53 protein-coding genes and 1 pseudogene (2 of these 54 only partly in view) are annotated in these 56,757 nt (G+C 63.6%); 20 read left to right on the top strand and 34 right to left on the bottom strand.

Features of this window, described 5'->3' with window-relative positions; all coding sequences use genetic code 11:
• From ftsR to LWF01_RS05765, 9 genes are all read right to left on the bottom strand, one after another.
• Positions 1-468: the 5' portion of a transcriptional regulator FtsR gene (gene ftsR, locus LWF01_RS05805; protein WP_349640097.1), read on the bottom strand. It extends 240 nt beyond the left edge of the window; the window shows 468 of its 708 coding nt (coding positions 1-468); it begins with the start codon at positions 466-468; the stop codon falls past the left edge of the window.
• Positions 469-488: 20 nt separating this feature from the next.
• Positions 489-1,016 (bottom strand): FHA domain-containing protein, encoded by a 528-nt coding sequence (locus LWF01_RS05800; RefSeq protein ID WP_349640096.1) that lies wholly within the window; start codon positions 1,014-1,016, stop codon positions 489-491.
• 16 nt (positions 1,017-1,032) lie between these two features.
• Positions 1,033-1,422 (bottom strand): glycine cleavage system protein GcvH, encoded by a 390-nt coding sequence (gcvH, locus tag LWF01_RS05795; protein WP_349640095.1) that lies wholly within the window; start codon positions 1,420-1,422, stop codon positions 1,033-1,035.
• Between the two features lie 113 nt (positions 1,423-1,535).
• Positions 1,536-2,450: a DUF881 domain-containing protein gene (locus LWF01_RS05790; RefSeq protein WP_349640094.1), complete on the bottom strand. Its 915-nt coding sequence runs from the start codon at positions 2,448-2,450 to the stop codon at positions 1,536-1,538.
• Positions 2,447-2,779 carry a small basic family protein gene (locus LWF01_RS05785; RefSeq protein ID WP_349640093.1) on the bottom strand — a complete coding sequence of 111 codons (333 nt, stop codon included), beginning with the start codon at positions 2,777-2,779 and terminating at the stop codon, positions 2,447-2,449. The genes LWF01_RS05790 and LWF01_RS05785 overlap by 4 nt, the downstream gene beginning before the upstream one ends.
• Complete coding sequence (locus LWF01_RS05780) at positions 2,776-3,765, bottom strand: DUF881 domain-containing protein (protein ID WP_349640092.1); 990 nt, start codon at positions 3,763-3,765, stop codon at positions 2,776-2,778. Before LWF01_RS05780 ends, LWF01_RS05785 begins: the two co-directional genes overlap by 4 nt.
• Before the next feature lie 124 nt (positions 3,766-3,889).
• On the bottom strand, positions 3,890-4,096 hold the full coding sequence (locus tag LWF01_RS05775; protein WP_349640091.1) for a helix-turn-helix domain-containing protein: 207 nt from the start codon (positions 4,094-4,096) through the stop codon (positions 3,890-3,892).
• 81 nt (positions 4,097-4,177) lie between these two features.
• The gene (locus LWF01_RS05770) at positions 4,178-5,146 is read right to left on the bottom strand and encodes an SRPBCC family protein (protein WP_349640090.1); all 969 of its coding nucleotides are present in this window, start codon (positions 5,144-5,146) and stop codon (positions 4,178-4,180) included.
• Positions 5,143-5,391: a hypothetical protein gene (locus LWF01_RS05765; RefSeq protein WP_349640089.1), complete on the bottom strand. Its 249-nt coding sequence runs from the start codon at positions 5,389-5,391 to the stop codon at positions 5,143-5,145. Before LWF01_RS05765 ends, LWF01_RS05770 begins: the two co-directional genes overlap by 4 nt.
• Before the next feature lie 148 nt (positions 5,392-5,539).
• Between LWF01_RS05765 and LWF01_RS05760 the strand changes: the two genes are divergently transcribed.
• The 6 genes and pseudogenes from LWF01_RS05760 to LWF01_RS05735 all read left to right on the top strand — a co-directional run bounded on the left by LWF01_RS05760 (position 5,540) and on the right by LWF01_RS05735 (position 10,359).
• Positions 5,540-6,418, top strand: coding sequence for an AraC family transcriptional regulator (locus LWF01_RS05760; RefSeq protein ID WP_349640088.1), 879 nt, complete (start codon positions 5,540-5,542; stop codon positions 6,416-6,418).
• A gap of 63 nt (positions 6,419-6,481) precedes the next feature.
• Entirely contained in the window at positions 6,482-7,063 is a 582-nt protein-coding gene (locus tag LWF01_RS05755; protein ID WP_349640087.1) for a dihydrofolate reductase family protein, read from the top strand.
• Between the two features lie 123 nt (positions 7,064-7,186).
• Positions 7,187-7,444: pseudogene (locus LWF01_RS05750) on the top strand (ISL3 family transposase); the annotation flags it as partial.
• A 242-nt stretch (positions 7,445-7,686) separates the two neighbouring features.
• A complete protein-coding gene (locus LWF01_RS05745; protein ID WP_349640086.1) occupies positions 7,687-8,205 on the top strand; it encodes an ArsR/SmtB family transcription factor in 519 nt (172 codons plus the stop codon).
• On the top strand, positions 8,202-8,855 hold the full coding sequence (locus LWF01_RS05740; protein WP_349640085.1) for an ABC transporter ATP-binding protein: 654 nt from the start codon (positions 8,202-8,204) through the stop codon (positions 8,853-8,855). Before LWF01_RS05745 ends, LWF01_RS05740 begins: the two co-directional genes overlap by 4 nt.
• Positions 8,839-10,359, top strand: coding sequence for a hypothetical protein (locus LWF01_RS05735; RefSeq protein WP_349640084.1), 1,521 nt, complete (start codon positions 8,839-8,841; stop codon positions 10,357-10,359). Before LWF01_RS05740 ends, LWF01_RS05735 begins: the two co-directional genes overlap by 17 nt.
• Before the next feature lie 238 nt (positions 10,360-10,597).
• Here the strand turns inward: LWF01_RS05735 and lysA are convergent, their stop codons facing one another.
• The 4 genes from lysA to LWF01_RS05715 form a co-directional block, all read right to left on the bottom strand.
• Positions 10,598-11,926 carry a diaminopimelate decarboxylase gene (gene lysA, locus LWF01_RS05730; protein WP_349640083.1) on the bottom strand — a complete coding sequence of 443 codons (1,329 nt, stop codon included), beginning with the start codon at positions 11,924-11,926 and terminating at the stop codon, positions 10,598-10,600.
• 109 nt (positions 11,927-12,035) lie between these two features.
• On the bottom strand, positions 12,036-12,971 hold the full coding sequence (locus LWF01_RS05725; RefSeq protein ID WP_349640082.1) for a universal stress protein: 936 nt from the start codon (positions 12,969-12,971) through the stop codon (positions 12,036-12,038).
• On the bottom strand, positions 12,968-14,389 hold the full coding sequence (locus LWF01_RS05720; RefSeq protein WP_349640081.1) for an amino acid permease: 1,422 nt from the start codon (positions 14,387-14,389) through the stop codon (positions 12,968-12,970). The genes LWF01_RS05725 and LWF01_RS05720 overlap by 4 nt, the downstream gene beginning before the upstream one ends.
• A 154-nt stretch (positions 14,390-14,543) precedes the next feature.
• Positions 14,544-16,211, bottom strand: coding sequence for an aminotransferase class I/II-fold pyridoxal phosphate-dependent enzyme (locus LWF01_RS05715; protein ID WP_349640080.1), 1,668 nt, complete (start codon positions 16,209-16,211; stop codon positions 14,544-14,546).
• 123 nt (positions 16,212-16,334) lie between these two features.
• On the opposite strand from LWF01_RS05715, the gene LWF01_RS05710 reads away from it, so the two are divergent.
• Entirely contained in the window at positions 16,335-17,255 is a 921-nt protein-coding gene (locus LWF01_RS05710; protein ID WP_349640079.1) for a LysR family transcriptional regulator, read from the top strand.
• 156 nt (positions 17,256-17,411) lie between these two features.
• On the opposite strand, the gene LWF01_RS05705 is transcribed toward LWF01_RS05710, so the two are convergent.
• The 4 genes from LWF01_RS05705 to LWF01_RS05690 all read right to left on the bottom strand — a co-directional run bounded on the left by LWF01_RS05705 (position 17,412) and on the right by LWF01_RS05690 (position 20,816).
• Complete coding sequence (locus tag LWF01_RS05705) at positions 17,412-17,936, bottom strand: small multidrug efflux protein (RefSeq protein WP_349640078.1); 525 nt, start codon at positions 17,934-17,936, stop codon at positions 17,412-17,414.
• A gap of 130 nt (positions 17,937-18,066) precedes the next feature.
• Positions 18,067-18,684, bottom strand: coding sequence for a GOLPH3/VPS74 family protein (locus tag LWF01_RS05700; RefSeq protein WP_349640077.1), 618 nt, complete (start codon positions 18,682-18,684; stop codon positions 18,067-18,069).
• On the bottom strand, positions 18,681-19,418 hold the full coding sequence (locus LWF01_RS05695; RefSeq protein WP_349640076.1) for a helix-turn-helix domain-containing protein: 738 nt from the start codon (positions 19,416-19,418) through the stop codon (positions 18,681-18,683). The genes LWF01_RS05700 and LWF01_RS05695 overlap by 4 nt, the downstream gene beginning before the upstream one ends.
• Before the next feature lie 573 nt (positions 19,419-19,991).
• A complete protein-coding gene (locus LWF01_RS05690; RefSeq protein ID WP_349640075.1) occupies positions 19,992-20,816 on the bottom strand; it encodes a helix-turn-helix transcriptional regulator in 825 nt (274 codons plus the stop codon).
• 121 nt (positions 20,817-20,937) lie between these two features.
• Here LWF01_RS05690 and ilvD point away from each other — a divergent pair, with 121 nt between their 5' ends.
• A complete protein-coding gene (gene ilvD / locus LWF01_RS05685) occupies positions 20,938-22,767 on the top strand; it encodes a dihydroxy-acid dehydratase (RefSeq protein ID WP_432761992.1) in 1,830 nt (609 codons plus the stop codon).
• A 61-nt stretch (positions 22,768-22,828) separates the two neighbouring features.
• On the opposite strand, the gene LWF01_RS05680 is transcribed toward ilvD, so the two are convergent.
• Together LWF01_RS05680 and LWF01_RS05675 are read right to left on the bottom strand one after the other, a co-directional pair.
• Positions 22,829-23,227 carry a riboflavin kinase gene (locus LWF01_RS05680; RefSeq protein ID WP_349640073.1) on the bottom strand — a complete coding sequence of 133 codons (399 nt, stop codon included), beginning with the start codon at positions 23,225-23,227 and terminating at the stop codon, positions 22,829-22,831.
• Between the two features lie 15 nt (positions 23,228-23,242).
• Positions 23,243-23,746 carry a flavin reductase family protein gene (locus LWF01_RS05675; RefSeq protein WP_349640072.1) on the bottom strand — a complete coding sequence of 168 codons (504 nt, stop codon included), beginning with the start codon at positions 23,744-23,746 and terminating at the stop codon, positions 23,243-23,245.
• 118 nt (positions 23,747-23,864) lie between these two features.
• On the opposite strand from LWF01_RS05675, the gene LWF01_RS05670 reads away from it, so the two are divergent.
• The gene (locus tag LWF01_RS05670; RefSeq protein ID WP_349640071.1) at positions 23,865-24,440 is read left to right on the top strand and encodes a PadR family transcriptional regulator; all 576 of its coding nucleotides are present in this window, start codon (positions 23,865-23,867) and stop codon (positions 24,438-24,440) included.
• Between the two features lie 41 nt (positions 24,441-24,481).
• On the opposite strand, the gene LWF01_RS05665 is transcribed toward LWF01_RS05670, so the two are convergent.
• Genes LWF01_RS05665 through LWF01_RS05650 form a run of 4 tightly spaced genes read right to left on the bottom strand, consistent with a single transcriptional unit; the run spans position 24,482 to position 28,709 of the window.
• Complete coding sequence (locus LWF01_RS05665) at positions 24,482-25,843, bottom strand: NtaA/DmoA family FMN-dependent monooxygenase (RefSeq protein WP_349640070.1); 1,362 nt, start codon at positions 25,841-25,843, stop codon at positions 24,482-24,484.
• A 46-nt stretch (positions 25,844-25,889) separates the two neighbouring features.
• Entirely contained in the window at positions 25,890-26,756 is an 867-nt protein-coding gene (locus LWF01_RS05660) for an ABC transporter permease (RefSeq protein WP_349640069.1), read from the bottom strand.
• Positions 26,749-27,615: an ABC transporter ATP-binding protein gene (locus tag LWF01_RS05655; RefSeq protein WP_349640068.1), complete on the bottom strand. Its 867-nt coding sequence runs from the start codon at positions 27,613-27,615 to the stop codon at positions 26,749-26,751. The genes LWF01_RS05660 and LWF01_RS05655 overlap by 8 nt, the downstream gene beginning before the upstream one ends.
• The gene (locus tag LWF01_RS05650; RefSeq protein WP_349640067.1) at positions 27,600-28,709 is read right to left on the bottom strand and encodes an ABC transporter substrate-binding protein; all 1,110 of its coding nucleotides are present in this window, start codon (positions 28,707-28,709) and stop codon (positions 27,600-27,602) included. Before LWF01_RS05650 ends, LWF01_RS05655 begins: the two co-directional genes overlap by 16 nt.
• Positions 28,710-29,030: 321 nt before the next feature.
• Between LWF01_RS05650 and LWF01_RS05645 the strand changes: the two genes are divergently transcribed.
• On the top strand, positions 29,031-29,855 hold the full coding sequence (locus LWF01_RS05645) for a CPBP family intramembrane glutamic endopeptidase (RefSeq protein WP_349640066.1): 825 nt from the start codon (positions 29,031-29,033) through the stop codon (positions 29,853-29,855).
• A 251-nt stretch (positions 29,856-30,106) separates the two neighbouring features.
• Here the strand turns inward: LWF01_RS05645 and LWF01_RS05640 are convergent, their stop codons facing one another.
• Positions 30,107-31,093, bottom strand: coding sequence for a GlxA family transcriptional regulator (locus LWF01_RS05640; RefSeq protein WP_349640065.1), 987 nt, complete (start codon positions 31,091-31,093; stop codon positions 30,107-30,109).
• A gap of 157 nt (positions 31,094-31,250) precedes the next feature.
• Between LWF01_RS05640 and LWF01_RS05635 the strand changes: the two genes are divergently transcribed.
• The 6 genes from LWF01_RS05635 (at position 31,251) to LWF01_RS05610 (ending at position 36,296) form a co-directional block, all read left to right on the top strand.
• Complete coding sequence (locus tag LWF01_RS05635; protein ID WP_349640064.1) at positions 31,251-31,841, top strand: isochorismatase family protein; 591 nt, start codon at positions 31,251-31,253, stop codon at positions 31,839-31,841.
• Positions 31,842-32,117: 276 nt separating this feature from the next.
• Positions 32,118-33,227 (top strand): sensor histidine kinase, encoded by a 1,110-nt coding sequence (locus tag LWF01_RS05630; RefSeq protein ID WP_349640063.1) that lies wholly within the window; start codon positions 32,118-32,120, stop codon positions 33,225-33,227.
• Complete coding sequence (locus tag LWF01_RS05625) at positions 33,224-33,901, top strand: response regulator transcription factor (protein WP_349640062.1); 678 nt, start codon at positions 33,224-33,226, stop codon at positions 33,899-33,901. The genes LWF01_RS05630 and LWF01_RS05625 overlap by 4 nt, the downstream gene beginning before the upstream one ends.
• 146 nt (positions 33,902-34,047) lie before the next feature.
• Positions 34,048-34,788 (top strand): ABC transporter ATP-binding protein, encoded by a 741-nt coding sequence (locus LWF01_RS05620; protein WP_349640061.1) that lies wholly within the window; start codon positions 34,048-34,050, stop codon positions 34,786-34,788.
• Positions 34,785-35,543 (top strand): hypothetical protein, encoded by a 759-nt coding sequence (locus tag LWF01_RS05615; RefSeq protein ID WP_349640060.1) that lies wholly within the window; start codon positions 34,785-34,787, stop codon positions 35,541-35,543. Before LWF01_RS05620 ends, LWF01_RS05615 begins: the two co-directional genes overlap by 4 nt.
• A 6-nt stretch (positions 35,544-35,549) precedes the next feature.
• Positions 35,550-36,296 carry an ABC transporter permease gene (locus tag LWF01_RS05610; RefSeq protein ID WP_349640059.1) on the top strand — a complete coding sequence of 249 codons (747 nt, stop codon included), beginning with the start codon at positions 35,550-35,552 and terminating at the stop codon, positions 36,294-36,296.
• A gap of 53 nt (positions 36,297-36,349) precedes the next feature.
• Here LWF01_RS05610 and LWF01_RS05605 read toward each other — a convergent pair whose 3' ends face one another.
• A complete protein-coding gene (locus LWF01_RS05605) occupies positions 36,350-38,101 on the bottom strand; it encodes a glycoside hydrolase family 3 protein (protein ID WP_349640058.1) in 1,752 nt (583 codons plus the stop codon).
• Between the two features lie 10 nt (positions 38,102-38,111).
• A complete protein-coding gene (locus LWF01_RS05600) occupies positions 38,112-39,392 on the bottom strand; it encodes an MFS transporter (protein WP_349640057.1) in 1,281 nt (426 codons plus the stop codon).
• 140 nt (positions 39,393-39,532) lie between these two features.
• Here LWF01_RS05600 and LWF01_RS05595 point away from each other — a divergent pair, with 140 nt between their 5' ends.
• Positions 39,533-40,582, top strand: coding sequence for a LacI family DNA-binding transcriptional regulator (locus LWF01_RS05595; protein ID WP_349640056.1), 1,050 nt, complete (start codon positions 39,533-39,535; stop codon positions 40,580-40,582).
• A 17-nt stretch (positions 40,583-40,599) separates the two neighbouring features.
• Here LWF01_RS05595 and LWF01_RS05590 read toward each other — a convergent pair whose 3' ends face one another.
• From LWF01_RS05590 to LWF01_RS05560, 7 genes are all read right to left on the bottom strand, one after another.
• Positions 40,600-41,301 (bottom strand): IclR family transcriptional regulator, encoded by a 702-nt coding sequence (locus tag LWF01_RS05590; protein WP_349640055.1) that lies wholly within the window; start codon positions 41,299-41,301, stop codon positions 40,600-40,602.
• Between the two features lie 76 nt (positions 41,302-41,377).
• On the bottom strand, positions 41,378-42,235 hold the full coding sequence (locus LWF01_RS05585) for a substrate-binding periplasmic protein (protein ID WP_349640054.1): 858 nt from the start codon (positions 42,233-42,235) through the stop codon (positions 41,378-41,380).
• Positions 42,236-42,265: 30 nt separating this feature from the next.
• The gene (locus LWF01_RS05580; protein ID WP_349640053.1) at positions 42,266-42,997 is read right to left on the bottom strand and encodes an amino acid ABC transporter permease; all 732 of its coding nucleotides are present in this window, start codon (positions 42,995-42,997) and stop codon (positions 42,266-42,268) included.
• Positions 42,994-43,638 carry an amino acid ABC transporter permease gene (locus LWF01_RS05575; protein ID WP_349640052.1) on the bottom strand — a complete coding sequence of 215 codons (645 nt, stop codon included), beginning with the start codon at positions 43,636-43,638 and terminating at the stop codon, positions 42,994-42,996. Before LWF01_RS05575 ends, LWF01_RS05580 begins: the two co-directional genes overlap by 4 nt.
• A 1-nt stretch (position 43,639) precedes the next feature.
• The gene (locus LWF01_RS05570) at positions 43,640-44,395 is read right to left on the bottom strand and encodes an amino acid ABC transporter ATP-binding protein (protein WP_349640051.1); all 756 of its coding nucleotides are present in this window, start codon (positions 44,393-44,395) and stop codon (positions 43,640-43,642) included.
• A gap of 64 nt (positions 44,396-44,459) precedes the next feature.
• Positions 44,460-45,446 carry a dipeptidase gene (locus tag LWF01_RS05565; RefSeq protein ID WP_349640050.1) on the bottom strand — a complete coding sequence of 329 codons (987 nt, stop codon included), beginning with the start codon at positions 45,444-45,446 and terminating at the stop codon, positions 44,460-44,462.
• Between the two features lie 25 nt (positions 45,447-45,471).
• Positions 45,472-48,102 carry a hypothetical protein gene (locus LWF01_RS05560; RefSeq protein WP_349640049.1) on the bottom strand — a complete coding sequence of 877 codons (2,631 nt, stop codon included), beginning with the start codon at positions 48,100-48,102 and terminating at the stop codon, positions 45,472-45,474.
• Positions 48,103-48,865: 763 nt separating this feature from the next.
• On the opposite strand from LWF01_RS05560, the gene LWF01_RS05555 reads away from it, so the two are divergent.
• From LWF01_RS05555 to LWF01_RS05545, 3 genes are all read left to right on the top strand, one after another.
• Positions 48,866-49,237 (top strand): hypothetical protein, encoded by a 372-nt coding sequence (locus LWF01_RS05555; RefSeq protein ID WP_349640048.1) that lies wholly within the window; start codon positions 48,866-48,868, stop codon positions 49,235-49,237.
• Positions 49,238-49,334: 97 nt separating this feature from the next.
• Positions 49,335-50,786, top strand: coding sequence for an ATP-binding protein (locus LWF01_RS05550; protein ID WP_349640047.1), 1,452 nt, complete (start codon positions 49,335-49,337; stop codon positions 50,784-50,786).
• On the top strand, positions 50,783-52,753 hold the full coding sequence (locus LWF01_RS05545; RefSeq protein WP_349640046.1) for a Druantia anti-phage system protein DruA: 1,971 nt from the start codon (positions 50,783-50,785) through the stop codon (positions 52,751-52,753). Before LWF01_RS05550 ends, LWF01_RS05545 begins: the two co-directional genes overlap by 4 nt.
• 357 nt (positions 52,754-53,110) lie before the next feature.
• On the opposite strand, the gene LWF01_RS05540 is transcribed toward LWF01_RS05545, so the two are convergent.
• A protein-coding gene (locus LWF01_RS05540) for a DEAD/DEAH box helicase (RefSeq protein WP_349640045.1) crosses the window boundary here: on the bottom strand, positions 53,111-56,757 show its 3' portion. 1,942 nt of this gene lie beyond the right edge of the window; 3,647 of the gene's 5,589 nt are visible here — the last part of the coding sequence; its start codon lies beyond the right edge, outside the window; it ends in the stop codon at positions 53,111-53,113.

Below are 56,757 nucleotides of genomic sequence, written 5' to 3'. Positions count from 1 at the left end.
GATGACGACGTCGTCCTCGTCGTACTGTTCCTTGGAGCTGTCGACGAGCGAGAACTCGCCGAGCTCGGTGAGGAATCGTGCGCTGATCTGCGCCGCCTGACATAGCTCATTGCGGCTGAGTCGAAGCCGCTTGGCGGCAAGCATCGCCCGGCCCGCAGGATGTTCCGTCTCAAGCGAAAACTGCGGGACCCGCGGTGGCTGGTTGCTGGGCAGCTCCACCTCCAGGCCACGGTCGAGGTCATCGAGGTAGGACCGGATCGCGTCAAGCGGAAGATGCCGGGTCTGCTGCAACCTGCAGATCAGCCGGATCCGCTCGACATCGGCGGCGAAGTACTGCCGGTAGCCGGACGCCGTCCTCCTCGGTTGGATCAGGCCCTGACTTTCCCAGAAACGGACCTTCGAACTGGTGATGCCGTCGAACTCGTCCGCCAGGGCAGCCAGGACGCCGCCGATGGTTAATGCCGGCACAGCTACCCTGCCAGGCCGGGCTAGGAACGCGGGCTGGTGTGGTAGATCATCCGGAACTTGCCGATCTGCACTTCGTCGCCGGCCTTCAGCTGATGCACGTCGACCCGCTCCTTGCCGACGTAGGTGCCGTTCAGCGAGCCGGTGTCGCGTAGCTGGTAGCCATCGGCGGTGCGGATGAACTGGGCGTGCTTGCGGGAGACGGTGACGTCATCCAGAAATATGTCGGCTCCGGTGCTGCGACCGACGCTGACGGTGTCCTGGTCGAGCAGGATACGCGATCCCTGGTCGGGACCGCTGACCACGAACAGCAGGGCAGAGCCAGCCGGCAGCGACTCGAAGGTTGCGGCATCTTCGGGTGTCAGGATCTCGCCGGTGCGCGGATCGGTGATGTCCGCTGGCGACGTCGGGGCTCCCAGAGTGGACGAAACGCCGTTCCGGTCGTCAGCAGGGCGCTCGTCCGTGTGCTCTTCCTGGCCCTGCCCGGCATCCACTCTCGGCTGCGACGTCGTGTAGTCGGAGGATTCGTCGGAATGATTCTCGTGACTCATGATGTGTTCCTTCGCCTCAGACGAGCTGCCGGTAGTCGGCTGCCGACAGCAGTGATGCAGACGTCGATATGTCGTCGACATCGATTTCGAAAAGCCAGCCCTGTCCGTATGGATCACTGTTAATCAGTTCGGGGGTCGCTTCCAGCGTTTCATTGATCGCCGAAACAGTGCCCGAGAGCGGCGCGAAGATATCGCTCACGCTCTTGGTCGATTCCACTTCGCCGCAGGTGGACCCGCCGGCGATCTGGTCCCCAACGGCCGGAAGGTCGACAAAAACCACGTCGCCAAGGGCGTCCTGGGCAAATGCGGTGATCCCGACCCGCACTACCGATTCGGAGTCGGTTCCTGCCACCCATTCGTGTTCGGCCGTGTACTGAAGACCTTCCGGGTACTGCAATTCGGCCATTGGGCTTCTCCTTTTCGAACAAGTGGTTTACCTACGGTAACGGTCCCCGCCGTTATTGGGGTAATTATTCGTCGAAAAGTTAACAATCCCATTACGGCGTTGCGGTGTCCAGATCATCCTGAAGCAATCACGGCGGATACGTCAACAGATTCCTGGGCTTTAATCGCGAGGCTGCCGCCACGCTGATTCACGGCATCCTCGACGCCTCCCGGAATCCGTAGTGCGGTCGAAATCGTGTCAGGATCACCGATCACCGCGATCGTGTACGGCCGGGTCAGGTTGGCATTTCCGATCGCGACGCCGCCGTCCTCAGCGGGCAGAAACGCGGTGTTGGCAACCACGCGGGAGCCGTTGACCTGAATCGCCTCGGCACCGGCGTCGCGCAGCTCCTGGATCAGGTTGACGAAGTCGCCGGCCGTGACAGCGGCATCCGGGTCGGTGATGGTCAGGATTACTCCAGGCCCGGTGGCTGGCGCCGTTCCGGCCAGGATGGCGAGAGTGTCGGCCCGTTCTTTGGCTTGTTCCTCCGCCAGAGCCTGCTGGTTCGAGCCGGATTCCAGTTCACGCCGGGTTTGTTCGAGCTCTTCCATTTCGGCCTGCAGCCGGTCATTTCGTTCCGTCACATCGTCGAGGACCCGGACCAGATCGGATTCCGACAGCGAACTCAAACCGCTTTCATCGGTCTGTTTAACCTGGGCAACTACCCCGAATCCCAAAATCGCAAGCAGAATCGCGGCCAGAATTTGGGAGCGTACGGTCTTCATCGAGGCGGCATAGCGCAGTCGCTGCCAGGGTGACCTGCCGTCGCGGGTCCTCGGCGGCCCGTCATTGCCGGCTCCCCTGCTCGGCAGCGTCTCCGACCCGGCGGCCTCGGTTTCTGGCCGCTCCCGCTCGACTGCGGCATCCTGCGCGCTGGCGAAATCGCGTTCCGGCTGGGCCGGATCGTCGTCACGCTGGGCCGGATTGTCGGCGTGCTGGGCCGGATCGTCGTCACGCTGGGCCGGATTGTCGGCGTGCTTCGCACTCATGCCTTGAACAGCTGTCTGCGGATGGCCGCGGCGTTAGTGAAGATTCGAATGCCGAGGACGACGACAACGCCGGTGGACAGCTGGGAACCGACCCCGAGCTGATCGCCAAGGAAGACAATCAGGGCGGCGACGACAACATTCGAAAGGAATGAGACTGTGAAGACCCGGTCATTGAAAGTGCCGGCCAGAACAGCGCGCAATGCGCCGGCGAGCGCATCGAGTGCGGCGACGACGGCGATCGGCAGGTACGGCTGAATAATCGCCGGCACGGCCGGATCGAGCCAGAGTCCGAGCACAACTCCGACGACGAGCCCAAGAATGGCTATCACAAACTCCCCTTAAGATTTTTGGGCCTTGCGGAATCCAAACGGAGCGTGCCGGAGGCCGGCAGGGTGAGATCGTCCTGAGGCGCGATCTCGACCCGGATTCCATAATTAGATTTGAGACTCTGCAGGTAACTCGCCGCCGGTAACCGGGCGAATGACGATTGAAGTTTTACCGGGTCGCCGATAGCTGAAATGACATAGGGCGGTCTCAGCGGCGTGTAGTCGACCAGAATCGCCTCACCGGCATTGCGGATCGAGGTCAGGCCGGTCAATCGCTGGCCGTTGATCGAAATACCTTGGGCGCCGGCTGCCCAGAGTCCATTCACGGCGGTTTGCAGGTCGCTGTCCCGGACGGTGTTCACGGCACTGGAGCCTTCGCGAGGTCCACTGCCATCGAATGACGATCCACGTGCGTCGTCAATAGTGATGGTGACGCCGGCGCCCTTGACTTCGGTAGCGCCAGACAGCTCCTCGAGCCTGCGGGTTCGCTCCAGGAGCTCATCGTCACCGGCGGCGAGTGCCTTGTCCTGAATGCCCTGTATCTCGCTGGAAAGCTGTGCGTTGGACCTGCCGAGTTCGGCGGCGGACTCCGTGCGGTTGTCGATCTCGGTCAGCAGGTAGTCGCGGGCACGGTCACCCTCGGGGGTCGGCGTGCGCAGCTGGATGGTGGCGATGGAGATCGCGAAGCCGAGAACGAGCGCGATCACCACGGTGAACAGCGCCCGGGACGGCGACAGCTTGCGACGCGGCTCTCCGGCAACTCGGTCGTAATCCGGCTCAGGGGTGTCCTCCCACAGCGACTGGAGCAGGCTCATCGTGTAACTGTTCCGGGTCGGCGCCCGGCCACCGGAGTCATCGGAACGATGGGAGGCGGACGCGGCGGGAGAAGGCTTCTCGGCGGGAGCGCCGCTCGCGACCGCCTCGGAGGCGCCGCTCACGACCGCTTCGGGAGCACCGGCGTGCCGGCCATGCCTGGGACTCGAACTCACGTCATTCCTCCCTTCCCTGCAGCTCTCTCTGTGGTTGTCACTGCTACCGATCGCGACGTTTGCCGGTACAAGCCTATTGCTTCCCATGGTGACGCACCGTCGGACGCCTGACCTTCTCTGCAGACTATTCCCGCACGACCTCAAAGCCGGCGCCCAGCACGGCGAAACAATCCATCACCATGGACATATCCACTGAGGGTTTGCCGTTCTCAAAGTTGACCAGCCATCGTTTAGACACCCCTGCGCGCTCGGCCAGCACGGCTTGCGACCAACCAGCATCTTCACGCAGCCGCCGCAAGAGCATCCCTGCATCACGAGGTGTCCTGAACATACTTTCTCCGCCCGGCCGTGAGAGTGCACGTACATGCACTATATCCAAAGTGCACGAACGTGCACCGCCCGGAGACAAATATCAGCGGAAGGTGCGTGAAATCCCTCCGACCGTAGCGAACAGCCGCTGGCGCATGACAAACCGGTACAGCGGAGCCAACGGACGCTGGGCGATACCGCGCCACCCACCGGTCCGGCGCCACTGAAAGCTGGAGTCGATCGAGGTCCCACCTGTTGTTTCGGCCAGCGTCACCGCGAAGCGCTGTGTGATGGTCCGGCGCCCGCGGTCAGGTTGGGTGATCTCCCAGACCACTCTGTGCTGCGGTTCGATAGCGATCTGGCGAATCCGGGAGCGCCGAAAGTCCCGCCGAATCCTGACCGGCTTGCCGTCAGACCGCCGGGTGGCAACCCATAGGTCCCAGCTCTCCGCGTCCACGCGCTCGACCCGGCCGACGCAACTGTCCCACTCTGGTCGTCGCGATACGTCAGCCAGCAGCGCCCAGACTTGGGCCAACGACGCGGGGATAAACCCGGTATTGCTGACCGAACACCACCCCGAGTTGCCTGGGTCAGCCACGCGGTCGGTGTCCGGCGTCGCCCGAGCCTCGCCTACCGCGCGGCGGACCTCGTTGGGATCGAGCCGGAGGCGCTTGAGCACCGCCGAGATAAACCCTGACGGCTCATCGATCAATGCGACAAGCAGGTCCAGGTCGTCGCTGTAGTCCGAGGAATCGCGCATCACCGCAAGTCCGCGCGGCGACCAGTCGATGTTCCCGATCGACGGGTCGGCAATTGGGACTGGTTCCATTTCGGGGACCGAGATACCCAAACTGGCCACCTGTTCGGCATGCAGGGCCTGTACTGCCGTCCGCGCCTCGTCAAGACTCACGTCTTGTCCGCGCAGGATATGCCCCGCTCGTCCGCCAGTGACTAACAGGGCGAGGAATACGTGGTCGATATCGATCTGCGGCTGTCCCCAGCGCGACGCTTCCTCGTTCGCGGCGATCGACACCTGCTGGCTCAGTTCGAATGCCCTGGATAGCTTACTCATGACCGGTTCCTCCTCGGCACAACGATGGATGGGTCGATCCGCTTGGCGTACTTCTTGTGGACCGCCTGACGAGACACCCCAAGCGCTTCGGCGACCTCGAGCCAGCTCATACCCGCTCGCAGCGCGGCCTCGACCTGCCGGAACTCCAAAGACTCGGCCAGCATCCGCAATGATGACACCGCCCTCAGACCCGCCCGGGGGTCGGACGTGTCGGATGCTGCGACAGCGACCTCCTGCGACTCCATGCTTAGCAACCTACATTGCCAATGATCAAATAGCAACCTGGGTTGCTTATTTGCGCAGATTGCGGGCTCTTCACAAAGTGGGGTGTAGTTCGGGCCCGAAATGCCGGGGCGCCCGTCCGGGATCGGCGCCTGCTCGATGCTTGCGGCGGTGCGTGATGCCAGATGGGACGTCGGCGATGATGTAAGCATGGAGTATGTGTCCAGGGTGCCCGGTCCGCCGCTCGACGGGCTGATCGACGACCTCTACTACCTGGAGGGCGCCCCGCCGTACTCCCGGTTGATACTGCCGGCAGCCCCCGCGCCTTTGCTCATCGTCAACCTCGGGGCGCCGTTTCTCATCCGCGCAGGCACCGACGTAGAACCCGTGGAATACACCGACGGCTGCGCGGTCACCACGCCCACCCGTGCGTGGGAGTTCGGCTACCCAACCCCGACCCGGTCCGTTGGCGTCCACTTCAAGCCGTGGGGGCTGGCACCGTTCCTTCCGCTGTCTGCTGCCGAGTTGTGCGATCGACCGGCGACTGTGGAGCAGATCTGGGGCCGGCCCGCTATCGCTGAGTTGCGCCGTCGACTGACCTTGGCGGACGCACCGCACGAAATGCTGATGGTGCTCGAGGAGGAACTGGTGCGACGGCTGCGCGCGATCGACGGCCTGGACATCGTCCGCCACATGAGCAGCGCCATCGCGGCAACCGGCGGAGCGGTGCCGATCAGCGAACTCGGCATGGCAGCCCGCGTCAGCAGCACCTACTTGGCGAAGCGGTTCAAGGAGGTCATCGGCGTCACGCCAAAGCGGCTGGCACGCAGCTACCGTTTCACCTCCACCGTGTTAGCGATCGACGTCGCTGCACTGATCGACTGGGGCGACGTTGCCGCCCGCGCGGGCTACTTCGACCAGGCCCACTTCGTCCACGAGTTCCGGGAGTACACCGGGCTCACTCCGACCCGATATGTCGAAGTCCGGCAACGCTTCCTACGCGAGCATCCAGACCACGCACTGGAGGGCTGGCCGCTGCCGGCCGATTGATTTCTTACAAGAGCGACCTCTCACGGCACACGAGACTTGGGACTCTACACAGAGGAGGAACCAATGGGGAAAGTAGTCATGAATGCGTCGGTCTCGGTGGATGGCTTCATCGCGGCTGAGAACGACGATCCCGGTCCGCTGTTCGAATGGCTGGTCAGCGGTGACGTGCCGCTGGACGACAGCGGCGTACTGAACGTGTCGCAAGCGTCCTACGACCACATCCGGCCCTACTGGGACCAGATCGGGGTGACGATCGCCGGACGCCACGTCTTCGACATGACGGACGGTTGGGACGGCACGCCGCCGAGCGGTGTCGACCACGTGGTCGTCGTGACGCACCGGCCGCCGCCCGAGGGCTGGGACCCCAACGCGCCGTTTCACTTCGTCCACGACATCGAGGCGGCCGTGACCAAGGCGAAGGAGCTCGCGGGTGACCGCGCTGTGGAGGTCGCTGCTGGCGACGTCGGCGGCCAGGTGCTCGCCGCAGGTTTGGTCGACGAGGTACGCATGGACGTCGCACCCGTCGTGCTCGGGTGCGGCAAGCGCTACTTCGGCTCCGTCGACTCGCAGCACCTGCTGGAAGACCCAGACGTAGTTGTTCAGGGCAACCGGGTGCTTCACCTGCGCTATCGGGTGCGCCGTTGACCGATCTGAGTGGGTACGCGAAGAAGTCGACTGCGACGGTGACACGAGATGGGGCCTCCGGCTGCGTTTGTGCATCGCTATCCCGGGATGGAAGTCGAGGTCTCCAGATCGGCGGACCTCGACTTGTCTGACGCTACGTTCGCCAGCCCTGACCTGACCAGGTTCTGCCGGCTCGATGGGCTCGGCCTGGCCGTCACCGGCCAACGACTCAGGCCCGACCGTGCGGTGCTGGCATGCCGGGTCGTCGAGCCGGACCAGTGGTGCCGCCGCTGTGGTCGCGAAGGCGTACCGCGCGACACCGTGACCCGGGAGCGTCGCGGGCTGCGGTGGGCACTCGAGGCGATCGTGTGCCAGCACCTGACCGTGGCCCGGGTCGCCGAGGAGGCTTCAGGCCGCAACTACACCCCACTTTGTGAAGAGCTAGATTGCGTCGCACTCGCGTCACGGGCGCCATTGCGGGCTTCTCAGTCGGCGGCTCACCCACACTCTCAGCGACTCCACTTCTGAAAAGCATCAGGCCAGCGAGCAGCGTTCGGTGCGAACCGAAGGCGTCCGGTACAAACCCGTGGCGGCCGTGTCGACATCCTCTTCATAAAAGAACGGAATAGCGTAGATTTGCTTCCATGTCTGATACTGATCTGGAGGCCCGACTCTCGGCGCTTGAGGAAGCAGTAGCCCGTTTGAGCGCTCAGGAGGCCGTCGGTCAGGCGACGCTCCCCCAGCCGACGCAAGGCGAACTGTTCTGGGCTTTGGACGGACTGGAGGCCCGAGCGCCTAAGGGAGCCGTGTTGTACACGGGTAGCGTGACGACGCCGGCCGGAAGTGTCGTGCGCTGGCAGTACGCACAGACCGCACCGGACTTGCTCGCCGACGATTGGTCCGAGCAGGCCGGTCGGCTGGCAGCTTTGGGTAACCCGGTTCGATTACGGATTCTGCACGCCGTCATGCACGGCGCCAACAGCGCCGCCCGGATCGCCGAAGAAGTCGAAGTGGGAACGAGCGGACAGGTTTATCACCATCTCAAAGAGCTGACAGCAGCTGGATGGCTATCCTCTCCGAAACGGGGGCATTTCGAGGTCCCTGCCTCTCGTGTGGTGCCGTTGCTGGCGGTTCTGCTTGCCGCCGGAACCCCGTCGGCATGACCGCGTTGATCTCAGCGAGCGGCCTGGGTGTCTCCATCGACGGACATGTGCTTCTTGCGCCGGTGAGCTTCGATATCGATGCCGGACAGGTGCTCGCGGTGACTGGTTCGAATGGCGCAGGGAAGACCACGCTGTTACGGGTGCTGACCGGGCTCAGCCGGCCGTCTGAGGGCACGGTTACCGTGGCCGGCAACGCACCGAACGAGCGGATCCCCGAGTTTCGTGGCCGCCTGGCCGCACTCCTTGGCCTGCCTGCTTTCGCGCGAAACCTGACATTGCGCGAACACATGCTACTTGTGGCAGCGTCCTGGGGACAGAATTTCGATGTCGCTGACGAGCGCGTAGACGGCCTCCTACACGATTTCGGAATCGCCCGGCTCGGCGCCCGGTTCCCGCACGAGCTCTCGTCGGGTCAAACTCAGTTGTTTGCCTTGGCCCTGACACTCTCGCGGTCATTCGAGGTACTCCTGCTCGATGAGCCGGAACAGCGTCTGGACAGCGAGAGACTGAACATGGTCAGTGATCTGTTGCGCGGCCTGGCCGACAATGGCACCACCATTGTGATGGCAAGTCATAACCAGCAGCTGGTGGACGCGGTCAGTGACCAGGTGCTGTCCATCACAGAAGGCGTATATGGCAACCGCGGCTGACCGTCTTGCCGCCGTCCGTCACGGTTACCGCCACCGGAAGGACGCAAGGAGGATCGCAGACCTCGGCTTTGCGTCATACGCGGTAGGGATAATTGTGCTGGTCGTCGGGATTCCCCTGATCCGCGCGATCATCATCCTCCTGACCGAACCGCCGGTCCTGTCCCTTCTGCAGTCACCTGCTTCGAGTTCCGCGGTCAGTGTCGTGGTCGGCCTGATCCTTGCCGGCTTCGCCAGCCTCGGGCAGCTACGCGGACCGGTATCGCTGTCGCCATTCTTCGTCACCCTGTTGGCGAGCACCGACCTCGCAAGAAGCCGAACACTTCTGCGACCGTTCACGATCTCGACCTCCATTGTCGTGACTGTATTTATGGCTTTTGGCGTACTGGTGAGCTGCGTCCTGGTTTCTGCCGGAGCGGCGTCACCGCTGGATGCAGTGGGGTTCGTGATTGGGTGCGCGAGCGTTGCCTTCATTGCTTGCGCGGTTTGGCTCGCTGGACAACGCACATCCCGGCGTCCCTGGATTCTGCCGTCAAGCATTATTGGCGCAACCCTGCTGACGGTGGTTATTGAACCGCTTCGAGTCATCCTGCCCTGGGGATGGGATGGCATACTCTGGCCGGGGACTTCTGCTTCTGGAACGTGGGCGGCGCTACTTCTCGTGCTCGCCGCAGCCGCTTCGCTGTTCTGGGTGCCGCGCCTACTGAACCTCCTTGACAGCTCGGCGCTGCTCGAGCAGGCAACGAGATGGCGATCGGCAGGAATCTCGGCCATGAGCGGCGATTTCGCCGCCGCCCTCGGCGGTTTCCGGGCGAGACCAGCGCTCGGACGTAGCTGGACCGCCGTGACGGGCAGCAACGTGTTGACCAGGTTTCTGCTCCGAGACCTTATCGGCACGCTACGCACACCCGGCAGATTCGTCATCGGAACATTGGTCCTGATCGTCGCCTGCTCGGTCTGCCACCTTGGCTCGGCTGTGGCCGGCATCCCCTCGTGGTTGCTGGCCGGGATCGGTTCCGCAGCTGGCTATCTCGCTCTTGGTGTCTTCAGCGACGGGTTCCGACATGCAGCCGAAGCAACCGGAAAACCGGCTCTCTACGGGTACGGCACTTCGCTGCTGTATTCACTGCATGCAGTTCTTCCCGCAACTTTCGCGCTGGTCGCGGTGATCGCCGGCGCCGCTGCCCTGTTCCTGTTGAACGTGCCGCCCGGCCACCCTAGTGCTGTGTTGGCGGTAGCGGTTGTGCTGGTGATACTTCGCGCTTATGACAGCGCCAAAGGCCCGCTTCCACCAATCCTGATGACTCCCATTCCCAGCTCCGCAGGAGACCTCTCCGGGTTGGTAATTCTCGCTTGGCAAACTGATGCGCTGCTTAGCGCGACGATCGCGGGAGCGGCAATCGTGTCGCTGACAACATCAGGAAATCTGTTCAGCGCCTTCGCAACAGCGATGGGAGTTGTGGCCGGACTCCTGTTCCTGCTGAGGCGCCGACTACGCAGATTGTAGGGTCCGCTCCCCCGCTCGTCATCCAGCGCGCCGGCCGTACCGTGGCCAACCTTGTCGATCCGCCGCAGGCGCGACGCGACCGACGGGTCATGGCGAGCCCATTCGCGGACCGCGAGTTCAAGCCGGTGCACATCCTCCGAGGCAAAAAGATCGCCTGCGCGGCGAACTCTTTCAACAGGATCGTCGTACGCCTCGACCTTCGCGAGACGATCCGTGCCGACGGCCGTTGGCCGCGGGCCTACCCCTCGATCGCCGGGGCGTGCGTCGAAAGCAGGTCGTCGTAGGTTTCCCGCCGGACGACCAGTCGCGCCTCGCCATTGCGGACGAAGACGATTGCCGGCTTCAACGCGCCGTTGTAGTTGTTCGCGAGCGTGTACCCGTATGCTCCCGTGGTCGCCAGCACCGCTAGATCGCCCACCCGGGCGGCGGGAAGCGGCGCCTGATCCACGAGCAGGTCGCCGGACTCGCACTGCCGCCCCACCAGCTGGGCGGTCTCCGTCCACGGATCGAGCACGCGATTGCCGAGCACGGCTTCGAAGCGCTGACCGGTCAGAGCCGCGTCCAGCTGGTCGGCCAGCCCGCCGTTGACGGCCACGAATACCCGCCCGGTCCGCTTCACCGTCGTCACCTCGTAGAGAGTCACGCCCGCTCGGGCCACGATCGACCGACCCGGTTCGATCAGCAGCCGCGCACCCTCGGGCAGGTGTGCCTTGGCGGCGGTGACGATTGCGTCCAGGTACTCATCCACGCCCGGCGCCACCTCGTCGTAGGTGTACTTCACGCCGAGGCCGCCGCCCACGTCATAGCTGGAGAAGCTGCCGGCCGATGAGATCTTTGCAACCGCCTCGGCGAACTGCGCCGTGTCCAGAATCTGCGAGCCGATGTGCAGGTGGACGCCCTCGAACTCCATCAGCGGGTGCGCTCGCATTCGCTCGATCGCCCGCCGGGCCTGGTCCATCGGCAGGCCGAACTTGGAGTCGAGGCCGCCGGTTGCCTGCGAGGCATGAGTCTTCGCCTCGACGCCCGGGATTACCCGCAGCAGGAGCTTCTGCGGACGCTCAAGCAAGCGCTCGAGCCGATCCAGCTCGTCCTCGTTGTCGACGATGATCGTGTCGACTCCGGCCGCAAGCGCCATCGACAGCTCCGCGTCCGACTTGGCATTTCCGTGGAAGTGCAGCCTGGCCGGATCCACGCCGGCGGCAAGCGCCAGCCGCAGCTCACCGCCACCGGCGATGTCGACGGACAGCCCTTCCTCCTGAGCCAGGCGGTACATGCCGACCGCGGGGAACGACTTCGATGCGAACAGCACCTCGGAGTTCGGCCAGCGTTCACGCAGGCCGTCTACGAAGCGACGGATCTGGCGGCGCAGCCCCGTCTCGTCATAGACGTAGAGCGGGGTGCCGAAGCGTTGCGCCAGCTCGGTCACCGGAGCCCCGCCGATCTGGAGCACACCGTCCGGGCCGACGCTTGATTCCTCCGGCAGGATCGACCACAGCTCGCCGAGACGGGTGCCCTCCGGATTGGGCCGCGCGTCATCGACCGTTGTGCCGGCGTGTTCGTCACTCATCGTGCTCAATATTTCTCTCCATATTCTCGGGCGAAATCACCTTCTCGGACGAAATCACCAACACCCCGCTCGAGCGCACTCGCCCTAATCCCGGTCCAGCCGAGACAGCCTACAGCCGGGGCCCCGTCAAGGGTTCGACTTGTGCCGCGTAGGCCTCGCTGGCCCGTCGCGGCACGAGCACCACCGGTACCGGCGAGTTGCGGACAATCTTCGCCGCGTGCGAGCCGAGCGACACCCGTGCGAGCGGACCGAGGCTGCTCGACCCGACGAGCAACACCTCGGCAGGCTTCCAGTCGACGCTGCGCATTGCGGCACCCCAATCCTTCCCTGCCCCGACCGCCACCTCGACCGAGGTTGGCTGTACCGTGAACTGCGCGATGTCGCCGAGAAGTTCATCGGTGTGCATGCGGATCACGGCGCCCCACTCTGCGATCACGTCGGACTCGGCGTTCAACCCAACTCGGGCGGTCGCGTCGGAGCGCGGCCGGGGTGCGAACGAGGCGATCCGGATGCCGGCACGCGCATGTGCGGCGATCGCGGCCGCTCCGAGCATCAGCTCGGCCGAGGTCTCGGACCCGTTGTACGCGGCGGTCACCCTTTCCAGCCGCGCCCCATCGGGAACATCGAAGCCGTGCGGCGCGAGCGCGACCGGGAGGCCGGCACTCTGCAGCAGCCCGGTGGACACCGATCCGAGAGTGATCCGCCCATCGCCACCCCCGGGGGCGGATCCCACCACCAGGCGCATCGCATCTAGCTCGCGGCACACCTCGAGCAGCCCGCGGCGGGCGGAGGAGGCGCCACGCACCAGGTAGCTCGAGTTCAGATCGTCCGGAACCAGCGCCTTGGCTTCGTCAAGTGCGGCCTGCGCTTTCCCGACGAGGAATGCCTGGTACTCGGCATCCACCTTGCTGTCGACCGGCGGCCACGCGGCGGAGTTGACGGAGACGAGCACCAGATCCTGCTCGTACGACCGGGCCAGCAGCACGCCGAGCCGCACCGCCGAGCGGGAGCAGTGCCCGGGTGCGACGCCGACGACGATGCTCATCGCGACACCTCGAGGGCCGCCTGCTGCTGCCCGAGCACCGAATTCTTGCGTCCGGTGAAGAAGTACCAGACCAGCACGAGCGCAGTCCAGATCACGAAGACGATGATCGTGATCGGACGCAGGTCCTTGATGATCCAGAGGCAGCCGATGATGGACAGGATCGGGACCACCGGATAGCCGGGAACCTTGAACTTGCGTTCCAGGTCCGGTTCGCGGCGGCGGAGCACGATCACCGCGATCGAGACCACGAGGAATGCGGCGAGGGTGCCGATGCTCGTCATCTCGGCAAGGAAGTTGATCGGGATCAGGCCAGCGAGAATCGCGACAACGATCGACACGATCACGGTGTTCGCGACCGGGGTCATGGTGCGCGGATTAACCTTCTGAAAGACCTTCGGCGCCATCCCATCGCGGGACATCGCGAACAGGATGCGGGTCTGTCCGTACAACGTGACGAGGGTGACGCTGAAGATCGAGATCACAGCACCGGCAGCGACCACGGTGCCCGGCCAGGACGCGCCGACAATGTTCTCGAGGATCGCGGACAGGCCGGCCGACTGCCCCTCGAACTCGCCGGAGGCCTGCGCACCAAGGGCGGCGATGGCGACGAGCACGTACACGCCGGTCACCGTGATGAGCGCGGCGATCAGGGCGATCGGAAGGTTGCGACGCGGGTCCTTCGCCTCGTCGCCGGCGGTCGCGACTGCGTCGAGTCCGACGAACGAGAAGAAGATGACACCGGCGCCGGTCATCACTCCGGCGAGGCCGAATGGCGCGAAGTTGGCAAAGTGATCCGCGTTCCAGCCGGTGAACCCTACCGCAGCGAAGAAGATCAGCACGACTACCTTGATGATGACCATCACAGTGTTCGTGACCGCAGAGTGGGCCGTGCCGCGAATCAGCAACAGTGCGCAGAGCGCAATCAGGATGATGGCCGGAAGGTTGATGATTCCGCCCTCTTCCGGAGCGAAGGAAAACGCATCGGGCAGCCGGAAGCCGAAAACGTTGTTGAACAGCTGATTCACGTACTGCGACCACCCGACGGCAACCGCGGCAGTGGACACTCCGTACTCGAGCAACAGGCAGGCGGCGACGCCCATCGCCGGCATCTCGCCAAGCGTGCTGTAGGCGTACGAGTAGGACGATCCCGATACCGGAACACTGCCCGCAAGCTCCGCGTAGCACAGCACCGCCAGGCCGGCGACAAGACCCGCGATCAGGAACGACCAGATCACGGCGGGACCCGCGATCGGCACTGCCTCGGAGAGGATGAAGAAGATTCCGGTGCCGATGGTGCCGCCGACTCCGATCAGTGTGAGCTGAAACAGGCCGATGCTCCGCTTCAGCTGGCTGCCGCTCTCGCCCCCGTCTCTCGGGACGGGTTTCACCCGAAAGAGCTGTTGTCGCAGTGTCGCCATGTGTGATCTCCAGACTTCGTTGTCTCACCGTCCACTGGGGCGGACGGAAATGGATCTTTTCGCTCGGGCACCCCGCTGATTTGGAAAGCGGGGAAGGGCCGCACTCCGGAATCGCTCCGCAGTGCGCGGCTATCGCGGTCGAAGCCGCGAATTCTTAACTCTCGCGCACCACCCGGAAGCGGGTGACGAGCGGATCGACAGCCCCGCGCACATAGCCGGTGGGTGACGCAGCGACCGCTTCGAGGAACGCGACCGCCTGGGCCGTGATCTCCTCGCCGGGCATGACATTGGGGATTCCGGGCGGGTAGGCGGCCAGCGCGTCAGCTGAAACCCGCCCCACGGCCTCGGCCGCGGGTACAACGTCGGTCTCGGCGAAGAAGCTGTCACGGGGCCGCATCCGCAGCAGACCGGGATCGGGCAGCGCGGGGAAGGTTTCCTCGCCGCGATGAGCCACCCGTTCCGCCTCGGCCTCCGCCGACTCGACCACCTCGACCAGTGCTCGGTACGCCCGATCGAAGTCAGGGGTTTTACCTGGGCCGACGACCGCGACGAGCGTGGTCGCCGTCGACATCTCAAAGTAGATCCCGTGCACGTCGATCAGCTGATTTCGCACCCAGTGACCGCTGACCCCGTTGGCCGACAGGTCGATCGGAACGCGCAGCAGGTCGATGCCGGCGATATCGGGATACCGGTCGAAGGTGTCGCTGACTACGCCGAAACGCGGATCCGCTCGAAGGATCTCCCGGAAGCGCTGGGTGGCCTCGATCGACTGCCCGATTGCGTCCTTGCCGGTCGCGAGCCCCTGGCGCGCAATGTCGAGCGACCCCATCAGAAGTGCGCTCGACGACGTCGAGGCGGTCATGGTGAACGCGCGCTCGACGAGCGGTTCCAGCACGTCGGCGAATGGCCCCTCGCCGAGATGCAGCATCGCCGACTGGGTCAGCGATCCGGCGAGTTTGTGGGTGCTGGAGACCACCAGGTCGGCGCCGAGACGCGCGGGCGACTCCGGCAGATCCGGATGGAAGCCGAAGTGCGGGCCCCAGGCGCCATCGACGATAAGCGGAGCGCCATGGGCGTGTGCGACCTCCGAGAGCCCGCGAATGTCGGAGACCGAGCCGAAGTAGCTCGGCGAGACGACGTAGACAGCCGAGGCCGGTTGGCCAGCCTGAGCCGCCGCGACGAGCGCTTCGTCGAGCACCTGGGGCGAGACGCCATGGGCGATCCCGTTTCGCGCATCCACCGTGGGCAGTACGAACGATGGGCTCAGCCCGGCGAGCAGCACTCCGTCGCTGAAGCTCGAGTGCGCACTGCGCTGCGACACGACGTGCTGGCCGAGGCCGCGCGCGGCGAGCGCCGCGATCCGATTGGCCTGCGATGCCCCGTTGGTCAGGAACCAGGTACGACGCGCTCCCCAGGCCTCGGCGGCCAGAGCGAGCGACTGGCTGAATGGCGAGCCTGGGCCGAGGTCGATGCCGTCCAGCAGCATCGGGATGTCGAGGTGCAAAGCCTTTTCGCCGATGAAGTCGGCGAGCCGGCCGCTGATCCCCGCGTCTGTCCCGCCGTGGCCGGGCACCATGAGCTGGAGCGGGCGCCCTGCCGCGTAGCGCCGGAGCGCGTCGGCATAGGGAGTTGCCTGCTGTGTCGTGCCGCTGCTCGACGCTGGGCCGGCTCCCTCGGCGCGGGCAGGGTCGGCTGCCTCAGCGGGGGTATCGCTGGCTCCCTCGGCGCGGGCAGGTCTGGCTCCCTCAGCGGGAGCATTGCTGGCTCCCTCAGCGGGGGCGTGGAACGTACGGTCGTCGGTGGAAGTGTCGGCGTGCGGCATAGTTCCATCGTTTCGCAGCCGTCCGCGGGACGGAATCCCTGACTTGTCTCCCCCCGTTCCATACAGGCTATAGAGCCAGCCAGCGTAGGCGCCGCTTGGCGGCATACGGGGTAGGCTGTGAGCATGCTAGATCTGCGCCAGCTCGAGGCGCTTCGCGCGGTCAGTCTCGAGGGCTCCGTCGCCCGGGCGGCAACCCATCTCGGCTGGAGCCAGCCTACCGTCGACTACCACTTGAAGAACCTGGACCGCCTGGTCGGCACCTCGCTACTGCGACGCTCAACCCGCGGCAGCACGCTGACGTCGGCCGGGTCGCTGATGCTCGAACGAGCAAATGAGATCCTCACCCTGGCCGAGCGGGCTGTGGTCGACGTCCGAGACCTGGCCGAGATGGGACACGTACGGCTGCGCTTCGGCACATTCCCCACAGCAGCAGCGCGCCTGCTGCCCTCGATCGTGTCGAAGCTCGCAGAACTCGGCATCGAGATCGATGCCACGCTCGAAGAGGTCGGGCTGCTCGTTACTCACGTCAACCATCGAGAACTCGACGCCGTGCTGGTCTACTCGGTGCCTGGCTACGAGCTGCCGTTCCGCGGCGACGTAACCACCACCGAGGTGCTGCGCGACCCATTGCAACTCGCGCTGCCAGAGTCGCACCCCCTCGCCGCGCGCGACACCATCGACCGCGCAACGCTTGTCACCCTGAGCGATGAGCGTTGGCTGCTCGGCGCCACCCGCGGCGACCCGTTGGACACCGTCGTGATCGATGCTTTTGCCGATGCCGGGCACAGCCTCGACGTCGCCATCCGCACCGATGATTTCTCGGTCATGCTCGGCATGATCGCGGCCGGCATGGTGATCGGGCTCGTGCCGCGGCTCGCGAGCGGCTCCACCCACCCAGGCGTCGCCCTGCGGCCGATCGACGATCCGGCGTTCGCCCGGTCGATCCAGATCGCCGCTCCCAGCGAAGGCCCCGGTCGCGAGCCCTCGACCGCCGTGCGGCAGCTGGCGAACGCAGTGCGGCAGTCGGTCGGCGCGCTGGGCTGAAAAGGTACCTGAGGCGGCACGGCGCGGCGCGGCGCGGCTGGCGGAGGGCGGCGCCAATCGTGGTTTTGTCGTTGATTAGTCGGTTATTTCCGACGTTTCACTGCCAAAGCCACGAGTCATCCCGAGGGCCGGCCGTGACGTCCAGCGAGTTCCGGTTCAGGTAGCGATGGCGATGGCACCCGTGATTGCCGCGGTCACCGCGGCCGCCCACAGCACGATCGCGATCGCCTGCCAGAGGATGACCCGCCCGGTCGACACACCGGAGGCAACGAGAGTCGCGGCAGTGAACTGGGTCGGAATGGCGAGCGGGCCCAGCAGGCTAGCCCCGGGAACGCCGAATCGGACGAACCAGCGCTGGAATCGCTCGCGGCCCTTGGATCGCGGCTTCTCCTTTTTGTCTTGGCCGGCTTTGTCTCGGCCGGCCCGCTGCACGATTGCGCCACGGGCGCGGGCGCCGAGAAGCACCACGACGACAACGCACAACAGGTTTCCCGTCGCTGCCGCCAATGCGGCGACGACCGGATGAAGGCCACCAACGACCCCGATGAGCGTCGCCCCCTCCCCCTCGATGAAGGGGACCGCGCCGGCCGCCGCGACGATGAGCGGCTGCAGCGGGTCGGGCACCTGAGCGACGATCTCCTGGAATTGGATGATCAGGTTTGCAACGGGATTGTCGTTCATCAAGCTCTCTTTTCTGTGGACGGTCGGTGGTGGTGGTGCTAACGGTCGTCGTCTCAGTTCCCGGCGACGGCACCCACGGTGACTGCGCCACCGCCTGCAGTCGCCGCGATAGTCCGGGACACCGCTGTACTCACGGCGGTGGCCGACCAGCTGCCGTTCTCAAGTCCTTCGCACGCTCGTGGACTGCTGTCGTCCACGTGATAGCTGGGTGGAGGGTCGGCAGGGCGCCGCTCGAGGACAGCAGCCCGATCATCGCCGCGGTACGGGCATCCGGGCTCTCGCCGTCCTCCAGCACGGCGCGCACCCTCTCCAGGAGCTCGGCCTCGTGCCGCGTGTCGTTGATCGTCAGGCTCGTCATCCGAAACACACTCAGCGCGCGCTTGCTATCTCGACGGATGAGGCCGCGCTCCAGGAGCCGGTCGATCACAGGGTCATAGAGGCCGGCGCCGACCTCGAGCAGCAGCGTCTGGACGTCCCGGGGTCGCCGTGCGACTCTCGCGAGAGCGGATTGCAACAGTGGATCCGAGGGCGGATCACCCGCGACTGCATGCACCTTGGCGCCGCTCGACCCTGCACGGGTGTCATCGAACTCGACCTGGCCACGGAGTGCTAAGTCGACCAGCATTGCACCACCGAGGGTGTAGAACAGGGTTCCCGCCACGGCGATCGATCCCGTGGCGTCGTCGAGCAACAGCAGCATCAGGTCCTCGACGATCAACATCTCGCCCTGCACCGTTTCGCCGTTCACTGGTCCGAATCGCTCTCCGCCTCGCCCTGCAGGATCCGATGCACCCGCTGGAGCACATCGAGTTGAGCCGGGTTGTACAGATCGGCGATCGCCTGGACGACGATGCTCTCGCCGGATGCCGATCCGTACTGCGCGCGAAGGGCTGGTTTTTCGAGCCAGGGGTGCTCCACTGTGAGGCGACGGATCTGCGGGGCGAAACGCTCTGCCAGCTCTTGCCGGGTGGCCTCGTCAGCATCGGCGCGCAGTGCGTCGAAATCCTCGTCCGCGGAACTTCGGGGAGACGCCAGCAAGTCGTGAAGACTGTCCATCGCCGTCGGTTCGAACACCCGGGAGTAGATCAGGACGAGTGCGCGGTCGGCGTCACTGAGATCGCCGGCAACCTTGCTGAATCCCGGCGGCAGGTCGATCGGCGCCTGGTGGCGAAGGATCACCGCGAGTTCGGCTCTGACCCTTTGCAGTCGCTCGATGCTGGCTCCGAGTTCGGCATCAAGTAACCGCAGCGCCTCCTCCGGGTGTTCCTCCGCCGCTCCCATGGCAGCGATCTGGGACAGCGGCACGCCGAGATCAATCAGCCGCTTGATTCGCAGCAGCCGGATCAAATGCGCAACTTCATAGCGCTTATACCCATTGACCGCGCGTTCGGGCTCCTCGAGTAGACCGACCTGGTGATAGTGCCGAACCGCCTTCACCGTGGTGCCGGCGAGTTCAGCGATCTGACGGGTGCTCCATGGCACGGCCTGTCCCCTCTCTCGACAATCGCCGGCGGAATGCCGACTGATACCAGTGCAGACCATGACCTTGGGGCATGGTCAAGCTTGTGACGTGAGTCACATCGTTCCAGGTTGAGTGTGCCGCAGGGGCAGGGTGTCTGGTTGATTTCAGGCGACGGTCCGTCCCGGCGCGGAGGCTCGCCTCGAACACGTGATACTGCCGCTCATGATGGGAGCACTGGATGACTGACCACGGTACCGAGCCAGGCGTCCCTTCCGAAGCTGATCGGCGTGGAGGAGGTTCTTCGCTGATCCGTTGTTCTCGAATGCGTCGATCTCGCCGGACGGAACTCGGATCGCCTACCGGTGATAGGGGCAAGGTGGACCGTCATTGGGTGCGCCCCGCGTGGAATCGCGATATCGCTACCGCGCGGGATCTCATCGGTCAGGTCATGCAGAGCGAGCGCCGACACAAACAAAGTGTCGCCTCTCAACAGAAACCGTCACAGGGATAGCACGACCGGAACACGTTTCGTTGGCCAGTGTTACGTCGTCGTTAAGATCGCTGACGGAAAGCGACACTCCTAGCTCTCAGCCTCAACCGGGATTTTGGAACCAGTCCGCGGTACTGCTCCCGTGATCAGGGAGGTAAACGACGATGTGCAAGTCGGGGTGGTCAGAGGGGACGAGGCGGTGGTGTTCGAACTCCAGCACCCCGGCCTGCGGGTGGTGGAACCGGCGGCGGCGGGAGGCGAAGCGTTCCACGCCGAGGTCTTGCCATTGCTCGCGGAACTCGGCGCTGGCCTCGCTCACACGTGCGATGAGGGTGGAGTGGGCGTTCGAGCCGAGAAGCGGACCGGATTCGGCACGGAACTCCGCGACGAAGTGCCTGCTGTCAGCCTCCCAGTTGGGCAGCATGTCGCGCAGGTGCGGGTCGGTGAAAACTAGCCAGAGCAGGTTCCGGTCCTCCCGTGCGAGCGTCTCGACACGGGAGTAGAGCGCCGCGTAGGCGCGGTTCCAGCCTGCGATCGTCCAGTCCGAGGCGACCGCGAACGCGGGATACCAAAGGCTGTCGAGCAGGCGTTGCGTATGAGGAGGTGCGACGTCGCCACCGTCAGCCGCCGAGGGCGTGCTCGGCACAAACCCGCCCAACGACAGCAGGTAGTTCGACTCGGACTCTGTCAACCGCAACGCCCGGGCAAGCGCGGTGAGCACCTGGCGTGAGGGATGGACATCGCGGCCCTGCTCCAGCCAGGTGAACCAAGTGACGCTGACCCCGGCGAAGGTCGCGACCTCTTCCCGGCGCAGCCCACCCGTGCGCTGCCGCGCCAGCTCCGGTAGGCCGAAATCCTGTCGGGCCAGGGAACCGCGGCGGCTGCGGAGGAAATCGCCAAGCTCGGTTCGACGGGCCTCATCGCTCATGACGCCATCCTAGTAGCGTCACTACTAGTACAAGCGGCGTCTCCCTCGGTGCGCAAAATGATGGCCTACTGGATCCATGACGATTCCCTTACGCTCACGGACGGTCACCCACGGTCGAAACATGGCAGGAGCTCGCGCGCTTCTCCGTGCGGCCGGCGTCGCCGGGTCGGATATCGGCAAGCCTCTGGTCGCCGTCGCGAACAGCTTTACCGAGTTCGTCCCCGGCCACACTCACCTCGCCCCCGTGGGGCGCATCGTCTCGGAGGCGATCTCTGCGTCCGGTGGCATCCCTCGGGAGTTCAACACGATAGCGGTCGACGACGGAATCGCGATGGGGCACGGCGGCATGCTCTACTCGTTGCCCTCGCGCGATCTGATCGCTGACTCCGTTGAGTACATGGTGAACGCGCACTGCGCCGACGCGCTGGTGTGCATCTCGAACTGCGACAAGATCACCCCCGGTATGCTCATGGCCGCCCTGCGGCTCAACATCCCCACCGTCTTCGTCTCCGGCGGACCGATGGAGGGCGGCACGGCGACGCTCGTCGACGGCACGGTGCGCGCACGGCTGAACCTGATCTCGCCGATGGCGGCCGCCGCCGACCCACAGGTCTCCGACGCGGACCTGCTCCGCGTCGAGGAGAACGCCTGCCCGACCTGCGGATCGTGCTCGGGAATGTTCACGGCCAACTCGATGAACTGCCTCACCGAGGCACTGGGCTTGGCCCTGCCTGGCAACGGCACCACCCTTGCCACCCACACCGATCGCCGCTCCCTGTACCAGCAGGCCGGCGCCACCGTTATGGACCTCATCCGCGCCTACTACACCGGGGGTGATGAGTCAGCGCTGCCCCGCGCAATCGCGAATCGGCCCGCCTTCGGCAATGCCATGGCCATGGACATCGCCATGGGCGGATCGACCAACACGATCCTGCACCTCCTGGCCGCCGCACACGAGGCGGGACTCGACTTCACCGTCGACGACATCGACCGGATTTCCCGCGCGACCCCGTGCCTGAGCAAAGTCGCACCCAACGGTCCCTACCTCGTCGAGGACGTCCACCGCGCCGGCGGCGTCCCGGCGATTCTCGGCGAGCTCGACCGAGCGGGGATGCTCAGCCACGACGTCCGCTCCGTGCACAGCACTGACCTGCGCGGCTGGCTCAACCGGTGGGACGTGCGCGGCGCCACGCCCAGCCGGGAGGCGATCACGCTGTTCCATGCTGCCCCCGGAGGACGCCGCTCCGCCACTGCATTCTCCCAATCCGAGCGATGGGAGGCGCTCGATCTGGACGCCGAGCACGGGTGCATTCGCTCCGTCCCGCACGCACACAGCACCGACGGCGGTCTCGCCATCCTCGCCGGAAACCTCGCCCCCGACGGGAGCGTCGTCAAGACCGCAGGCGTGGACCCCGCACGCTTGCGGTTCACCGGCCCTGCCGTCGTCGTGGAATCGCAGGAGGACGCCGTCGACGCAATCCTCGGCGGCCGGATCACGGCCGGGGACGTCCTCGTCGTTCGGTACGAGGGACCACGCGGCGGACCGGGAATGCAGGAGATGCTGTACCCGACGTCATTCCTCAAAGGCCGCGGGCTCGGGGATGTCTGCGCGCTCGTCACCGACGGCCGCTTCTCCGGCGGCAGCTCCGGGCTCGCCATCGGTCACGTCTCACCCGAGGCAGCCGCCGGCGGACCCATCGCGCTCGTCGAAGACGGCGACCTCATCACCATCGACATCCGCGCTCGACGCATCACCCTCGATGTCGACAGCGACGACCTGGAGACCCGCCGAGCCGCCATCGTCGCGGCAAACGGCTACCAACCCCAAAACAGAACCAGGCCAGTGAGCAACGCGCTGCGTGCCTACGCTGCATTCGCCCAATCCGCCGACAAGGGCGCTGTCCGCCTCGTCACCGCGCTGGGCCAGGAAGCTACGCAGGCATCCGGATAAGACGTGCATCCAGACGGGCGCGGGCTCATGTTCCGGCATGGTCAGAGAAGTCAACGCGAATCTAGACCTCCCGCAGTCGCACTCGCGAGCGCTCGATGTCCCGTCCCGTTTGCCGAACGAGCTCATCAACCGAATCGAAACGGTCCATTTCTCTTAAGCGCTCGATGACCCACACGTCGATCCGCTCGCCGTAGATGTCATCGCTGAGGTCATGGATGTATGCTTCGATGCGCCGCTCCTGGACATCGCTGAACGTCGGGTTGCGTCCTATGCTCGTAGTCGCGCCAAACGTGGAATCGCGTGATGCCAAAGCCACAATGCAGGAGTAGACACCGTCGACGGGAACGCCCGAATCGCCAATGACGTAGATGTTCGCGGTCGGAAACCCTAAGCCTCGCCCCCGGCCGTGGCCGCCGACGATGAGACCGCCAAATGAGGCGGGGCCAGCCGGAAGAATCATCCGGTATTCTTCCGGCTAATGCGCTTGAAGTTCATGGAACTTACTCTGATGGAAGATCAGCGGCTTCACGTCGGGGAACAGCTCCGAATCGACGACTTCTAGCAGAATCACCTCATGGTCTCCGCCATCGACGGAAGCGTACTGCTCGCACTCCAGCCACAGCGTCGCGTCGTTGAGGAGGACCGCGCCGGACTCGCGTGCCTGCCACTCCCCCGACTCGAAACGCTCCTGGGAGCGCGAGGCCAAACGGCGGCACAGCGCGCTCTGCTGCGCGCCAAGAACGCTCAATCCCAAGCGATCGCTCGTCTTGAGTATCGGCCATGTGGTCGACGTCCGAGCGACGCAAATGCTCACGAGCGGCGGATCCAGGGAAACCGAGGTGAACGAATTCATCGACATGCCAACCGGCGATCCGTCGATGAGCGCGCACGCAGCGACGACCCCGGTGGGAAAGAGCGATAGCGCCTGACGCAGGGCCAGCTGCATGTCCGCTGTCTGCTTCTGCAACTGAACTGCCATGGCATGTCTCCTCGAAGGGCTAAATACTCAAGTTTGATTATATGGGACGATCATATTCGACATTGTCTAAGCGGAGCAAGTAGATTTTGGCGATAGTTGTTGTCAGTAGGGGGAGATCTTGTCAAACACCACTCGCCTCGTCGTACTGGGCGCCGTGCATCAATTCCAGCCGGTGCACGGCTACTTCTTGCGCCGTGAGCTCTTGTCCTGGCACGTCGACGAATGGGCGAACATCCAGCCTGGCTCGATTTACAACGCTCTCCGCTCGCTGAAGAACGACGGCTATGTTCAGGAGTCGGGCACCGAGACCGAGGGCAACCGGCCTGAACGCACGACGTACAAGACAACGCCGGAAGGAGACGTCGAGTTCTTCAAGCTGCTGCGCAAGGCTCTGTGGACGGTGGAGACCTTCGACCTGAAACCGGTCATGGCGCTGACGTCGTTTATGTACTGGCTCAGTCGCAAGGAAGTCATCGACGCGCTTGAGCACCGAATCCGAGAGATCGATACCCGGATTGTGAGCAACCAGTACAACATCGTCGACGTCGCTCGCTCGGCTTCGACGCCCTCGTACGTTCGAGAGATCTTTGAGTTGTCGATCGGGCGGTTACGTGGCGAACAGCAATGGACGGTCGAGCTCCGCGAGAGGTTACTGGACGGCGCGTACACGTTTGCTGGCGAAGCCGACGCCTGAGACCTCAGCGCCAAGGCGTCAGGCAGGCGTCGCAACCTCCGCTATGCCACGACGGGTGAGTATGAGCGGAACAGGGCGCCAGGATGATCGTCACGGAGCACAGCGGACGTAGAACCCAGCAGCCGTTCACGCAGCGTAGTCTGCCCGTAGCCGCTGGGCGCGATTCCGCGCTCACGAAGGATTGGGAGTACGTGTTCGACGAAGTCGATCGTCGAGGCAGGCTGCACGATCGGGGTGATCAGGAAGCCGTCGAGATCAGCACCTTCTGCACGATCGACGATGGCATCGGCGACGTCTTCCGCAGTGCCGACGACCGGCTTTCCGCGCACGCCGAACGCGTGCCAGTCCTTGAGCACGTCCCCTACGGTCAGGCCGGCGAAGCGGGTGACCTGCGTCTGTGACAACTCGGTGTGCAAGTCCGTCATCGGTGTCCGCGGATCGTAAGCCGACAGGTCGAGACCGGTGAACATCGCGTAGGACGCCACGGCGACTCCCGGGTCCTGCGCGGCCAGAATTGCTTCAAACTTCTCCTGCGCTTCTTCGCGAGTCTCGCCGACCACATAAGAGAACGACGCCATCAGCTTCACCGAATCTGGTTCGCGTCCTGCGGAGACAGCCTCGGCCCTGATCGCCTTGACTTGCTCGGCCATCTTTTCGATGGATGAGCCACCGAGGAAGATGCACTCGCCGTGCCGGCCACCGAATTGACGGCCTCGCTCGGAGGTGCCTGCCTGGAACAAGACAGGGGTCCCCTGCGGGGAATATGACGTGTTCCCGTAGCCGGAGGACCGGAAGTACGGACCCTCATGCTCAATGCGGTGCACCTTTGCGGGGTCGGCGAATCGACCGGACTTATCCCGTTCAATGGCGTCGGGCTCCCAGCTTCCTTCCCACAGTTTGTAGACGACTTCCATGAAGTCATCGGCCATGTTGTAGCGCTCGTCATGAGCGACCATCGGGATGCCGAAAGCGCTCGCGGCGGTCTCGGCGGTGCCCGTCGTGACCACATTCCAGCCGATGCGTCCGGCCGAGATGTGGTCCAGCGTCGCCATGCGGCGGGCGAAAGCGTACGGCTGCTCAAGAAGGGTTGAACCGGTGATGACCAGGCCTAGCTTCTCGGTCTCGGCCGCCATCGCGGCCGCGACCACCGCAGGATCGAGACGCGGCAGGTCGAGCGCTTCCTCTGAACAGATGTCCGGACGGGATCCGTCGATCTCCGACCAGCCCCATGCATCAGCAAGGAAGACAAAGTCGAACTGCGCGTCCTCGCAGATGCGAGCGATATTGCGCCAGTAGTCGAGCGAGTCGAAGTGGTCGCGTTCGTTGTCAGGATGCCGCCACGTCGCAGTCCCCGAGTCGTTTGCCTGCGCGTTTTCAAACAGGCCAAAGCGTAGCTGTTTCATGCCACTTACCTTTCAATCAGTTACTTTCCCCAAAGTGTGGGGAGGCTTAGCGGGCGACGGTGTTTTCGTCGCTCCACCACAGGGTGCGCTTCTTGACGAGAGCCAGCAGTGCCACAAGGACGATCCCCATGACGCACAGGAGCGCTATGCTCGCCCAAGTGACCGGCAGGTTCGCCTGCGCTGCTGAAATCGTGACCAGCGATCCGAGGCCCGCCTGCTGGCCGGCAGCAACGAACTCCGCGACAGCGGCTCCTACGATCGCGAGCGGAAGCGACACGCGCAGACCGGCAAAGACGAACGGCATCGACCCCGGGAACCTCAAGTCCCTGAAGATCTCCCACCTGCTGGCGTGCAGCGTCCGCAGGACATCGAGGGCGCGCACATCCACGTCTCTCAACCCCGCCAGCGAGTTGACGAGCATCGGGAAAAAGACCACGAGCCCAGTCACGATGAACTTCGGAGCCATACCGAACCCGAAGGCGACGACGAGGGCCGGGGCGATCGCAACGATCGGGGTAACCATGATCACCACGAAGAGCGGCATCATCGCTCGCTCCATGATTTCGAACTCGGCCATCACAACGGCGAGCAGGAAGCCTGCGACGATTCCGGCACCGGCACCGACCGCGACCTCCAGCAGCGTTACCAAGAGGTTTGACCAGTACATCTGGGGGTCAGCGGCAATACTGGCGGCGATGGCGTCGATCGTGGGGATAACGAAGGGGTTGGCGAGCGCAACGATCTGCCAGAGGAGGCCGACCGCGAGGAAGGTGATCGCCGGCGGAGCCCAAACCCGCCATCCGAGCCGACTGGCTAGAGAAGTCGCATGGACTGGCCGCCCCGCGCCGCCGTCTGCCCCGTCGAGCGTTGGCGCTGTGGACATCGGTTCGGTCACTGTTCGCACTTCAGACATGCTGGTCCTCCATCACTGCGCGGAGCGTCGAGCGGACTTCGCCTTCCAGGTCCCGGAATTCGTCGGTCGCATACACGTCAGCGTCGCGCGGCCGAGGCAGGTTGACGTCGATGATCGACGCGATCCGTCCCGGGTGTGCGGCCATGACGACTATCCGGTCCGAAAGCATGATCGCCTCGGGTACCGAGTGGGTGACGAACAGGACGGTCTTGCGATTGGACTGCCAGAAATCGAGCAGACCGAGGCGCTGCTGGTCACGGTTCATCTCATCGAGCGCCGAGAAGGGCTCATCCATCAGGAGCACGCTCGGGTCGAACACAAATGCGCGTGCGATGGCCACCCGTTGCTGCATACCACCCGACAGCTGGGCGGGATACTTGTCGATCGCCTGTCCGAGCCCGAAGGAGTGCAGGATATCTTCCGGGCTCCGGAGATTCCGCCCGCCGTTGGCCCGGCGGTTGACCTTCATCGGGAGGCGGACGTTGTCGAGCACAGTCCGCCATGGCAGCAGTGCCGGCGACTGGGGCACGAGGCCGATCATCTTGTTCTTCGCCGCGGACCGCACAGAGCTGCCGTCGATTGTCACGTCACCCCCATTGGCATCCGTCAGGCCGGCGATGACCTTCAGCAGCGTGGATTTGCCGCATCCGCTCGGTCCGATCACCGACACGAACTCACCGCGCTGGATCGCGAGGTCTATCCCTTCGAGAACGACGCTTCGCGTGTCACCGGTTCCGTAGCTTTTCCAGATGCCGTGGATCCGCACGCCTGCGTTCGCGCGGTCTTCCGGGTGCGTCACTTGCTCTTCGGCAGCGTCCCCGTGTGCAGGCTGGGTGTCCATCTTCATTTGCCCGGCCATACGAGTTCACCGTCCTGGTAAAGATCGGCGACGAGCGAGTCGTCCATCATGTCTTCGATGGGAGGAAGCTTCTTGACGTTGCCGTACTTCTTTACGAGCTCGTACTCGCGCTGCCACTGGTCGGTCGTCTGCACGCCGGGAAGAAGATCGGGTTCACTTGTGACCCACTGCGACTCAACGCTCCAGGTGCGTTCTTGCTGATCCTTGGGGAACGCCGAGCCTTGATTATTCTCCTCGGCGAGCTTGCTGATCATGTCGACGCACTTGTCGTCATTTTCAAGGCAGTAGTTCAGCGCGTTCAGACTCGCGCGCATGAAGTCCGAGGCAACTTCACGGTTCTTTTCGAGGAAAGCCGAGTTGGCTTCCATCACGTTGTACGTGCCGTCGATGTCGTAGTCCGTCGGCAGGAACTCGTTGAACGGAAGATTCATTGCCTTTAGCGCCTGAGGCTGATTGGAGGCATACCCCACGATCGCGTCGACCTGCCCGCGCGTGACGACGGTCGGATCGTAGTTCGTCATCTTGATGAGCTCAACTTCTGCGATGTCGACACCCGCGGCGTCGAGCATGGCAGAGGCTGTGGGTGTGAGGTTGATGAAGTATCCGAGCTTCTTTCCTTCGAGGTCCTTCAGTGACTTGATGTCCTCATTGGCGAAGATCGAGAACGGCGAGACGCTGCCGTAGGTCGCGACCGCTGTCAGATTCTTGCTGTTGGCTGCCGCCAGCATGACGTCGGATGCCGAGCCGAGCGCGGTGAACTGCGCCTGCCCCGATGAAACGAGCTGCTGACCGTTCGCACCGGAGGCGTTAATCTCGACATCGAGGCAGAGGGCGTCGAAGTAGCCCATTTCCTTCGCCAGGAACACGTCCATCTGTCCAGCACTCGCGGAGTAGCCGTATCCCGAGACGTACGTGATGGTTCCGGCCGATCGGTTTCGTTCGCATTCGGCCTTTCCGATCAGAACGTCTGCGTCCGACTGACCAGAGCTTGCCGCCGATCCTCCGGCGCATGCGCTCAACGTGAGCGCTGCCGTGAGGGCACCGACAATGAGTGTGTTGCGGCGCCAAGCGCCTATTGCAAGAAGTTTTCGCAAGGGAGTAGTTCCTTCCTAAGCCTGATCCGCCGTTGGATGGCTCGTTCAAATTAACATAGTCAATCTTGAATAAACAAGAGATTTCAGGAGCGAAGCAGATTTTCCCTGCTGCGTGATCTCTCGCGCGGCGGGGGGTCGATCGTGACTTTGTCGTTGATTAGTCGGTTATTTCCGACGTTTCACCGCCAAAGCCACGAGTCATCCCGAGCGCTGGTTAGCCGTCGATGGACGGCTTTCACGACGAGTTCGCCGGTGAGCCGTCTGATGACATTGGCGACCTGGTGGGGGCTGTAGGCCTCGAGAGCTGGCATGCTTGTGCGCATGGCGTCCCGTACCCTCACAGATCCGCGTCTGCACGACACCCCGACGATCGGGCTGCTGCCGACGGCGGGGGTGTCGGTGTCCGCGTTCCTCCTGTTCGGGCTTCAGCTCGCGGGATGGGGACACGCGCTACTCGCGGTCAGCCTGGTCGGCGCCTACCTCGTCTCGCGCGAACTCGCGAAGGATCTGTCCCTGGTCGGCATCGGCGTGGCCATCGTCTCGGCGACCTCGGTAAAGGCCGAAGTGAGCTGGGACCGGTTCTTTACCATCGGTACGGTGCTCCTGCTCGCCGTGGCCGTGCCGTACCTCGTGGACCGGTTCGTTTACCGCCGCGACGCGATCCAGTTCCCGTGGCGCACCGGGCAGCCGTGGAGCCGGCTGGAAAAGAGCTACATCGTGGCCGTCCCGGTGCTGGGATGGCTGATCCTGCCGTTCTACTTCATCAGTTCCGGCGCGTACCTGAACTGGCCGCACATCACGAACGGCAGCGAGCTCGCGCGGTTCTTCGTAGGCGTGAACTTCGTAGGCACGTGGGACGAGCTGTTCTTCATCTGCACCTGCTTCGCGCTGTTGCGCCGACATTTCGGCGTGTGGCAGGCTAACGTGCTGCAGGCGGTCATCTTCGTCTCGTTCCTCTGGGAGCTCGGTTACCAGGAGTGGGGCCCGATTCTCACCGCGCCGTTCGCGCTACTGCAGGGCTGGCTCTTCGCGAGGACCGGGTCGCTGCTGTACGTGCTGATCGTGCACCTACTATTCGATGTCATCGTCTTCCTCGCCATCGTGCACGCCCACAACCCGGGTGTGCTTCCGATCTTCCTGGTCTGATTCCCGCCGGCGAGACCGGGTCGTCATACCGGGTCCCGGTCACCGAAGCGCCCGCAACGCTCCGCGAGGCGCTGGTCCCCTATCGCGACGCTCGGATCATTTCGATGACGCGGAAGACCGACTGGTTCGGGGGGGTCGGCCAGAACACCGAACATGTGCGTCACCTTCACCGCGGAAGGATCCTTCCTACACGAGAAGAGGCCGACTGTTATCACCGGCGTCGCCGCTCCCGCCGAGCACACGGTTCGGGTCTAGGCGATCCGAAATCTACTGCGGTACTCCGACGGGGTGACGTTAAGGGCGCGGCGAAACGCCCGGTTAAGCGTATCGACGGTACCGAAACCGCACGCCTTGGCGATCCGGGCGAGCGTGTCATCGGTGGTCTCCAGCCGGTTGCGGGCAACTTCGAGGCGCGCGGCTTCGATGTAGGCGGCCGGCGTCGTGCCGAGTTCCTGCTTGAAGATCCGGGTGAGCTGACGGTCACCGATGTGGAGGTGCTCGGCGAGGTAGGCGACGGTGAGTGGCTCGGGCAGGTGCTGGGTGATGTAGTGGCGTAGGTCATCGACGCGCCGCGTGGTCGAGGCCGGCTCAAGCGGCACGCTGAACTGGCTCTGCCCGCTGGGCCGCTTCAGGTAAACGACGAGCTGACGGGCAACTCTCTGGGCGAGCGCTTCACCAAAATCGTCAGCGACCAGAGCAAGAGCGAGGTCGAGGCAGGAACTGATACCGGCGCCGGTCCAGACATCACCATCGCGGATGAAGATCGGCTCGGCGTCGACGGTGATCTCGGGATACTCCGCTGCCAGCTGCCGGGCCGTCGACCAATGCGTGGTCGCCCGCTTGCCGTCAAGCAGGCCGGCGGCAGCGAGGATATGGGCGCCAACGCACACGGAGGTGACCCGCCTGGTGCGTGTGGCGAGTTCTGCGACCTGGTTGGCGATTTCGGGATCGACCAGCGCCGCAACGTGGCGGTGTTCGTCGACGTCGACGGCGCCGGGAACGACGAGCGTGTCGATTGCCCGGCCGGCGAGGTCGTCGAACGTGGCGTCTGGCAGGATCCGGACGCCGGCCGAGGTTGTTACCGGGTCCATCGATGCGGAAGCGAGAAGGACACGATACCCGGTGGGCTCGTCCATTTCGCGCTGCAGGAGCGCGAACACTTCGGGCGGGCCGGTCACATCGAGCAGATCGACGCGCTCGAACAGCATCACCACAACGAGACGCTCGATCGTGTTCATCCGAGGTGCCTCCGCTTCAGGATCAGGAACAGATGATGTCGGTTTCTGCAGGTTACACGACATTGCCGACACGTCGGGTGCACCGTAGCGTTAAAGCATCCCCGCTCCCACTGGGCGGTTAACGGATTTACGACCCTGACCCGAATAGAGGACAACAATGGCACGCACCACGCTTCGCCAGCTCAACGGCTTTGACGACACCCCTGCTTCCCTGGCCGAGGCCACGCTGATCATGGTCGACTATCAGAACACCTACACCCGTGGCGTGATGGAGCTCGAGGGGTGGGAGCCAGCCCTGGACGCGGCCGCTGACCTGCTGGCACGGGCGCGTGAAGCGGGGTCGACGGTGATTCACGTCGTCAACGATGGCGGCGATGGCACTCCCTACGACATCAAAGATGAAATCGGGCAGATCCACCCGAAAGTCGCACCGGTTGACGGCGAAGAGGTGGTCGAGAAGACAGTTCCCAACGGTTACGTAGGCACGAACTTAGCCGAGCTGGTCAACGCAGCCGGGCACGAGGACGTCGTCATTGCGGGCTTCATGACGAACATGTGCGTCACCTTCACCGCGGAAGGATCCTTCCTACACGGCAAGAGGCCGACAGTTGTCGCCGACGCCTGCGCGACCCGTCCACTGCAGACCAGCGTCGCAGCGGTTACGTCCTCACAGCTGCATAACAGCGCACTGGCAACGATCGCCGACCTTTACGGCGTCGTCGTGCCGACCGCAGGCAGCCTCCGGTGAGGCAAGGGAGGCAACTATGACAGCGGGGCGTCCTTGAAACGCCCCGCTCACCCCTGCCGCGCGCAAGAACGCTCACGACTACGAGCGGCCGCCGATACTGGCAACGACCAGCCAAGGCTTGTCCAGCGAGGCAAGTCTCCCACCGGCAACAGTTGAGCATGCCCCTCGATATGGTTGACCAGACGAAAGGAACACGGGATCGCCAGAGAGAAACGACAAACCTCCGACGCGGCGCTCATGGAAGTTTTGGCGCGGAAGAAGGGGGGCGGTGACGGTATGAAACGTGCGTGGGCCAATCAGCTGTGGCTGCAGGTCGCGCGAGACGTCTCAGCCTCAGTGCTGGTCGTTCTTGCCCTCTGGCTCACCACTCCGACCCCGACCCCGGCGTTGAAGGCCGCCCAGATCGGGTTGGGCATGTTGGCGATCATCGGTGTCAGTTTGCGTCATCGGCACCCGAGGATCGGTTTCGTTCTTGCGTCCGTCGCCACTGTTGTTGCCTCGGCGTTGGGGCTCACCGCTGATCCTCTTCTACTGGCCGGTGTCGCGTTGTACTCGGTCGCAGCCGCACACGGTCGACGGGCATTCCCTCCGTGGCTCGCCAGTGTCGTCCTGACCATACTTCTGGTGACGGTCTTCATCGATGCTTCGGGGTCCGAGGAGCTCATGCGTTATGTGTTATTCAGCGGCATCGCTCTGATCGCGGCATGGGCTCTGGGGGTGAACACTCGCATAGCAAAGGACCGTGTCGCGACAAACGCGGCAATCGAGGAACGCATGCGTTTAGCGCGGGACGTGCACGACGTGCTCTCGCATTCCCTGGGAACGATTGGAGTTCAGGCGGGCGTAGCAGCGCACATCGACGGGCTGGAATCGGAACAGTTGCGCGCAACTCTGCGGGAAGTGGAGTCGCTCTCTCGCTCATCGATTGCCGAGCTCAGGACGTTGCTCACTGTTTCGCGAACGGAGGCGGATGAGGCGTTGCTTGCGGCACCGTTGCCGGATTTGCTCGCGGAAACCGCCCAGACGGCGAACACGGCCGGTGTGCGAACGACACTCTCGACGTCCGGCATCGAAGCGCTGCCGATCAGTCACCGAGTGACCGTGCATCGAATTGTCCGAGAAGCCGTCAGCAACGCCATTCGGCACTCCGGCGCATCCAGTTGCGACATCGATGTGGCTGTCACAAGCGAGTCCTTGACGCTCGTTGTAGCGGACAACGGACAGGGTGAGCTTTCGGATCGGAGAATCGGGTACGGGCTGGCCGGTATGGAGGAACGAGTGGCCCTCCTTAACGGGACTTTCCGCGCCAGCAATCGCCCCTATGGCGGATTCGAAGTTTCCGCAGTTCTGCCGTTATCCCCGGCGAAGGAGAAGGCTGAGCTATGAGTGACGAGATCCGGGTATTGATTGCGGATGATCAGGAACTATTGCGAGGGTCGTTTCGGCTTCTGGTTGATAGCGACCCGGGCATGCAGGTCGTGGCGGAAGCCGCCGACGGGGAGCAAGTGCTCACGCAGGTTGCTCAGCACCGCCCCGACGTGGTGTTGATGGATGTGCAGATGCCTCGGATGAGTGGTCTGGAAGCCACGCGTGTGCTGTGTACTCAGACCGGCGGGCCGAAGGTGATCGTATTGACGATGTTCGACCTCGACGAGTACGTGTACGAGGCACTTCGCGCGGGCGCATCCGGGTTTCTCCTGAAGAACTCGGCCCCCACGGAATTGTTACGAGCGATCAAGGTCGCGCACGACGGCAACGCTTTACTCGCTCCAGAGGTCACGAAGCGACTCATCTCACGCCTGACCCCACCACAGGATGCGCAGGCAGCAACAACAGTCGCACCGCTGGAGGACGCACGCTTGGCCCGCCTGACCACGCGTGAACGCGAAGCCTTTACACTGATCGCCCGTGGCAGATCGAACGACGAGATCGCGGCAGAACTCCACCTGTCCCCGATGACAGTGCGCACCTACGTCAGCCGTATCCTCGCCAAACTCGATGCCCGCGACCGCGCCGGGCTCGTAGTCATCGCTTACGAGACCGGATTCGTCACCGCCTGACAACGGAACACTGGCCACAGAGCCCGAACCGTCAACATTTGCGGACTGTGCATTCCCGCCGACTCTGCTAGATGTGGTTGAAACCAGCCGGGAGTGTCAACATTGGCAGGCTGAGAAGTCTCGGCGTTCCCGCTTGGCTTGTAGACATGATCGAATTCAGTCACCTCGTTAAACGTCATGGCAGCCGAGCTGTCGTCAATGACATCAGTTTCACCGCCCAGCCAGGCCGGGTCACCGGGTTCCTTGGTCCGAACGGGGCCGGCAAAAGCTCAACGCTGCGCATCCTACTCAGTTTGGATCGGGCGAGCTCTGGATCCGCGCTCGTCAACGGAGTCACGTACCGCAGCATCCGCAATCCGCTGCTGACGGTGGGATCGATGCTCGACGGCCCCGGCGCAAACAGGGGTCGCACAGCGAAAGCGCATCTCACCTGGGTCGCACAAAGCAACGGTATCCCGCTCTCCCGGATCAGCGAGGTCCTCGCGATGACGGGTCTGTCCGGTGCGGCACGCACCAGGATCAGCGGATTCTCTCTCGGGATGGGGCAACGCCTCGGCATCGCTGCAGCACTGCTTGGCGACCCCGAGATCCTGGTACTCGATGAGCCAACGAACGGGCTCGATCCCGATGGGATCCGCTGGATCCGCCGCTTCCTCCGCTCTCTCGCCGCGGATGGCAAAACCGTACTCGTCTCGAGTCACCTGATGGGCGAAATGGAAGAAACCGCCGATGATTTCATCGTCATCGCCCAAGGAAGCATCGTCGCGCAGGGCACTGGAGACGCAGTCCGGGGCGCACATCGAACCCTGGAGGATGCGTTCTTCGCACTCACCGAGGGCCAAGCCTCGTACCGTTCCGGCGACCTCACGGGTGGCGAGCACGCATGACGGCCCTGAACTTGTTCCGTTCCGAGACAACGAAGCTATTCACGAGCATGTCGACCTGGATCATCGCGGGCGTGACAATCCTCTTGACCTGGCCGATGGCGCTCACCAACGCGGGAGCCGCCGAGCTGCCCGCGGATGACCCACGTTTGTTTTCTTCTGAGCCCATCCCATTGGAGTTCCAAGGCTTCGAGATGGCGGGCTTCGGCTACGTCCTCGTCGTTGCCTTGGCCGCGCTCTGGGCTGGAAGCGAATATGGCGGCGGAAAGCAGATCCGCACCACCCTCACCGCCACCCCGAAACGGGGCCGCGCGTTCATCGCGAAGGCGATCCTGCTCGCCGTGACGGTCGGGGCCATCGCCTTCCTCACCATGGCAGGCACGATCATCATCACGCACGCCGTCTCCAATTCCGGCCTCAACCCGTGGCTGCTGTCACCGGCGATCTGGGCGAATATCGGCGGGGTCAGCCTCGCCTGGACACTGACCGCGCTGATCGCCTTCGCCGTCGGCACACTCGCGCGTACGGCGATCCTTCCGCTAATCCTGATCACGCCATTCGTGATCGGGATCGGCGACTTCCTGGCAGGAATCTGGGACGGTGCACGATACCTACCAGTGGCCGCAGGCGCGGCTATGTACAGTGATCCCGGCTCTGGCAGCTACCTCGACCCGTTCACCGGCGGAGCCGTGCAAGGACTCTGGGCGCTGGTGCTGCTGATTGCAGCCGGCATCGTTTTCAGTCGCAGAGATGTGTGAGACCTGATGTTGAATCCCTTTCGTTCCGAGCTCACCAAAGCGCTCACCCTGCGCAGCGTCCAACTCACCCTGCTCGCAGCCTTCATAGTGCCGCCGGCGCTAGCATTCTTCTCCGGCCTCGCCTTCGATCCCTCTCACCCCGCCTCCTCAAGCTTTCCGGTTGAGTCCCACGGTTTCGAGATCGCAGGGTTCGGCCAACCGATCATCATCCTGCTCGCGGCGCTCATCACCGGCACCGAGTACCTCAACGCGCAAATGCGCACCACCCTCACTGCGACCCCCTCCCGTGGACGCGTCTTCAGTGCAAAACTCATCGTCATCGCCCTGCTCTCCGCGATCACTGCTTTGATCTCCACTACCGCTGCGGTGCTCCTCAAACACGCCGCGCTCGGCGACCATGGGCTGAGCCTCGGCCAGTTCACGACAGACATGGCGTGGAACCTGCTTGGAGTGATCATCAACTACACCCTGATCAACCTGATCGCCGCCAGCCTGACGTTGCTCACTCGCACCTATATCGCGACCCTCGTGATCCTCGTCCCGATGGTCCTCGGACTCACCATCTCCCTCGTCGGCGCAATCCCGGCGCTACGGTTTCTGCCCGACCTTGCTGGACTCCAACTGCTGACCCGATACCCAGGCATCGGTCTGCTCGACCCCATTTCCGGTGCGCTCGTCATGATCGCTTGGGCACTCCTACTCGGAAGCGCTGCCTGGTGGTTCTTCCGGGCTCGCGATGTCGGTGCCAGCTGAGATGGCCGGGATGGCGGTGGCGGTCCCCCGCCTCCCCAGGCTTACATTGAGTGCTAGTGGACTGCGTCGCCTTGGGCCGCCATCCGAAGACCGTGCCCGAAGCGGAACGACGGGTTCTCGGTATCGAAAGGCACATCTTCGCGGGAGGCCTCGACTGCGGCCATCGACGACGGGATGTCGAACGGCAACGTGCCGGTGAAGGGGGCATTCCCGCGCAGCGCGTCTAGCACGACCGCGTCGCTCGCACCAAAGTCGGCCACCACTGCCGCCGAGAACTCGACGACCGGGGCGATAATCGCAGGACGCTCCATGAACACGACGACGTAGACCGGTGCGTGGTCAGCGTACGAGCGCAGCAGTGCGAGCTCTTCTTCGGGGAACGCGAGCGATCCGCCACGGAAGAAGTCTCCCATCGAACCGCGTCCGGTCTCGAACGGGCAGTCGCGTCGGACTACGATTGCGTCGGCATCAGCGGGGTCGTCGACGCGATCCTCGTCCGGGATGCTGTCGGCGCTCAATCCGTCGAGGAACAGCTTCGCACCCAGCGCGATCGGCAGTGCGCCCCGCTGCGACACGAGCACTAGCGACTCGCGCTGGGCACGCGCGCCCTGTTCGAAGAAGACCGGAGAGCCGCATACTTCACGCGTTCGAACGGGATCCACGCGACGGTGCTCGAACACGCCGAGTCGGAACTTCTCGCGCAGCAGTCGCCGCACCGATGCGTCCAGCCGCGCCTCGGCGATCTGCCCGGTATCGACGAGTTCCTCGATCAGCGAGGGATTGCGGTCACCGCCGAACTGGTCGACGCCGGCCTCAAGCGCGATCCGCGCGCGCTCAATCGGCGTGAGGTGCTCAAGTCCCCAGCCGTTGGGACCAAAGTCGACGCCGGCGATGAATGTCGGCTCGAGAAGGTTCCAATCGGTCACCACGATGCCGTCGAAGCCGAGCCGCTCACGCAGGATGCCCTGGACGACCGGCGCGTTGAACCCGAACCCGACCTCCGGCCAGTCGGTGCCGATTGGTTTGCCGTAGTAGGTCATGACCTGCGTCACTCCTGTGGCGAAGGCGCGCACGAAGGGCTTCAGGTGCAGCTCCTGCTGACCGCCCGGGTACACCTGCTCGGTATAGCGCGGGTCATGCGCGTCGTCACCCTTCAGCTGGGGCCCGCCGCCCGGGAAGTGTTTGACGACGGCGGCGACCGAGTCCGGGGACAGGCGTGGCCCACGGCGCAGGCCCTCGATGAAGGCGACCGTCAGCTCGGCGACGCGTTGGGGGTCTTCGCCCCAGGTCCCGATTCCCCGCGACCATCGCGGTTCGCTGAAGATGTCTGCCATCGGCCCCAGGTAGACACGGATGCCCATCTCGAGGAACTCCTGGCGGATCACGTCACCGTACTCGCGAGCGGCCTCGATCGTTCCAATCGCGGCGATCCCGGTCGTCTCTGGCCAGCGCGAAAGGCTGTTCAGGGCCTGGCCCGTGAACGGGTTGTCGCGGAATCCGTGCCGCGGGTCGGACGAGAGCGTGATCGGGATACCGAGTCGGGTGCTCTCGGCCATCTGTTGGATCGTGTTGTGCCATGCGGCCACCGCGGCGGAGTCCTCTCCGCCGAGCACGTTGAAGTGTGAGATCCCGCGGGCGACGACATCCTCTTCGGCAACGGACACGGCTTCCGCGTCCTTCAATGCGTCGCCGGGCTGGGTCGTTGGGTGGAACATGAGCGCGGCCTTCTCGGCCACGGTCATCCGTGCGAGCAGGTCCTCGACGCGGCGCTCGATCGGCTGGTCGGCGTCCTGGTAGTCAGACATCGACATCTCCTTACTTGGTCGCTTTGATGAAGAGCATTGGCGCGATCCCGAGCAGCGACAGGATGCCGCCCGTGATGAGCAAGGCGGGGTAGTTGGGGTCACCACCGCCGATGCCGAGCAGCAGTGGCGCGGCGAACGGCATGATCGAGAACGGCAGTGTATAGGCGATGTTCGTCACGCCGAGGTCGCGCGCCGAGGTCGACGGATCGTTCATCGTCGCCACAGCGAAGCCGATGTAGGTTCCCGACAGGAGACCCATGCCCAGTCCCGCTGCGACGCACACGGCGATGAGGAACGGAGTGATCTCGGTCGAGGTCGCGAGCATGAAGGTGCCGATGCCGTTGACGACGGCGGCCGCGCCCATGATCAGCTTGCGTCGTCCCGTCTTGTCATTGAGCCAGCCCACGAATGGCGACAGCGCCGTCGCGATAAGCCCCGGGAACACGTAGGCGAGCGTGATGATGCGGCCGATCTCGTCCTCAGAGACGTTGATGCGGTCCTGCAGGATGTAGACGGTGTAGGTCGACACGACGGCGACGCCGCATGACACGAGGAACATCGTCACGAGAAACAGCGCGAAGTCGGGCGACCTGCGCGGGTTGATATAGAAACTGCCGAAGAATGCCGCGATACCGAACGGCTCGGGCTTGAGGTCGAGCGACGAGTCGCCCCGCAGCAGCCAGAGCAGGACGCCGCAGAAGACGAGCGCGACGACGACCGGCAGACCGAACTGAGCGAGCATGTTCGTGGGGAACCACTCGACGAAGAACACGCCGATCACGAGCGAGGCGGACGACGCCATGCCCGACAGCGCACCGACGAGTCCTTGCTGTGCGGTGGGGACTCGGTCGGCGATGATCGCGAGCGCGGCCGCGATCGAAGCATTGATGAATGCCTGCATGATCAGCCAGCCCAGCAGCAGCATTGGGAACGAGTTGCTCAGCGCGATCACCAGCGCTCCCGCAATCGTGCCGAGCAGCCCGATGAGGATCCAAGGGCGGCGCTGGCCGAACCGGCTGCGGGTCCGGTCGCTCAGGCGCCCGAAGAAGGGGTTGGCGAGAAGCGCGACGAGCGTGCCGAGCCCGGCGGCGACCGAGTAGCTGGCGGTCTTGCCCTCGGGGTCGATCTGTGAAATGCGCAGCGCGATCGTGACTGACGCCGGGAGCATGATCGACATCCAGATACCGAGCAGCGCAAGCGCGTAGACGGTGATGAAGAGCGGGCCCACGCGGCGGGTAGCGGCAGGAGCCGCTCCCTGCCCAGTCGCGGTGGTGTCGGGTAGTTTGGCCACGATAACTCTCCTTCGAGTCAGATGCTTCGCGCTTTGAACGACTTTCCGGAATCGATACCGGTATCGATTCCGGAGTGGATTCACATAGAGTACGAGAGAGGCGCCCGAGTCGTCAACAAGCAATGGAGAGCGTGCAGCGAATGACAACCTCAAGACCTAACCTCGCCGACGTGGCGCGGATCGCGGGCGTCGGCCCGGCTACCGTTTCTCGCGCACTCAACGGCCGACCCGATGTGAGCGAGAAAACGCGAGAGCGAATCCGGAAGATCGCCGACGAGCTCGGGTTCCGTCCTTCCGCCACCGCACGTGCGCTGCGTCGGGGCTCATTTCGGGCCGTGAGCGCGATTGTGCCGGACCTGGTGTGGGGCTGGTGGGAACCGGTGCTGAGGTCGGCAGCGGAGGCGGCGGCGGACGCGGGCTTCCACCTGTTCGTGCATCCGATCGCCGGCACCGAAGGCGGGCTCGAGGCGGTCATCGAGGGACTCGCGAATGTGCCGACCGAAGGGGTGATCGTCGTGAGCGTGCCCGACCAGGCGGCGGCGCGCGACTCCTGCGAGCGGATCGGTCTCCCCGTCGTCGCGATTGACGACACCTCGCGCTCCGTCCAGCTAGCCAGCGTCAGCGCCAAGAACCGCGACGGCGCCCGGACCATCGTCGAGCACCTCATCTCGCAGGGCTGTGAGCGAATCGCGTGTGTCGGCGCAACCTCGAACGAGTTCACCCCCTATTGGGGCGAGGGCCTGTTCGTCGAGGAGCGGGTCGCCGGCTACCGCGATGCGGTGACCGCGGCGGGGCTGGCCCCCGCTGAGGAGCTTGTGCTCGATTGGTCATCGCCGGGCGACGAGTCGATCGTCACGGTGCCCGAACTCGACCGGTTGCTGGAATCGGGGGCTGAACCCGACGCGATTTTCTGCCTGGCCGACCTGCTGGCGGCTCCGGTGCTGCGCACGCTCTCCGCACACGGTCTGTCAGTGCCGGACGACGTCGCGGTCGCAGGATTCGACGACGAGCGAGCGGCGTTGCTGTTGGACCCGCAGCTCACGACGATGCGTCAACCGTACGATCAGATGGGCCGGCTGGCCGTCGACTTGCTCCTGAGGGCGATCTCCGGGGAGCGCCTGCCTGCGCGCCGTCATGAACTGGAGACGGAACTGGTCCTCCGCGGCTCGACCGCGGTCAGCCTCCGGTGAGACAAGGGAGGGGGATGTTAACCCGCTTTGGCCCCGCCGAGTTCCGCTTCCACCTTCGCTCGCGCCGTCAACAGGGCTTCGCGCGCCGTGGGGATGTCGAATCGCCCTGCGGGCGCTATCACGCTCAGCGCACCCAAGCACTCCCCGTCCGACATGATCGGCACGGCCACGACGTCGACGACGTCGCCCAACCATTCGGAATGGGACTGGGCATACCCGTTCGCCCGCACCTCGGCGAGGGTGTCCTGCATACCCTCCCGGCGGCTCGCATCGACGTGCGCGTCGAAGGCCAGCAACACCATTCCGGATGCGGAGGTCTTCAACTCCAGATGCGGCTCGGCAGCCCTGCTGATCGCGAACGGCCGCTTGGGTTCATGCCGCTCGATGATGATCGCCTCGTTGCCATTCAGCACCGCATAGGAAATCGGCTCATTGAGCTGCTCCACCAGCGACTCCATCGCACGGGTCACCTCGGGAGGTACTCCGGAGTATTCGATCGCGAATCGGCCGAACACCGCCGCCCGGGGCGAGAGCTGGTAGTCACGTTTCTCGTTCTGCACCAACCAGCCCACCTCGGCGAGGGTCGACACGTATTGATGGGTGGCCGCTCTTGACCAGCCGAGCTGACGGGCAAGACCTGACACGCTTGACCTGCCGTCCGGAAACTTCAGGAACGTTTCCAGGACTAGGATCGTCTTGCTCACTGATTGCAGGCTCATAGTGCCTCATTATTCCCATCTATCGCCGGAAAGGGCCCGGCAGCACCAGCCGCCGGGCCTTTTCGGCCGTCAAAAGTTACAGCAGGTTCGGTTCGCCTGGGTGCATCACGGTCGGATCCAGGTCGTACTTCTCGGCGATCTTGTCGAGTTCGCCTGAGTCTCTGAGTTCCTGAATCAAGCTATCGATCGCTTTGCCGAGCTGCTCGTTGTCCTTGCCCACCGGGAAGTTCGTCTGACCCGCTTCCCTCGTGGCCGGTAGACGGTCGTCGGGCTTGAGCGGAGTCACCTTGAACCCTTCGATCTCGTGCTTCTTCAAATACTGCGCGCCGGCGATGTACCCGAGCACAGCGGCATCCACGCGGCCGGCCTTGATGTCTTCGAACAGGGCGTCGTCGTTCTGATAGATCTTGAGCTTGCCCCCGATAACCTTCTTGATATCGTCGACACCGATCAACCCCTGCCCCACTCCGACCTCGACGTCCTTGAGACCGTCGACAGTTTCGATACCTTCCTTCGACACAGTGGAGAACGGTGAGGTCACGACGGGCGCCGAGAGACGCACCTTCTCGGCACGTTCCTTCGTCCGGTACCACGAACCCAACGTGGTGTCGGCGCGACCGGTGGCCACCGAAGTGATCATTGCGGCCGAGTCGCCCTTGTTCACCTTCAGCGTCAGGCACTCGAGCTCGGCGAACTTCGTCAGGACGTCACCCTCGAGCCCGGTGAGTGTGCCCGGCTCTTCGGACATCGAGAACGGTACGTACTCGTACTGGGCGACGGTGAGAACTCCCTCTTCGAGAGTTTCAAGTCCTTCGTCCCGGGGCGTGCAATCCTCGGCCACCGCGTCCGGGGCACCCGGGGGCGCACCTCCGCATCCACCGAGGAAGAACAGCGCGGTCACGGCCACCGAGGTGATGGCGAGACTCCTTTTCATGATGACTCCTTTGTCAGTACGTGAGTGAGGTCAGGCCCGTTTGAGAGTTGTCCTGGCGACTCCCGGGAGTAGTGCTTTCAGTGCTAGTTTCTTCGACCGCCCTTTCTGGACTCCCATCCGCTTTTCCAGGTAGCCGGTGAGAATGGCGCCGGGAATCGTGATGCACAGGTAGAGCACGGCAGCTGCGGTGTAGACGGACATGTACTCGAAGGTGGCCGAACCGATGATTCCCGCACTCTGCATGATTTCCGGGACCGTGATCACCGTTGCCAGGGATGTCGCCTGGAAAATGATGATCGTGAGGTTGACCAACGGTGGAATGGAGATTCTTGACGCCTGCGGAATAACGATGAACCGGTAGGTGTCGAGCACGGGCATCGATAGCGAGTTCGCCGCCTCGACCTGTCCTTTCGGCACCGCATTGAGTCCGGCGCGGATCATCTCCGAGGAGTAGCCGGCGGCGGAGAACGTCAACGCTGCGAGCGCAGCCGAGAACGGATCCAGCAGCATTCCCAGTTGAGGCAGTCCCTGATAGAAGAGAAGCAAGAGCACCAGGATTGGTATGCCGCGGCCAAGTTCCACGATGACCAGCGCAACGTAGTTGACGATCTTCGATCGAGCCTCGACCATCAGGGCAAGAAAGAATCCCAGAATGTACCCGCCGAGGCAGGACAGACAGGTCATCACGATCGCCGTCCACAGGCCGGGTAGCAGCTCGGGAAGATGTTGTGGCCAGGTGTAAAGCCAGGAGAAGTCGTTCATGCTACTGCGTACCTCCTCGTGATCCGGGCGTGAATGTTTCTGGAGAACACCGCGATCGGCAGACTGAGCAGAAGGTAGATCAGGCCGGCGAATCCAAACATGTACAGGCCCTCAGCGTGGTACTGGGTCATGATGCCGGCGCGGAAGACGAGGTCGGTGACACCGATGGTCGAGACCAGGGCCGAATCCTTGAGCAGGCCGATGATCTGGGTGGCCACGGACGGGCTAACCGCCCTGAACAGTTGGGGGCCAACGACGAATCTGAGCGTCGAGGCCCGATCGAGATTCAAGGCGCCAGCGGCTTCCCACTGCCCTGCCGGAATGGCTTTCATCCCGCCGCGGTAGATCTCAGCCATATATGCGGTGGCGATCATCGACAGTGCGAGCAAGGATGCGGTGACGGGATTCAGGGTGATCCCGAGCCCGCCGACGCCGAAGAAGGCGATGAACAACCACACAAGTGTGGGGACACCGCGGACGACGTGGACGAATCCGTTGTAGATTCCGCGTATCGCGGCAAATCGACTCTGTGCCAGAGCCAGCAGCGGCACGGCGAGCACAATACCGATCGCCGCCGACCCGAAGGTCATCAGCACCGTCCATCCGGCGCCCAGGGCGATGTATCCGAATATCTCAGCCATGTCAGCGCCCCAGGACCGCGGACAGGAACTTCTGGGTACGGACATGTTCCGGGTTGGTCATGATCTGCTCCGGGCTGCCCTGTTCGATGATCGCTCCGTCGACCATGACGGCGACCTGGTTCGACACGTGCCGGGCGAATTCCATCTCGTGGGTGACAACGAGCATCGTCATGTTGTCGGCGGCGAGCTTGCGCATCACCTGCAGGATTTCCGCGCCGATCTCCGGGTCGAGACCCGAGGTTGGTTCGTCGAACAACATGAGCTCGGGGTCCATCGCCAAGGCGCGTGCGATAGCGATGCGCTGTTGCTGCCCGCCCGAACACTGGGCCGGGTAGGCATGGGCCTTGTTCTCGAGGCCGACCCGGGTGAGTTCTTCCATCGCCCGAGCCTCGGCCTCGGCCCGCGAGCGCCGGTGCACCCGCATTTGCGGAAGTGCCACGTTCTTCAGCGCGGTGAAATGCGGGAAGAGGTTGAACGACTGAAACACCATGCCGGTGTACTCTCGCACATTCCGGATCTTGGGCTTCGATGGCCGGCCGGAACCGAAGTCGATCTGCGCGTCACTGATCCGCAGACTCCCGCTATCGGGGACCTCCAGGAGGTTGATGCACCTGATGAAGGTCGATTTCCCGGCTCCCGAGGGCCCGATGATCGAGATCACTTCGCCCTTGGACACCGTGAGGGACACGTCGTCGATGGCCTTGTGGTCGCCGAACCGTTTGGTCAGTGACGTTGCTGAAACGAATGAACCATCCATTACCGTGGATCCTTCTTCATGAGTCAAGGACTGTGACAAAGGCAGAGACATACTCATCATTCCCTCAAAGCTGTTTGAACGTCCTGCGATAAAAATTCAGCCAGTTCTCACCCATGATCAGTCCGACTTCCCGGTCGTCGAACCCACGATCACGAAGGCATGCCTCGGCGTTCGGGAACTGGGATGGATCATCGAACCAGCCCAGTCGTGGCTGGGGTCCGGAGTTCGATTTCGACCCGGCCCCGTACTGCGTTTCCCTGGCCCAGCGTCCTTGGCGCATCCACTCGAGATACGCCATTCCACCTGTCTGATCGAAATCGGTTCCGATCCCGACGTGCTCGATCCCGATCCGGTCCACCGTCCAGGCGACGAGTTCGGACCACTTGTCCGGCGTGGTGTAATCGCCGACGATGTTCCGGTACACCGACAGGCCGATCACTCCCCCGTTGTCCTTGAGCGCATCGAGCACCTCGGTGGGCTTGTTCCTCGGGTGCGGTGCGAGTTCGGCCGGGTTCGAGTGGGTGATGGCGACTGGTTCGGCCGAATGGCGGATGGCGTCCATCGTCGTCGTGTTGCCGACGTGGGAGAGGTCGACGACCATTCCACAGCGGTTCATTTCGCGCACAACGTACTTGCCGTACCTGGTCAGGCCGGAGTCGTGCGGTTCGTAGCAGGACCCGCCGACATCGGACTGGATGTTGTAGGTCAGCTGGCCGACCCGGGTGCCCATCCTGGCGAAGAGTTCGACGTAGCCCAGCCGGCCCTGGAGGAAGGCGACGTTCTGGAATCCCAGCAGAATCGCGCACCGGCCGGAATCGGCGATCCGGGTGATGTCGTCGGCGGTGTAGGCGATCTCGACGACATCGGCATTGTCTTCGGCCATGTTCCGCCATTTGACGATCTGATCCATCGATTCGGTGGCGTCCTCCCAGAACCCGACGGTGACCGTGGCACAACCGACGTTTCCGGCGGCGAGCTCTTTCAGGGCGGGACGATTGTCCGGCCTCTCCTTCTCCAGCGGCGTACAGAGCAGACTGTCGACGTACAGCATTGCGCGTGTCCTTCGGTTGGTGGTTTCAGTGGGCCGCGATGAAATCGGTGATGTTCTGGTTGTCGAGTTCGTCGGGGTCGGTGAGGAGATGGAGTTCCTCACTGGTGAACTGTTTGGTGATCCGCTCCCCCGGTTTGATCACGTCGAGGACGGTCCCGCCGGTGTGCTGGCGAGAGATCGGGGTGTCGACGTCGAGGCCAGCGTTGGCGCGGTAGTAGATGTTCCAGAACGTCCTGGAATCCACCGTGCGCCCGTTGACGACGAAGTCGTACATCGCTTGCCGGTGCTCCTTCTTCAGGGTTTCCGGGTCGCTGCTGATCGCCACGGTTCCGGTGTGGGTCGGGGGCGTGACGGTTCGGTCCGGCGCGGTTCCGTTCGCGTCGGTGCCGGTTCCGTCCGCCTCGGCGAGGTCGAGGCTGATGCCGTACCGGCTCAGCTCCAGTTGCAGGCCGGCGAGCGCGTGATCGGCCACCGCGTTAACGATTTCGAATCGCTGCGGTGTGTCACCGGCATGCGAACCGAGCAGATTGACGAGGACATGACCGGTGGCCAGCAGGCTCTGCCCGTGATTGTCGATGACCAGCATCCCGTCAGCGTTGCTGTACGACGGAGCCCGCCAGGCCGGCGCCTTCCCGGTATCGGGGTCGATCGCGCTGATCAGCAGATCCCCGAACGCGGTTGCCGCCTGCAGGTCCGCCACCAGGCTGGTGACGACGAACTCCCGGCCACCGTGCCACGATCCCTGCGGCACGTTGAGTGCCTGATACGCCCGGCCGGCCATCAGCCGGAGCTCCCGGTACTTCATCTCGATCGTCTCGGTGTCGTGCGCCTCGGGTGGGGTGATCGGCGTCTGGATCGGCGTGAGCACCACCTTCGCGGCTGGCATCTCTCCCGTTGAGGTGGCGCCCATCTTGGCTGCCCCCGCCGCTGGCGCAATGTGCGCCGTCCGGGTGGAAACCGCCGGTTTCTCATACGACCACCACCAGGTCGAGTCGTCCGCCTCGGCGATCTCGTCCCGGTACGGGGCCGATTCGAAGATCAGACCGCGGACATCCCGGCCCATGTGGTCTTCGGTGCGGTCGAGGCCGTGGATGAAAGAGTTGACGAATCGGATCACCCACACCGGCACGAAATCCGTGTCGTGCGGATCGGCGTAGGCCGTGGCGTACGGCTTGTCCTTCAGTGAAAGCACCAGCCGGGTGATGTACTCGAGTTCGGGATGGTTCGACAGCAGGTCACCCAGCGTCGTTCCGTGCTCGGCGTGATCGATAGCCGACAGCAGTTCGCGCACGTACAGCGGGTAACTCTGGATGAGCTCGTGCGCCTCGGGAACTTCTTCCCGGGGGCCGGATCGCGGCTCCTCGGCGGCACGGGACTGGTACCAGACCCGGTCGCGGTTCTCGTCGTCGTTGAGCGGGAGGGAAAGCGCCCATTGGAAGCTGGTGGTGATGACCTCCCTGAGCGTGTTCAGCGGAGTCGTAGGGTCGAGTGCCAGATTCTCCTCGAAGTTGAGGTACTGCTCGGATATCTGCGCGCAGTAGTCCGGGACGAGTTCCATCAGCAGGGTGTTGAAGGAGTGAAGTGCTTCCTTGCTCACTTGAGCGCTCGCCTCACGGTGGATGGTCGCGAGTACGGTGTCACCGGCTGCCGGAATCACTTCTCCGCGGGCGGCGGCGCGGACTTTCGCGCGGATCCTTCTCAGGTCGGCCACGATCTCCATGTTGCTGGTGAAGAACCGGTAGGAGGTGGTGAGGAAGGATCGGTACCGGATCGTGCGGTTGAGGTGATCCTCCAGGGTGGTGAAGTCTTCTTTCGTTCCCAGTGTCTCGCTGCGGAGGACGTGGTCGACGACTTTGAGGTAGGCGGAAATATAGGAGTTGACCAGGATCGGCCGGTTGTAGAAGAGCATGGCCAGCCCGAGGGCTGAGCCGTTCCCGACGCCGATCAGGCGCTTGATTGACGGATCGATGCAGACCGCGGTGTCCGGGGCGTCGAGACGGGCGAGTTCTTCGACCAGGTCGACAGAAAGTTCCCGCATCAGGTATGCGGAGAGCATTTGTGCGTGGTACGAGGACTTCAGCGGGTGGTCCTTGCGGATGGCGGCGAAGGGGGTCGTACCGAAGGTGCCGTTGCCGTCGAGGCCGGTGTTGCGCATGATGTAGCCGACGTGCCGGAGGTCTTTGATGTCGGGCTGGTCGCCGCGTGCCAGAGCTGCCCGGACCGCGCGGAAGATCCTCAGGCTCTGGTTGGACCGGAACCACATCAGGGTGTTGGCGGTCGCACGGCCTTCGTATAGCCGCGGGAGTTCTTCTTCCGTCTCACGTACCTGTTCCGCGGTGGCCACTCCGTCGATCAGCGCCCCGATCATGTCCCAGCTGGTGCCGATGATCCGACCGGTCCGGTTCTTGTTCGACGGTTCACTCATAAACGCGAGGAAGGTGAGCGCCCCTTCCGGAGTGCTGATCGAATAGCGGGCCTGCCCGTTGCCGCGTCGGTCGATTTCGAAGACTTCGCGTTCGATCCGCCAGTTCTCCCGGATCATCTTGGACATGAAGCTCCGGGAGGCCGACAGCCTGGTCGGCTGCATTGCGCCGAGGTTCCTGGGATCCATCACGATCGCCGGATCGGAGTAGTAGGCGTTCTGGTTGTGTGCCACCTTGCGCATACACCTTTCGAATAATCGTCAATGATTATCTGACGTCGATCTACTTACTGTTGACATTTCGTTGAGCGTAGCAAAGCGTCGAGGGTATGAATAGGGGTCAACGGAATCTTTTTCGGACCCTCTGCGGGTTGGTGGGCATAGAAACGCCGGGTGCGCAGTGTTGAGGAGTTTGACGGGCTGGCCGCACGTTCATGCTGATCAAAGGCTCGGCGTAAGTGCGAGCGCGAGACTGATGGGGTTTGTTGGATGCCGGGAATGGCCGCGTTCCTCCGGGAAGTGACGTCGGCGTCTAAGCCAGGCGGTGCGGCAGATGAGCGCGGCGGTATCCCGGAGCATCTCTTGGGGTGCTAATGCTCGACGACCGCATGCTGACAGGCCGGCTGAGTTCCGAGCCCGATCGGCAGGTCGCTGTCGAAACTCCGGTCTCCTCGGATAGAGAGCTTTCGGGAACTTCGAGGCGAGGGAGGCACGGCCGATTTCCGGTTTCCCGTGGCCGCACGGTTCTCCTGTTTACGGGAACCGTGCAGTTCGCTTGCGCTCCGTCATAGCTGATTGAGAGGCGGCTCATGGCTCTGAGTATTGCCGGATCCTGTGGGGCAACTCTTCGCCGCTGACAACCACCTACTGGCTCATGATGCGACGACCGGCAATCCTCACGGTTACGTTAAGCGATCGAGACCAACCCGTCGCCTGATGGGTTGGACTCTGCAACGTCTGTTTTGCGGTCATCCCTGGTCTGCGCCAAACTGCTGCAGTGGCTTCCTTACAGACGGCAGACGAGATCACGACCACCCTTGAACGTTTGCACGGAAAACGGATCGTTCTCCTTCAGGTGCTCGGCATCAACTCCCTGAAGTCGCTCACGCCATCGGTGGACGTACTAGTTGGTGAGACCGTCGAAACAAGCGAGGCAGTCGATCGCGTCCTCACCCTGCGCACCGGCCGCCATCTCATCAGGTTCGACCTCCAGCGGACAGGCAAGGTAGTCTGGCTCAGGTCGAACGAGTCGTTCCACTTGGGAGCCGGATCGATGCCCACAGCCAGACTGATCACTGAGGAAGGCGCGATCGACCTGACCGAGCCCGCCAAGACAAAGCGGATCACGGTGACGGTCGATGATCGCTGAGAATGAAGCGAGTCGTCTGCGCGGTGATCGCCCCGAGAGACCCTCTGCCGAGTTACCCCGAGCCCAAAGGGTCATACCTAGTGAGGCAGGAGTAGCGATGAGCTGGCAGCCCCAAGACGTCGACAACCTGATGGTGTCGTCCAACTTCATTCGAGCGGTACGCGAGTTGGGCTACCTGAGCCTGTCGGCCGCACTCGCCGAACTGGTCGACAACTCCCTCCAAGCGGACGCGACTAGCGTTGCAATATCGCTCCACCGCCCCGAGGGTGCCACGCATCCCGAGATCGGGGTCCTCGACAACGGTTCAGGAATGAATCGGCGGGAACTTGAACAGTGCTTGCGCTTCGGAGGGTCGTCCCGCTTCGGCATGAGAGAGTCCTTCGGCCGGTTTGGCATGGGTCTCCCGGCTGCGTCGCTCAGCCAGGCCTGCCGCGTTGAGGTTGTCGCTTGGCAAGACAGTGCCTCGGCGCTGGAGGTAACACTCGATGTCAATGCGATCACCTCGGGCGAAGTGCCAGCCCTCAAGGCTCGTAACGTTGGGTCATCCGTCACATCCTCTGGGTGCCGAGTGACGTGGCGAGACTGCGACCGGATCGAGTACCGACGCCTTGGGTGGCTCGAGCGAACACTACGACGCGACTTTGGAAGGATGTACCGACGATACTTGACCGATGGTCTGACGCTGACCCTCAACGGGACGGCTATCGAGGCAGATGACCCATTGATGCTCGCGACCAAGGTCGAAGGGGCAAGCGCGACCGTCGCATTCGATCCAATGGAGTACGAACTCCACACCGCAGACGGCGGCTCGGCCTGTGTTCGAGTCCGCTTCACCTACCTGCCGGTCCACCGATGGCACGGCCTCGACAACCCAACGAAGCGACGCCTAGGTATCGTCGGTGGTGGTGGCGTATCGATTCTCCGCGCGGGCCGAGAGATAGCGCACGGGTGGCACCTCATGGGCGGAAAGCGCAAGGAGAACTACGACGACTGGTGGCGCTGCGAGATTGAGTTCGAGCCGGTGCTGGACGAGCATTTCGGTATCACAATTAACAAGCAGGGAATCCGTCCGTCAGCGAAACTACGCGAAGCTCTAGAACCGGAGCTCGAATCTATCGCCCGTCTGCTCAACGTGCGCGTACGGAAAGCCTTCGAGGATGTGAAGTTCCAGGCAGAAGCTCAAGCTTCATGTCGGATCGCCGAGGCAGCGGACCCAGACCAGCCCGTGCTACGCAACGGCCGTGGTCGTGGTGCGCACGGGCCGTTGCGCTACCGCATCAGCACAACACGCCTATCTTCCGGTGCCATGTTCAAGACAACTTTGGCGGCGAACAAGCTCGACGTACAACTTAACGTTGACCACCCGGCGTTCACGTCACTTTACCAACCGCTCCAGACGCTTACCGATAATGCGGCTACCGAACTTCGAACAGCCGTGGAACTACTCATCTTGGCGTTCGCCCGCAGCGCCGAGGCAAGCGCAGATCCAACCGACCCATTGGTAGCCGAGTGGGGCTCGACGTACGCGCGGATGCTGCAGAAGTCATGACCGAACCCAAGTACATTCCCCTCAACCTTCCCAGCGGTTCCCCTCGTGGCGAACGACGTGGCTACCTGCGCCTGTGCAAGCTGCTGGCGACGCAAACCCGGAGCGACCGAACAGGATTCACACACGGCCAGTGGGTGTCCGCCGCCGACCTTGGTGATCTCTACACCCAGCCGACGCTGGCCGCGGCCGCCCATGCCGCCATCGACCTGGTCGCCCAGGGATGGACTGTCAAGGTTGATCGTCTCGGCCCCTTGTTCTCGCCACCAGCAACCCATCGTGACCGTGACGCCGAGAAGGAGCGAATCCGGACGCAGGAGCACCTCCGCCGCGACGAGCAGTTGCGCAAGCCTAGCGTCCGCAGATTCGTGCAAGGCATGGAGCGAGCACACCAGCACGGCGATCAGTTGGTGTCGATCTTCGACCTCATGCGGGACGGATGTGAGCTATCGGACGCGATCAAGGCGGATCCAACGGGGCGGCAGGCTATCCGGCCCTACGTACAGATCGCTGATGACTCGATCTGCGAGCTCACTGGCTTCAAGCTCCAAAACATCTGGCGCTACTTCCGTCACACCTGGTCGAACGCCTACGCCACAGTACCGGGGCGGTCGATGCCAATGCTCGTACGCGACGCGTCCACACCCCACCACGCGGTCATCGGTCTCGCAGCCATCTCTAGCCCTGTGGTGCAGATCGCCGAGCGCGATACCTGGATGGGCTGGGAGACAGACCAATTCCTGCGGGATCTTCACACAAAGCCAAGTGAAGAGCTGGCCCGTTGGGTTGCGCACCGAATCCAAGTACAGCAGGCCGAAATCTACGTCGGTGACCTACTGACGGACGGTGTACTGCAACCGTCAGACCTGACCAAGCCGACAGAGGATGCAATCGCCCGACTCAAAGCCGATGCCGAACGTCACCGGCAGCGCCACCACCGTTCGGCGACGATTCGTGAAGTCCGCAATATCGAGCACGATGCCTGGATCGCCCGAGCTACGACGGACCTCTTCCGTAGCAAGCGATCAGCTGCGCTAGCCGAAGCGCTGGACATCCGAATGGTGCTTGGGGCATACCTGCTCCCAACACCAACTCTCGACGGTCTCAGGCAATCGCTCGACGACAGCCGCACCCGGGCCCGCCTTCGGCGACTGGCACGTCGCGCCCGTGGCGAACGAGTCGGCACCGTAATCGCTGACCTGACCGTGTGCGGTGCGATTGCGCCCTACAACACGCTCGCAGCAGGGAAACTCGTAGGCGCTCTCGCGGTATCGCCCACCGTTCTCGCCGCCTATAGCAAGAAGTACACGAGGCCGAGCGAGATCGCCTCAGCGATGGCAGGGCGCGCCATCGTTCGGGAAGCACGTCTCTCACTCGTTGCGACTACATCCCTCTACGGCACCGGTTCGAGCCAGTACAATCGGTTGTTCTGGCCGGCGGACGTGGTTGGCGGGAAACCGGACGCACGCGTGGGATTCTTCGAACTTGGACGGTCACGGTCCTTCGGCACTTCACACTTCACCGATACATCCGTCGAAGCACTGCTCAGGCTCTCAACGCTGAATGACTCGTCGGTCCGCGTCAACAGTCTGTTTGGGGAAGGTGTCAGTCCTCGACTCCGAAAGGTGCGTCTAGGCCTGGCCGCGCTCGGCTGGCCAACGAATGAACTCCTTAAGCACGGACGCGAGCGCATCCTCTACGGCGTCCCGCTCGTGAGCAACCTCCGCGATTACTCCCTCGGGATCGACAGCACACCCAATTACCTGATGGACGTGTCTCTGACGGATGGTGACACACGCATTTCGGAGTGGTGGCTCAACCGCTGGGCATTGCGTCGAGCTACCCAGCAGCACGTTCAGGAAGCGATGCGAAGCAACCGCTTGAGCCGGCCGGTGACCCATGGTGCGCGCGTGCCGCTGCCGAGTGAAGACGATGCAGCGCCACAGTCGTCTAGTGCGCAGGCACGCTAGCTACGACGCAAGTAGGTACCATTACGTCGTCGCGACCATCGAGATCACGAGACGATCAGGGTCGTCCGGATCGTGGCTTCGCCGGATTCCGGGGAACCGAACGCGCCGACCGGCCTAGAATGCTATGTCGGTCTCGACCGTGCGGACGAGCACCTCAGAGCGTGGCCCAATGAGGGTCTCAACGAACCAACTCATGGAGGCGTTCTGCCGAAGGCGTCACAAGATACTTCACGTTGTAATATCGGCTGGGGCATGCCTCGATCTCCTTGATGGACGAATAGCTCCAAAGTGCTGGCATCCTCGGCCACAGCCTCCGGATCCCGGGAAAGTCAGTCTCGAACCGAGCACCTTCCTCAGTCACTTGATGAACTCCAGGACCTCACGTGAAGCGTTAGGCAGGCTGCGCGCAATGATCAGGTCATCAACGAGCTTCACACGCTCGAAGGTATCCTGGGAGATGCGGTGCAGTTCCGCTGTCGGCGCGACGTCCGGCGTCAGCGGTCCATGCACCCCAATGAGCGCGCGCGCTCCGCTTTCCTTGGTGGCAAGGATGGGAACAGGCACCGATCCGATCCCGGTGACGTCAACGATCGCGTTTCGCTCGAAGTGCACCCCCTCCACTCCCGAGCGCTCTAGGTCCTCGTAGAGCCTGTCGGCGGATCGTTCAAGACGTTCCGGTGCCAATGTCGGCAGCGTGCCGTACAGGAGGTACCTCAGCAGGCTGGCACCGACATGGCGGTCGAGATGGGTGTGCTCGAATCGGTTCCGGAAGCTTCGCAGACAGCGGTAGCAGGACTCTTCACAGTCGGCGGGGCAGGTCTCGAGCCGTTCAAGTGCCAGGTCGAAGATCTCCCGTCCGAGTTCACTCACCTGCTGCGTGAAGCCCGCACCACCAGCCAACGTGTCATAGAGGTAGATCTCCGCCTCTCGCCCGTGCCCACCCCACGGCGTCAGCGCCGGTCGGAACTCGGCTTGCAGTTCATTGGCCTCGACCTCCAACCGCGCGGTCGCCGCGATGGTCAGGGCCTCTGCGACCGTTCGCAACGCAACCTGCGACGACAAGAACGATGGCCGTAAAGTTACCGGATTCGAGACCGTCATCCGAACGAGCAGCACGTCGGAGATGAAGTCCGTACCGAGCACCAGCCCTCGCGAAGCGTGGCCCCCAGGACACATGACGTCCTTCGGGTCAGTCGGAAAGGGCCTATGGTGACTGCCCGCAAGCAGCGGCGTTGGCATAGCCGTGGGCTCGATCAGACCACACCAGGTGCAGAACGTGTAGCCCTCGTTGCGCGGGCCCGTGTTGGACACAAGCAACGTCTGACGATCGAAGTTCTGCTGGATCCGATCAGTGACGTGCTGCCACAACTCGTCGCTGCCAGGGCCGTCTGCGATCAGCTTCGCTCGGGTTGCATAGGAGACCGCAGGTTGGTCGTCCGGGCTCGTACCAGCTGGCTCGTTCGTCCGGTGAGCGAAGCCGGGGGGACGCAGCCAGTTCATACCAGGCCCAAAGCGCTCGCCATCGCAGGCCGGACAGAAGTCTGTCCGACCACGGTCTGACTGCTCCCAGGGAATGTGTGTTGCGTAGTGGCAGTCCTGACATTCGAAGTACATGAGCCGGTCGCGCCAGGCGTCGGTCAGTTCCTTGCGCATCGGGGAGTAGAGTGCTCCCGATGTCCACTCGCGCTTATCCACCCACACGACCTTGCCCGGTGCGTACTGGCTAAGCGCGACGGTCAACCCCTGGCTCGGCGCGTACTGGAACACCGGACGATATGGCGTAGAGCGATCCTCATCGAAGATGTGGAAACTGGCGACGTCGGTCGGGAATGCGTAGCGCGGTAGGGCGCCCTTGTAGAGCAGCCGGTCGAGCAATTTGGTACGAGCGCGCTGGGAGCTGAGATCCTCGCCGCCGTCCTCGCCTGGTTCGTCATCAGCGGCGCCCTCAGTCCCCATGTCGTCGCTGATTGTCTCCGCGTCGTCAGCGGGAGGGGTCTCGGCTTCGGTCACCTGAGAACCGGCTGCCGACTCGATATCCAGGGCGCAGTCGATGCTCTTCAACGTTGTCTTGACGAGGCCGTTGAGCACCTCGTCGCGCGCGTCCCCGGCGATCTCGCTCGGCAGCCAATCGTCAACCTCAGCCCGCAGCGAACGCTCGTTCGATCCGAGCCACTTCTCAAAGTCGGTTCGGTTGAGCGTCGCACCGTCCGAGAGGAAGTCGGTGACAGAGCCCAGCACCTCGAACAGATTGGCCGGCATAGTACTCGGGTCGAACACTCGGACCCGATCTTGGTGGTAGCGCTGGAGCAAGAAGGCGGTGACGTGCCGCTTCGCGATATCGATGTTGCCCATCGTGAGAATCGGGTCAGCCACGTCACCGCTGATCATGTCCTTGGGCTCGCGGAAGTAATGGTCGTCGTGCGTATCGGCGCTTCCAAACGCAATGACGGTTGCCACGGCGTTGCCGCGACGGCCAGCTCGACCGGCGCGCTGCTGGTAGTTGGCACGGGATGGTGGCATGTTGCGTAACGCCACACCGCTTAGTGATCCGATGTCGATGCCGACCTCCATGGTGGTCGTGCAAGACAGTAGATCAATGGCCACCTCGAGTTGTTCGCCTGGCGCTGGCACAGTGATGTTGACGTCCTGGAAGAGGAGCTCGTACATCTCCGCCTTCGAGAAGACATCATCGGCCTGCGACAAGTTCAGTTGGGCGGTGTGCTCAGCCGCGACGATGCTCATCACCTCACCGGGCGGAGTCGCAAGCGCTCGCTTTGAGCTAGCGCGGTAGTAGCCCTTGCGAGCCTTGAAGACCTCGTCAGTGTCAGGGTCGAGCGGTCGAACCTTGTCCGCGCCGCACGAGATGCACTTTGCTTGGCCCGGGAACGGACGCTGGGTGAAGCGGCACTTGTCGCAGTAGCCCCAGGCGTCATCAAGTTCGAGCGCGACGGTCCGGGCCATCAGCTGGTATTTGTCGCCGACCTTCTGGCAGAACTTGGACTGCAATATCGGGAGCCACTCCTGCTCAAAGACCCTGCGAGCTTCGCGCGAAGGCAGCCACTTTGCCAGCTTGCCGAACTTACCGCTGACCGCCTGGACCTTGGTTCCCTTCCAGTCGTGGCTCATCGCCGAGAACCAGATGCCAGGACGCGTCCACAGCGAGAGCCACATGCGCATCAACGCGAGCTTCTCGTCCGGCGACATCGCAACACCGGGGATGTCAGCCAACTCGCTGAGCGCCTCGTCCCTGAGGTTGCCGCGCTCACGCAACGACGCCAGGCCGAGCGCCTGGAAGCTGTAGTACTGGCTGGTCAGGGTCGGGACGAGACTCCGCAGCAACGACTGTGGTGGAGGATCCTGAATCGAATAGAGCTGTATGAACTCGGAGACGTCGGTCAAGGCTCCCCGGTTGATGGACTGCGAGACCTGCGCGAAGGCTTGGAAGTTCTCCGTGCCGGTCAGTTCCGGGCGCAGGCGGACTCCGAGTAGCCTCGCCCCCACCATGGCGGCGAGATACAAGTTCTCCAGGCTCAGAGTTGGGCCGACCATTTGGTTCGAAAGCTCATGCCACCCCTTAAGGACGATGGGGCGAACAGCGTCACGCAGGGAGTAGTCCTGCACGTTCGGTGCAAGACGAGCGGCGACCTGGCGTGAGTCGGAGAAGGCCAGTACCTTACGACCTCGCAGCGGGGCGAAGTCGTCCCCTCGCTGAGGTCCTGGAGGCTGAACGTCGAGCTGACGGCTAACTAACGCCTGGAAAGGCTGATCGCCCTTGGTCTGGTGGTCCTGGACGCTGGATCGACCGAAGTTGGCCGACTCACCACAAACACCGCACGGCACGAACTCACCAGTGACCTCGGCCTTCGTCGAGTCGCCGTCGTCGCTGTCTTTCTGCTGCTCTCCCTGGCGCGGGTAGCGGAGCCACACGGTGCGCCATCGCTCGCCTAAGTCGTGGGGGTTCAGGCGGCCGGTAACGAGGTCGAGTTCCTTTAACTCAGCGTTTC

The sequence above is a fragment of the Saxibacter everestensis genome (assembly GCF_025787225.1).
Taxonomy (GTDB): domain Bacteria; phylum Actinomycetota; class Actinomycetes; order Actinomycetales; family Brevibacteriaceae; genus Saxibacter; species Saxibacter everestensis.
Note: the sequence above shows the minus strand (reverse complement) of the source record. Positions and strands in the feature narration are given on the sequence as shown.

Bases quoted from the DNA above. Each gene is read 5' to 3' on its own strand.
- LWF01_RS05690 (WP_349640075.1), bottom strand. From the start codon at position 20,816: ATGAGCGATGAGGCCCGTCGAACCGAGCTTGGCGATTTCCTCCGCAGC.
- LWF01_RS05735 (WP_349640084.1), top strand. From the start codon at position 8,839: ATGGCAACCGCGGCTGACCGTCTTGCCGCCGTCCGTCACGGTTACCGC.
- LWF01_RS05550 (WP_349640047.1), top strand. From the start codon at position 49,335: ATGAGCTGGCAGCCCCAAGACGTCGACAACCTGATGGTGTCGTCCAAC.
- LWF01_RS05590 (WP_349640055.1), bottom strand. From the start codon at position 41,301: ATGAGCCTGCAATCAGTGAGCAAGACGATCCTAGTCCTGGAAACGTTC.
- LWF01_RS05580 (WP_349640053.1), bottom strand. From the start codon at position 42,997: ATGAACGACTTCTCCTGGCTTTACACCTGGCCACAACATCTTCCCGAG.
- LWF01_RS05570 (WP_349640051.1), bottom strand. From the start codon at position 44,395: ATGGATGGTTCATTCGTTTCAGCAACGTCACTGACCAAACGGTTCGGC.
- LWF01_RS05675 (WP_349640072.1), bottom strand. From the start codon at position 23,746: ATGGCAGTTCAGTTGCAGAAGCAGACAGCGGACATGCAGCTGGCCCTG.
- LWF01_RS05640 (WP_349640065.1), bottom strand. From the start codon at position 31,093: ATGAACACGATCGAGCGTCTCGTTGTGGTGATGCTGTTCGAGCGCGTC.
- LWF01_RS05680 (WP_349640073.1), bottom strand. From the start codon at position 23,227: ATGATTCTTCCGGCTGGCCCCGCCTCATTTGGCGGTCTCATCGTCGGC.
- LWF01_RS05565 (WP_349640050.1), bottom strand. From the start codon at position 45,446: ATGCTGTACGTCGACAGTCTGCTCTGTACGCCGCTGGAGAAGGAGAGG.
- LWF01_RS05660 (WP_349640069.1), bottom strand. From the start codon at position 26,756: ATGTCTGAAGTGCGAACAGTGACCGAACCGATGTCCACAGCGCCAACG.
- LWF01_RS05720 (WP_349640081.1), bottom strand. From the start codon at position 14,389: ATGGCGACACTGCGACAACAGCTCTTTCGGGTGAAACCCGTCCCGAGA.
- LWF01_RS05630 (WP_349640063.1), top strand. From the start codon at position 32,118: ATGAAACGTGCGTGGGCCAATCAGCTGTGGCTGCAGGTCGCGCGAGAC.
- LWF01_RS05775 (WP_349640091.1), bottom strand. From the start codon at position 4,096: ATGTTCAGGACACCTCGTGATGCAGGGATGCTCTTGCGGCGGCTGCGT.
- LWF01_RS05770 (WP_349640090.1), bottom strand. From the start codon at position 5,146: ATGAGTAAGCTATCCAGGGCATTCGAACTGAGCCAGCAGGTGTCGATC.
- LWF01_RS05765 (WP_349640089.1), bottom strand. From the start codon at position 5,391: ATGGAGTCGCAGGAGGTCGCTGTCGCAGCATCCGACACGTCCGACCCC.
- LWF01_RS05715 (WP_349640080.1), bottom strand. From the start codon at position 16,211: ATGCCGCACGCCGACACTTCCACCGACGACCGTACGTTCCACGCCCCC.
- LWF01_RS05800 (WP_349640096.1), bottom strand. From the start codon at position 1,016: ATGAGTCACGAGAATCATTCCGACGAATCCTCCGACTACACGACGTCG.
- LWF01_RS05665 (WP_349640070.1), bottom strand. From the start codon at position 25,843: ATGAAACAGCTACGCTTTGGCCTGTTTGAAAACGCGCAGGCAAACGAC.
- LWF01_RS05745 (WP_349640086.1), top strand. From the start codon at position 7,687: ATGTCTGATACTGATCTGGAGGCCCGACTCTCGGCGCTTGAGGAAGCA.
- LWF01_RS05625 (WP_349640062.1), top strand. From the start codon at position 33,224: ATGAGTGACGAGATCCGGGTATTGATTGCGGATGATCAGGAACTATTG.
- LWF01_RS05545 (WP_349640046.1), top strand. From the start codon at position 50,783: ATGACCGAACCCAAGTACATTCCCCTCAACCTTCCCAGCGGTTCCCCT.
- LWF01_RS05620 (WP_349640061.1), top strand. From the start codon at position 34,048: ATGATCGAATTCAGTCACCTCGTTAAACGTCATGGCAGCCGAGCTGTC.
- LWF01_RS05635 (WP_349640064.1), top strand. From the start codon at position 31,251: ATGGCACGCACCACGCTTCGCCAGCTCAACGGCTTTGACGACACCCCT.
- LWF01_RS05655 (WP_349640068.1), bottom strand. From the start codon at position 27,615: ATGGCCGGGCAAATGAAGATGGACACCCAGCCTGCACACGGGGACGCT.
- lysA (WP_349640083.1), bottom strand. From the start codon at position 11,926: ATGAGTGACGAACACGCCGGCACAACGGTCGATGACGCGCGGCCCAAT.
- LWF01_RS05725 (WP_349640082.1), bottom strand. From the start codon at position 12,971: ATGAGCATCGTCGTCGGCGTCGCACCCGGGCACTGCTCCCGCTCGGCG.
- LWF01_RS05710 (WP_349640079.1), top strand. From the start codon at position 16,335: ATGCTAGATCTGCGCCAGCTCGAGGCGCTTCGCGCGGTCAGTCTCGAG.
- LWF01_RS05605 (WP_349640058.1), bottom strand. From the start codon at position 38,101: ATGTCTGACTACCAGGACGCCGACCAGCCGATCGAGCGCCGCGTCGAG.
- LWF01_RS05610 (WP_349640059.1), top strand. From the start codon at position 35,550: ATGTTGAATCCCTTTCGTTCCGAGCTCACCAAAGCGCTCACCCTGCGC.
- gcvH (WP_349640095.1), bottom strand. From the start codon at position 1,422: ATGGCCGAATTGCAGTACCCGGAAGGTCTTCAGTACACGGCCGAACAC.
- LWF01_RS05790 (WP_349640094.1), bottom strand. From the start codon at position 2,450: ATGAGTGCGAAGCACGCCGACAATCCGGCCCAGCGTGACGACGATCCG.
- LWF01_RS05645 (WP_349640066.1), top strand. From the start codon at position 29,031: ATGGCGTCCCGTACCCTCACAGATCCGCGTCTGCACGACACCCCGACG.
- LWF01_RS05740 (WP_349640085.1), top strand. From the start codon at position 8,202: ATGACCGCGTTGATCTCAGCGAGCGGCCTGGGTGTCTCCATCGACGGA.
- LWF01_RS05615 (WP_349640060.1), top strand. From the start codon at position 34,785: ATGACGGCCCTGAACTTGTTCCGTTCCGAGACAACGAAGCTATTCACG.
- LWF01_RS05755 (WP_349640087.1), top strand. From the start codon at position 6,482: ATGGGGAAAGTAGTCATGAATGCGTCGGTCTCGGTGGATGGCTTCATC.
- ilvD (WP_432761992.1), top strand. From the start codon at position 20,938: ATGGCAGGAGCTCGCGCGCTTCTCCGTGCGGCCGGCGTCGCCGGGTCG.
- LWF01_RS05585 (WP_349640054.1), bottom strand. From the start codon at position 42,235: ATGAAAAGGAGTCTCGCCATCACCTCGGTGGCCGTGACCGCGCTGTTC.
- LWF01_RS05705 (WP_349640078.1), bottom strand. From the start codon at position 17,936: ATGAACGACAATCCCGTTGCAAACCTGATCATCCAATTCCAGGAGATC.
- LWF01_RS05575 (WP_349640052.1), bottom strand. From the start codon at position 43,638: ATGGCTGAGATATTCGGATACATCGCCCTGGGCGCCGGATGGACGGTG.
- LWF01_RS05595 (WP_349640056.1), top strand. From the start codon at position 39,533: ATGACAACCTCAAGACCTAACCTCGCCGACGTGGCGCGGATCGCGGGC.